This window comes from Allosphingosinicella deserti (assembly GCF_003012735.1).
Lineage (GTDB): Bacteria > Pseudomonadota > Alphaproteobacteria > Sphingomonadales > Sphingomonadaceae > Allosphingosinicella > Allosphingosinicella deserti.
This window is the reverse complement of the sequence record NZ_PXYI01000016.1, coordinates 1-42,873: the sequence shown is the minus strand read 5'-3', so window position 1 is coordinate 42,873 and position 42,873 is coordinate 1. Positions and strand designations below refer to the sequence as shown.

37 protein-coding genes and 1 pseudogene are annotated in these 42,873 nt (G+C 65.8%); 25 read left to right on the top strand and 13 right to left on the bottom strand.

Annotated features, from left to right (window positions below; genetic code table 11):
• Positions 1-497 precede the first annotated feature (497 nt).
• Positions 498-3,197, bottom strand: a complete 2,700-nt coding sequence (locus C7I55_RS27195; protein ID WP_233222447.1) for a TonB-dependent receptor — start codon at positions 3,195-3,197, stop codon at positions 498-500.
• Positions 3,198-3,497: 300 nt separating this feature from the next.
• Between C7I55_RS27195 and C7I55_RS27190 the strand changes: the two genes are divergently transcribed.
• Both C7I55_RS27190 and C7I55_RS27185 read left to right on the top strand, forming a co-directional pair.
• Complete coding sequence (locus tag C7I55_RS27190; RefSeq protein WP_106516200.1) at positions 3,498-3,728, top strand: hypothetical protein; 231 nt, start codon at positions 3,498-3,500, stop codon at positions 3,726-3,728.
• 220 nt (positions 3,729-3,948) lie between these two features.
• Positions 3,949-4,224: a hypothetical protein gene (locus C7I55_RS27185; protein WP_106516199.1), complete on the top strand. Its 276-nt coding sequence runs from the start codon at positions 3,949-3,951 to the stop codon at positions 4,222-4,224.
• Between the two features lie 249 nt (positions 4,225-4,473).
• On the opposite strand, the gene C7I55_RS27180 is transcribed toward C7I55_RS27185, so the two are convergent.
• Together C7I55_RS27180 and C7I55_RS27175 are read right to left on the bottom strand one after the other, a co-directional pair.
• Positions 4,474-5,673 (bottom strand): multidrug effflux MFS transporter, encoded by a 1,200-nt coding sequence (locus C7I55_RS27180; RefSeq protein ID WP_106516198.1) that lies wholly within the window; start codon positions 5,671-5,673, stop codon positions 4,474-4,476.
• A 211-nt stretch (positions 5,674-5,884) separates the two neighbouring features.
• A complete protein-coding gene (locus tag C7I55_RS27175; protein ID WP_233222446.1) occupies positions 5,885-8,419 on the bottom strand; it encodes a TonB-dependent receptor domain-containing protein in 2,535 nt (844 codons plus the stop codon).
• Between the two features lie 401 nt (positions 8,420-8,820).
• Between C7I55_RS27175 and C7I55_RS27170 the strand changes: the two genes are divergently transcribed.
• Positions 8,821-9,234: an Hpt domain-containing protein gene (locus C7I55_RS27170; RefSeq protein WP_233222445.1), complete on the top strand. Its 414-nt coding sequence runs from the start codon at positions 8,821-8,823 to the stop codon at positions 9,232-9,234.
• A gap of 147 nt (positions 9,235-9,381) precedes the next feature.
• Here C7I55_RS27170 and C7I55_RS27165 read toward each other — a convergent pair whose 3' ends face one another.
• On the bottom strand, positions 9,382-9,822 hold the full coding sequence (locus tag C7I55_RS27165; RefSeq protein ID WP_106516197.1) for a hypothetical protein: 441 nt from the start codon (positions 9,820-9,822) through the stop codon (positions 9,382-9,384).
• Between the two features lie 236 nt (positions 9,823-10,058).
• Here C7I55_RS27165 and C7I55_RS27160 point away from each other — a divergent pair, with 236 nt between their 5' ends.
• Positions 10,059-10,967 carry a sulfotransferase gene (locus tag C7I55_RS27160; protein WP_106516196.1) on the top strand — a complete coding sequence of 303 codons (909 nt, stop codon included), beginning with the start codon at positions 10,059-10,061 and terminating at the stop codon, positions 10,965-10,967.
• A gap of 63 nt (positions 10,968-11,030) precedes the next feature.
• Here the strand turns inward: C7I55_RS27160 and C7I55_RS27155 are convergent, their stop codons facing one another.
• Entirely contained in the window at positions 11,031-11,999 is a 969-nt protein-coding gene (locus C7I55_RS27155) for a hypothetical protein (RefSeq protein WP_106516195.1), read from the bottom strand.
• Between the two features lie 566 nt (positions 12,000-12,565).
• On the opposite strand from C7I55_RS27155, the gene C7I55_RS27150 reads away from it, so the two are divergent.
• The 3 genes from C7I55_RS27150 to C7I55_RS27140 are packed head-to-tail and all read left to right on the top strand — an operon-like array spanning position 12,566 to position 14,711.
• Positions 12,566-13,786, top strand: coding sequence for an acyltransferase family protein (locus tag C7I55_RS27150; protein WP_158266624.1), 1,221 nt, complete (start codon positions 12,566-12,568; stop codon positions 13,784-13,786).
• On the top strand, positions 13,783-14,418 hold the full coding sequence (locus C7I55_RS27145) for a hypothetical protein (RefSeq protein WP_106516193.1): 636 nt from the start codon (positions 13,783-13,785) through the stop codon (positions 14,416-14,418). The genes C7I55_RS27150 and C7I55_RS27145 overlap by 4 nt, the downstream gene beginning before the upstream one ends.
• Positions 14,415-14,711: a winged helix-turn-helix domain-containing protein gene (locus C7I55_RS27140; protein WP_106516192.1), complete on the top strand. Its 297-nt coding sequence runs from the start codon at positions 14,415-14,417 to the stop codon at positions 14,709-14,711. Before C7I55_RS27145 ends, C7I55_RS27140 begins: the two co-directional genes overlap by 4 nt.
• A gap of 140 nt (positions 14,712-14,851) precedes the next feature.
• Here the strand turns inward: C7I55_RS27140 and C7I55_RS27135 are convergent, their stop codons facing one another.
• On the bottom strand, positions 14,852-15,343 hold the full coding sequence (locus C7I55_RS27135; protein WP_106516191.1) for a winged helix-turn-helix transcriptional regulator: 492 nt from the start codon (positions 15,341-15,343) through the stop codon (positions 14,852-14,854).
• A 90-nt stretch (positions 15,344-15,433) separates the two neighbouring features.
• Between C7I55_RS27135 and C7I55_RS27130 the strand changes: the two genes are divergently transcribed.
• A complete protein-coding gene (locus C7I55_RS27130) occupies positions 15,434-16,075 on the top strand; it encodes a glutathione S-transferase family protein (protein ID WP_106516202.1) in 642 nt (213 codons plus the stop codon).
• 94 nt (positions 16,076-16,169) lie between these two features.
• Here the strand turns inward: C7I55_RS27130 and C7I55_RS27125 are convergent, their stop codons facing one another.
• Positions 16,170-17,924 (bottom strand): putative bifunctional diguanylate cyclase/phosphodiesterase, encoded by a 1,755-nt coding sequence (locus tag C7I55_RS27125; RefSeq protein WP_158266623.1) that lies wholly within the window; start codon positions 17,922-17,924, stop codon positions 16,170-16,172.
• Between the two features lie 254 nt (positions 17,925-18,178).
• On the opposite strand from C7I55_RS27125, the gene C7I55_RS27120 reads away from it, so the two are divergent.
• The 5 genes from C7I55_RS27120 (at position 18,179) to C7I55_RS27100 (ending at position 23,964) form a co-directional block, all read left to right on the top strand.
• On the top strand, positions 18,179-20,290 hold the full coding sequence (locus C7I55_RS27120; protein ID WP_158266622.1) for a TonB-dependent receptor: 2,112 nt from the start codon (positions 18,179-18,181) through the stop codon (positions 20,288-20,290).
• A 4-nt stretch (positions 20,291-20,294) separates the two neighbouring features.
• A complete protein-coding gene (locus tag C7I55_RS27115; protein ID WP_106516188.1) occupies positions 20,295-21,434 on the top strand; it encodes a PepSY-associated TM helix domain-containing protein in 1,140 nt (379 codons plus the stop codon).
• Positions 21,431-21,772, top strand: a complete 342-nt coding sequence (locus C7I55_RS27110) for a hypothetical protein (protein ID WP_106516187.1) — start codon at positions 21,431-21,433, stop codon at positions 21,770-21,772. Before C7I55_RS27115 ends, C7I55_RS27110 begins: the two co-directional genes overlap by 4 nt.
• Before the next feature lie 107 nt (positions 21,773-21,879).
• Entirely contained in the window at positions 21,880-23,001 is a 1,122-nt protein-coding gene (locus tag C7I55_RS27105) for a glycoside hydrolase family 43 protein (RefSeq protein ID WP_106516186.1), read from the top strand.
• A gap of 276 nt (positions 23,002-23,277) precedes the next feature.
• Entirely contained in the window at positions 23,278-23,964 is a 687-nt protein-coding gene (locus tag C7I55_RS27100) for an aquaporin (RefSeq protein WP_106516185.1), read from the top strand.
• A 156-nt stretch (positions 23,965-24,120) separates the two neighbouring features.
• Here the strand turns inward: C7I55_RS27100 and C7I55_RS27095 are convergent, their stop codons facing one another.
• The 4 genes from C7I55_RS27095 to C7I55_RS27080 all read right to left on the bottom strand — a co-directional run bounded on the left by C7I55_RS27095 (position 24,121) and on the right by C7I55_RS27080 (position 27,112).
• Positions 24,121-25,107, bottom strand: a complete 987-nt coding sequence (locus tag C7I55_RS27095) for a GGDEF domain-containing protein (RefSeq protein WP_106516184.1) — start codon at positions 25,105-25,107, stop codon at positions 24,121-24,123.
• The gene (locus C7I55_RS27090) at positions 25,100-25,321 is read right to left on the bottom strand and encodes a hypothetical protein (protein ID WP_106516183.1); all 222 of its coding nucleotides are present in this window, start codon (positions 25,319-25,321) and stop codon (positions 25,100-25,102) included. Before C7I55_RS27090 ends, C7I55_RS27095 begins: the two co-directional genes overlap by 8 nt.
• Before the next feature lie 304 nt (positions 25,322-25,625).
• Positions 25,626-26,804, bottom strand: coding sequence for a hypothetical protein (locus C7I55_RS27085; RefSeq protein WP_233222444.1), 1,179 nt, complete (start codon positions 26,802-26,804; stop codon positions 25,626-25,628).
• Positions 26,801-27,112, bottom strand: a complete 312-nt coding sequence (locus C7I55_RS27080) for a PadR family transcriptional regulator (protein WP_106516182.1) — start codon at positions 27,110-27,112, stop codon at positions 26,801-26,803. Before C7I55_RS27080 ends, C7I55_RS27085 begins: the two co-directional genes overlap by 4 nt.
• 107 nt (positions 27,113-27,219) lie before the next feature.
• On the opposite strand from C7I55_RS27080, the gene C7I55_RS27075 reads away from it, so the two are divergent.
• The 9 genes and pseudogenes from C7I55_RS27075 to C7I55_RS27040 all read left to right on the top strand — a co-directional run bounded on the left by C7I55_RS27075 (position 27,220) and on the right by C7I55_RS27040 (position 35,904).
• A complete protein-coding gene (locus C7I55_RS27075) occupies positions 27,220-27,708 on the top strand; it encodes a MarR family winged helix-turn-helix transcriptional regulator (RefSeq protein WP_199193101.1) in 489 nt (162 codons plus the stop codon).
• Positions 27,705-29,483 (top strand): FAD-dependent oxidoreductase, encoded by a 1,779-nt coding sequence (locus C7I55_RS27070; protein ID WP_106516180.1) that lies wholly within the window; start codon positions 27,705-27,707, stop codon positions 29,481-29,483. Before C7I55_RS27075 ends, C7I55_RS27070 begins: the two co-directional genes overlap by 4 nt.
• A gap of 83 nt (positions 29,484-29,566) precedes the next feature.
• Positions 29,567-29,833 (top strand): annotated as a pseudogene (locus tag C7I55_RS29535) (SDR family NAD(P)-dependent oxidoreductase); the annotation flags it as partial.
• Between the two features lie 43 nt (positions 29,834-29,876).
• On the top strand, positions 29,877-30,458 hold the full coding sequence (locus C7I55_RS29130) for an SDR family oxidoreductase (RefSeq protein WP_233222443.1): 582 nt from the start codon (positions 29,877-29,879) through the stop codon (positions 30,456-30,458).
• On the top strand, positions 30,451-32,262 hold the full coding sequence (locus C7I55_RS27060; protein ID WP_106516179.1) for a glycoside hydrolase family 15 protein: 1,812 nt from the start codon (positions 30,451-30,453) through the stop codon (positions 32,260-32,262). Before C7I55_RS29130 ends, C7I55_RS27060 begins: the two co-directional genes overlap by 8 nt.
• 552 nt (positions 32,263-32,814) lie before the next feature.
• The gene (locus C7I55_RS27055) at positions 32,815-33,288 is read left to right on the top strand and encodes a MarR family winged helix-turn-helix transcriptional regulator (RefSeq protein ID WP_106516178.1); all 474 of its coding nucleotides are present in this window, start codon (positions 32,815-32,817) and stop codon (positions 33,286-33,288) included.
• A 26-nt stretch (positions 33,289-33,314) separates the two neighbouring features.
• A complete protein-coding gene (locus C7I55_RS27050) occupies positions 33,315-34,031 on the top strand; it encodes a nitroreductase (RefSeq protein ID WP_106516177.1) in 717 nt (238 codons plus the stop codon).
• 93 nt (positions 34,032-34,124) lie between these two features.
• Entirely contained in the window at positions 34,125-34,871 is a 747-nt protein-coding gene (locus C7I55_RS27045) for an NADPH-dependent F420 reductase (protein WP_106516176.1), read from the top strand.
• Between the two features lie 103 nt (positions 34,872-34,974).
• The gene (locus tag C7I55_RS27040) at positions 34,975-35,904 is read left to right on the top strand and encodes an NmrA family NAD(P)-binding protein (protein WP_106516175.1); all 930 of its coding nucleotides are present in this window, start codon (positions 34,975-34,977) and stop codon (positions 35,902-35,904) included.
• Between the two features lie 251 nt (positions 35,905-36,155).
• Here the strand turns inward: C7I55_RS27040 and C7I55_RS27035 are convergent, their stop codons facing one another.
• Together C7I55_RS27035 and C7I55_RS27030 are read right to left on the bottom strand one after the other, a co-directional pair.
• A complete protein-coding gene (locus C7I55_RS27035; RefSeq protein WP_106516174.1) occupies positions 36,156-38,594 on the bottom strand; it encodes an ABC transporter permease in 2,439 nt (812 codons plus the stop codon).
• Between the two features lie 244 nt (positions 38,595-38,838).
• The gene (locus tag C7I55_RS27030) at positions 38,839-40,278 is read right to left on the bottom strand and encodes an 8'-apo-carotenoid 13,14-cleaving dioxygenase (RefSeq protein ID WP_106516173.1); all 1,440 of its coding nucleotides are present in this window, start codon (positions 40,276-40,278) and stop codon (positions 38,839-38,841) included.
• Positions 40,279-40,316: 38 nt separating this feature from the next.
• On the opposite strand from C7I55_RS27030, the gene C7I55_RS27025 reads away from it, so the two are divergent.
• The 3 genes from C7I55_RS27025 (at position 40,317) to C7I55_RS27015 (ending at position 42,284) form a co-directional block, all read left to right on the top strand.
• Complete coding sequence (locus C7I55_RS27025; protein ID WP_106516172.1) at positions 40,317-40,898, top strand: TetR/AcrR family transcriptional regulator; 582 nt, start codon at positions 40,317-40,319, stop codon at positions 40,896-40,898.
• 271 nt (positions 40,899-41,169) lie between these two features.
• The gene (locus C7I55_RS27020; RefSeq protein ID WP_106516171.1) at positions 41,170-41,499 is read left to right on the top strand and encodes a nuclear transport factor 2 family protein; all 330 of its coding nucleotides are present in this window, start codon (positions 41,170-41,172) and stop codon (positions 41,497-41,499) included.
• Entirely contained in the window at positions 41,496-42,284 is a 789-nt protein-coding gene (locus C7I55_RS27015; RefSeq protein ID WP_106516170.1) for an SDR family oxidoreductase, read from the top strand. The genes C7I55_RS27020 and C7I55_RS27015 overlap by 4 nt, the downstream gene beginning before the upstream one ends.
• Positions 42,285-42,873 lie beyond the last annotated feature (589 nt).

Sequence of the window (42,873 nt, the reverse complement as noted above, 5' to 3'; positions counted from 1 at the left end):
CTCGCGAAGATCATTTGAATAAGGCCGCGTCATCCATGCTGGCCTCCTTCCAGCCAGCACCTTGAATCACGATCCAGGCCCTTTGGGAATCCCCTGCCAGATTCACAGAAAAATGATCATGCTCTAGATCATCACGCGTCCGGATCCGCGCAAGACGATGATGCGAGCCCAAAGGGACGAGTGTGGCCGGATCGGCCGGTCGCCGGCCTTGTCGACTGGAAGCTACTAGCTGCGGTCCGACCACGAGTTGCCGAGTTGTCCCGTCACCAGGTCCAGACGGCCACCCATTCTCGAACCCGTAGCACTCGCCCACTGACCGCGCTCCCTCCGCCCATCACGCCAAGGCACGAAGCTTCCTCTCCCTGACATGGAGGGGCTGAGTAGGCCGGCCTGGCCCCGATGCGCCTACGCCATGCGGCGCATGGCGTACCTGCTCACGGCGGATCAGCGACAGCGGGGCTCGATGTCCCGCTGTCGCTGCGCGACGCGAGCCGCGATCAATAGGCCGCCGACAAGGTCAGGAACCACTGCCGCGGCGCGATCGGATAGGCGGAATAGCCGTTGGTCGCCGATCCGATCGATAGCGTCGAGACGCCCTTGATGTCGCCGAGATTGGTGACGTTGAGCGAAAGCTCGGCCTTGCGCAGGCGGAAGGCCTCGGCCGGCAGCTGGGCGGCGAGCCGCAGCGAGGCGAGGAAGTAGGATTTGACGCTGACGTCGTTGGAGTAGGTGGCGAAGCGGCGGCCGACATAGTCGCCGATCAGCTGCGCCTCGAACGGGCCCGCGGTGAAGGTCGCAACGCTCTTGTTCATCCACTTGGGCGTGCCCGGCAGCCTTTTGCCGCAGGTCGGCACGACCCCGCCGACGACCAGATAGCCGCCGATGCAGCTGCCGGTGGCCGCGCCGATCCCGCTTGCCGCCGACGTATAGTCGCTCTGATATTCGGAGAGACTGTACGAGGTCGCATTGTAGAGCGACACCGCCCTGCCGAGCCGGAGGGTGAAGGCCGCGTCGACGCCGTCGGTGTGGACGTCGCCGACATTGACCAGGATCGAGGTGCCGCCGGTGATGCCGCTGCCGGCGATGCCGCCCGGGTTGGTCGAGATGGCGAGCAGGCGATTGTTGAAGACGACATGATAGTAATTGATCTGCGCGCTCAGCGCGATGTCGTTGCCGAACTCGCGGTTGCTGCGCAGGCCGCCTTCATAGGTCCAGCTGCTCTCCGGCTTGCCCTCTTCGGCAAAGGCATCGAACGCCGCCTGGCTGCCGGTGAACCACGGGCCGCCGCCGCCGGCGAGATAGGCCTGATATTGGCGCAGATTCTTCTGGACGTTGAAATAGATCTGCTCGTGGCCGTTGAAATCGTAGGTCGCGCCGACCGCCGGCAGGAACCAGCGCAGGGTGTTGATCTTGCCTTCCGGCAGGCCGCCGGCGAGGCCCGAGAGCGAGCCGGCCCTGGGCTGGACCGGGTAGCGCCCGTCCGCCCATTGGGCGCTGGTCTTGAAGCCCGCCTGGATGCGCAGGGCATCGTTGACCTGCCAGCTGTCCTGGAGGTGGAGCTGGAGCTGATTGATGCTGGCTTCGCCCTGATATTGGGTGAACAGCGGGTCGGCGACCTCGCGCGGGCGAATATAGGGCGTACTCGAGGCGGGATCGTTGACGTCGACCGCATACCAGCGGCGCCACTGGGTGGTGCTGTTATGCTCGAACCAGCCGCCGAACTCGATCTGGTGGGCGCCGAGATCGATGTTGAGCGCCGAAATCACGCCTTCGCGGTCGATCCGATATTCGGTGGTGCGGGTGATCAGCCCCGATCCGCCGGTCGCCGCGACCAGAGCGGCCCCGCGTGCGGCGGCCTGGGCCGGGGTCAGCGCGGTACAGGCCGCGGGACGGGTGCCGTTGGCGTTGCCGCCGAACCGGCAATTGGCCGGCAGGGTCGCATAATTGGGATCGAGATAGGGCTGTGCGGTGGTGATCGATTGTCCGAGCGGGCCGGCGACGACGCCGGCGCCGTCATTGTGGTGATAATAGCCGGTGGTCGACCAGCGGACGCCGTCCGCCAGATCCTTGTCGAAGCGGGCATAGACCAGATAGTCGGTGCGCTGCGCATCCGAATAATAATTGCGGTAGTTGCTGCCTTCCGCCGCCGGTGAATTGCCGAGCGGGCTCAGATAGGTCGTCCGGTAGGTGGTGAAGTCCGGGTAGAAGAAGGGCTTGGTATAGGGCGTGTAGAGCTGCACCGGAGTGGCGGTGCCGCCCGCCGAAGGCTTGAAGAAGACGGTGGCGTCCTCGTTCGGCTGGATCATGTCGTTATAATCGAAATAGAGCGTCAGCTTGCCGATGTCGGAATCGTGGACGAACTTGGCGTTGGCCTGCCACCCGCCCTGCCGGCCGTCGAAATCCCAGGCGCGGGCGCGCTGGCGGGCGCCCGAGAGATAGGCCCGGTTCGCGCCGCCCGGTCCGAACCCGCCGCTGTCGACCCGAAGGAAGGTGCGCGAGGTGTCGTAGCTGCCGATCGTCTGGCCGAACCGGATTCCGAACGTGTCGAGCGGGTCCGACGAATAGGTTTCGACGGTGCCGCCGAGATTGCTGTTCGAGGCGGTGGCGAGATCGCCGGCCCCGGTCGCGACGACGACACGCTCGACATTCTCCGAGATCACCGCGCGTTGCGGCGACAGGCCGTTATAATTGCCGTAGCTCTGGTCGCCGAGCGGGATGCGGTCCATCGTGTAGCCGAGCTGGTTGGCAGCGAAGCCGTGGATGAAGAGCTGCGCATTCTGCTCGTTATAGCCCCACGGATCGGCGGTGATGTAGAGCACGCCGGGCAGGGTCTGGATCGCCTTCAGCGGGCTGATGCCGGGCAGGATCTTCTGCATCTCGGTTCCGGGCAGGACGACGGCAGTGCGGGTCTGCCGCCCGGTGACGACGATCGCCGCATCGGCATCGGCCGCGCTCGCAGCATCGGCGTCCTCGGCGCCCGTCGCCGCGCCTTCGGTCTCTTCGGCCACAAGAGCGGCCGCCGCTCCCGTACCCGCGGCGATGCCGGACGTAGCTGCCGCACCACCGCCTTCCGTCACGCCGATGTCGGCCGCTTCGGCCAGCGGGGCGGAAACCGGCGCAGCGGGCTGCGCGGCCGCGGATGCAGACTGCGCCAGAGCGACCGCCATGGCCGAAAGTGAAACCGACAGACGTAACATTGGAATTTTCCCCCTGATTGCTGCAGTGCAAGATGCAGCCAGGGGGCGAGGGTTAACGGCGCTTCGCGGGACTTTGGTGACGCCTTCGTTGCAGTTCGATGAAACTGGTGCTGGACGATGTGACGGCGTGCACCCAAGCTGAGCACCGCGCGACGTCTGACAGAAAGGCCGCTCCATCTCCGTTGTGACAGGAGGGCGCGGCCGGACTTTCTCTCTCGCAGGCGCGGGCCGGCGACCGGTCGTCGACAGGCGGCACTCCCACGGCTTGACCTTGATAGCCCCGCAAGCGACAGAATATGCATGCGCATGCGTCGCAACCTAATCCTTTATCCGGCTGCCGCACTCGCGGCGGCAATCTATTGGTACGTGGCAGCTTGGTTCTGCTTCATCGTCACCGGACATGATCCGCTCGATGCGCTGACGGGGACGGTGACGGATGAACGGCGCCTTCTGGTCGCTGCAATTGTGAGCGCGTTTGTGATCATATCAGCGCTCGTCAACAGGCGATGGCAGCTGAGGCGGGAACATTGAGGAACTGTCGTTGCCTGACGACGGCATGGTGCACCGCTTACAGCCGGCGAACTGTCACAAGCCGGCATCGGTCGCGATGGCACCGAATGAAAAGTCTATCTCCTGCGCCGAAATACCATCCGAGGCTCCTCGATCCACATCCTTTGGCACCGCACCATGGCAATGGCGATGCACGCCGATATGAGGCAGTCATCCGACGCGCGATCCCGGCGGCCGTTCGGTGACCAGCGTGATCCCGTGGATCTGCAAAGCGTTACTGGGCGCCATTTACTGGCTCACGGTCCTGTACATCGCAACCGGCATTTTCTTTGGCGATCGCTTGACGCCGGAGGGAGTCTCGGAACGTGAAACGACGGTGCCGCTCTGGCTCTTCGCCGTCCTTGCTTTGACGCTTTACGCGTTCTTCTCGTGTCTCTTCGACAGGTTGGTCGCGCGTCGATCCACCACACGAGACCGCTCCCGGATCCGGGACGAGAGCAAGATCCCAGAGGCTTGAGCCAAGCGCCGACGCCAAGATGATCGGCACGGAAGGACCACGCTTTCAGCAACCCTTCCAGACAGGAGCGGCGGCTTCCACTCCCTTGCCCGCTCGGAGTGTCCGTTTCGGCTCCTGCCTCATGAGGAGGTTGCCGTCCTTCCCCTTGCTTCCAAGGAGGGTCTGGGTTGGGCCCGCAACAGCGAAGCTCGATGCCTCGCTGTCGCCTCGCGGCGCGGAGTCCCACCGAGCGGATCGCCATCTTCCCCCTCAGCGCGGGAGCATGCGCGCCCGGAACAGCTGGCCGCCTTCCACCACGAACACGATCGCGAGCGCGGCAAGCCCGATCAGCAGATAGCCGATCGCCAGCGGCAGCGTCGTGCCGGCATAGGCCTGGCCGATCGCCGATGCGACCAGCACCGCGCCGATGCTGGTGATGAAGCCCTGGATCGAGGACGCGGTGCCGGCGATATGCCCGACCGGCTCCATCGCCATTGCGCCGAAATTCGATCCGCACAGGCCGATGCAGGTCATGCTGAGCGCCTGGAAGACGACGTAGCTCGACAGCGTCTCCCACCCGGCGAGGATCACCAGCACGTGCACGATCGAGAGCAGGATCAGCGCGAGCAATGCCGAATGCGAGATCAGCCGGGTGCCGAGCCGCTCGACCAGCCTGCTGTTGGCGAACGATGCGATGCCCATCGAAAAGGCGCAGATCGCGAACAGCAGCGAGAAGCGGCGGCCGGCGCCGAATTCGTCGACGAAGATCTGCTGCGCCGACGACACGAAGGCGATGATCGCGCCGAAGGTGAGCGACGCGGCGCAGGAATAGCCGATCGAAAATCGGTTAGTCAGCGTCAGCTTATAGCTCCGCCTCAAATTCGCGATCGAGATCGGCATTCGCGCGCCGATCGCCAGCGTTTCCGGCAGGCGCATCGCCGTCCAGGCGAGCACGAAGGCGGCGAAGGTGCCGAGCGCGTAGAAGATGAAGCGCCAGGGGCCGATCTCGAGCAGGAGCTGGCCGATGGTCGGCGCCAGGATCGGGACGATGAAGAAGATCATTTGCGCGACCGACATGGTTCGCGCCATCTGCCGGCCGGACGCGCCGTCGCGGACGATGGCGACGGCAAGCACGCGGCTGGACGCCGACATCAGCCCCTGCAGCAAGCGGGCGCCGAGCAGCGCCTCGAACGTGCCGGAGCGCGCCGCGAAGGCACTCGCCGCGATGAACCCGGCGAGGGTCGCGACCAGCACCGGCTTGCGCCCGAAGCGATCGGCGAGCGGACCGTAGACCAATTGTCCGGCACCGAAGCCGAGCACGTAGACGGTCACCACCCACTGGCGATGATTGGCCTCGGTGACCAGGAGATCCCTGCCGATATCCGCCAGGGCGGGGAGCATCAGGTCGACGCCGAGCGCGTTGACCGCCATGACGGAGGCGATGAACGCGACGAATTCGCGCGGATGCATTGGAGAACGGGCAGGAGTCTGGTGCATGCGGCGCCTATCGGCGACCTGCGCCGGCACCACAAGCCATGCCGGAACATGCGCGCGTCCGCTACCGGAGCACGCCCGCGACATGGACCGGCCAGCGCGCTTTGTCTGGACGTTCCGCCCGCACTCCCGCCCGACTTCGAGAAGTCGGGCGGGAGTGCCTCAGATCACGACCTGTGCGCGACGATCAGAAATCGTAGCGCAACGAAGCGGAGACGGTGCGCCCGTTGATCGCCCGGCCCCAGCCGATGCCGTTCGCCGGCACTTCGCTCTGGTTGATCTCGAAGAAGCCGACCGCGTCGAACAGATTGCTGGCGTTGAGGCTGAGCTGCACCCGATCGACGGGTCGAACCTGCAGAAAGGCATTCACCACGGTGAACCCCGGCATCTTGAGCAGGTTGCTGTCCTGCGCGAAGCTGCTGGTGATCGTGACGACGTTCGCACCGAATGTGACGTTGCGCAGCTCGACCTGGGGAGTGGCCTGCAGCGTCCACGCGGGCTGGTGCCGCGGCTCCTTGCCGGTGAGGCTCGGATCGAGCTTGTCCTCGGTGATCTTGGCCTTGGTATAGGTCGCCCCGGCCATGATGCTGAACGGGCCACGGCGGAAGCTTCCTTCCATCTCGACGCCGTGCGCCCGATAGGCGCGGATGGTCTGGGTGGCGGCACCGTTCAGGACGTTGTGATCGTCGGCGTTGGCCAGGAACGCGGTGACGTTGAGCGTCGCGCCGGAGCGGCGGAGCTTGAAGCCGCCCTCGAGCTGACGGACTTCGTCATAGGTGTCGGCCTTGTTGGGCACGCTGCCGTCGACCGTGCTCACCGCGGGCGTGAACAGGATCTTGTCGGCGTTGGCGCGCCCGCCCCGGCTGTACCGGGCGAACACCGAGAACGGCTCGGCGACCCGGAAGTTGATGCCTGAGGAATAGCTCAGATAGCCGTAATTGTAGTCGACCAGAGCCGGCCGATCGAGCGGCAGATAGGCGACACGGGTCTCCGGTGCCGAAATGACACCGTTGCCGTTGACGTCGTAGGAAATCAGGCCGACCCGCCCGCCGCCGAGATCCGCCCCCACCAGGGAACCGCGCACCTTGCCGAAATCGTAGCGAAGGCTGCCGCCGATCGCGATCTTGCCGAAATGATAGTTGATCGAGCCGTACGGCGCCGTGATGTCGTACTTCACGTCGAAGATCCGCCGGAACTTGCTGCCGTTGCGGCTGAAGGCGTAATAGCCGCCTTGAGTCTGCGGCGTGCCGGCGGCGCTGGTCACGTCGACCATGGCCGTATCGCCGCCGCCGACGACATCGGTGTCGATCGCCGAGTGCAGCCATTCGGCGTGAAGATCCTGGATCGCCTTGTAGAGGCCGGCGGTAGCCGTGAGGTTGCCGCCTCCCGCTTTCCAGACCCGCGTCGCGCGGAAGTCGTTGGTGAAATTATCCAGCGACCGCGCCCGGGTCTGCGCCATGTAGGAGAAGGCCAGCAGGCCGTTGCCGTTGGCGTCGGCAGGCACGATTTGCCCGGCATTGGGGCCGGTCGCATAGCGCGCAGTCGCACCCGCACCGGCCTGCGACGCAGCCAGCGCCGCCACGCTGTTCACTGCGGACGGGAAGACGCGCAGGAAGTCGCCTGAATTGGCCGAGAAGCGCGCGCGCTCGCTCAGGGTCCAGCCGGCGATGTCGAACTGCGCCTCGAGCCCGATCGCCTTCGACAGCGCATGCATGCCGTTGTCGAGTGCGAAGTGCCGCAGCCTGTTGTCGCCGTCGAGCGTGGTCACCGGGCCGATGTGCGGCGAAAGGATCGAATCCTTACGGATGTCGAAATTCGCGTAGTTGCTGAAGACCGGCTTGTCGTTGGTGCCGGTGATCCTGATGAAATAAGGCGCGAAGGTCGGCGAGCGATCGTCGAGATATTTGGCGTGCAGCCGAACATAGCCATTCTCGAACTGCTTCGTGACGTTCAGCTTGATCTGCCCACCCTTGTAGCCGGTGAAACCGATGTCGCGCGGCCCCTCACCCGAGCGATAATAGCCGCCGACGTGGAAACGCAGCGTATCGCTGAGCTTGCGGCCATAGTCGAAGTCGATCCGCTTTTCGTCATAATCGAGTCCGCCGGTAACCTGTACTGCGCCGCCCTCGATGTCGCCGGTTTTCGAAATGACGTTGACGACACCACCAGGCGCGTTCGACGAGAAGGTCGATCCGGATCCGCCGCGGATCGATTCGATCTGCGCGATGTTGAAATCGGCGCGCAGAAATACGTCGGCGGCGACGTTGAAGATGTCGCCGAACTCGAGCACGGGAAGCCCGTCCTCCTGAAGCTGCATATATTTGGAGCCGCCGGCCGCAAGCGGCAGCCCGCGCACGGTATAATTGGCATTGCCCTCGCCGATCGCGGATTCGACGCGAAGGCCGGGCAGCGCGCGAAGGATGTCGGCAAGCGGGCGTGGTCCCAGCTTCTGCGCCTCGCTGCCCTTCAACGCACTGGTCGAGGTTGCGCTGTCCAGACGATCGCGGCCCTTCGCCACACCGGTCGAAAAGACGTCCTGCGCCGCGGCCTTTTCGCGCCGAGCGGGCGTTACGGCCTGGCCCGCGCCGGCTCCCGAAGCTTCGCTGGCTCCGGTGGCCTCGCCTCCGCCGGCGGGATCGCCACCATCGCCAACCCCGTTGGCATGAGCCGGGATCGCGACGAGGGTCGATGTAAAGGCAAGCAGCACGCAGCGAATATTCACGATCAACCTCTCCTGTCTCGTCGGACGCTTTCGTCTCCTTTCATTTCATAGCTGCGTATTCAGCACCCGATTGCCTCGTATCAGGATAATTGAACTGGTAAGTGATATTACGTACAAGCAAACATCCGCTTCTTAGCGGGAATTGTGAAAGCTTGCTTGACAATATCGCGAACGATTACGGCCGAAAGAACTCGGTTTCTATTTGCAATTAACAAATGTGTTCGAAAATGCATTTTCGATCCTGCTGCATATCCTGCATCAGTTCTGCAGCCTGCCGTTTCGCGCGGAAGGGCCGTACCCGACTGGATGTGATGCTTTGCGGTCGGTCGCCCTTTCCACGTCCGGTCGCGTCCTCCCCGGCCGTCAATCATCTGTTTACCCTGCGCCGATAGACCGGATTCGTGGACACGATCACTCCCTTCGACGAAGCGCTTGTGGACTGGGAAGTCCACGCCCGCACGCGCGCGCAGCTCGGCGCCGCTTTCGTGCGGATTCTCGGCTATTTCCGCGAGGATGGCGACAAGTCGGTCGCGCGCATCGAGGATGCGATGCAGCGCAAGGATGCGACCGGCCTCGTCCTTCCCGCGCACACGATCAAGACGGAGGCGCGTCAGTTCGGTGCCGAGCCGCTCGGGGCGCTCGCCGAGGAAATCGAGCACGAGGCGCGCAGCGCGATCGAGATGCACTTTTTCCCCGATCACCTTATTCCCCAAGTGGCACGGCTGCGGCCGCTCTATCTGCAGACGATCGACCTTCTCGAGCGGGACGCCAATCCGCTCCGCCAGCGCTCGTCCGCCGGACCGGGCGCGGCCTGAGGCCGTTCGGTGCGCCGCAACGGCGTGCCGGATCCGATCCGTTCCCGACCAGGAGCTCGAACACCCCGCGCGCACGCCTGGTCCGATCTGCCCTGAGCGCCTTCGTGCGTCATCTATCCCGAAGCCGCCCTTGGTGCGTCCCTTTCCTCAATCCTCCTCTTCGACCCAGAAGATGAAGGCATTGTCCGCATCATAGCCGATGACGCCGCAGTCGAAGGTCGCGGCGCTGAGTGGGGAATAGCCAAGCGGGGAACCTGGGTTCCAATGCCCGTTGCCAAGGAACGTGGCGCTGCCGGCGAAATCCTTGAGCGCGGCTTTGGCCTCTGCGAGACTGGCTTCGCTCGGCGACGGCGGGTCATAGGCCAGGCTCGTCGTGCCGGCGACTGCAAGCACGTGCGCGGCTTGCGCCCGGTCCAGTCGGATGATCCCATCGTTCTCGAACGGGTCGCTTCGTGCGGTCGGGTAGCCGACCAGCCCTGCGATGGCGCGGGCGAGCTGGCTGTCGCGAACGTCCGGCCGCTTGCCGATCCACCAGCGCGCGTCGGCCCCGTCGGCGTAAGATCGGAGCAGTGCTTCGAGTGTTCTCATCGGGCAATTAGAACGTAAACCTATGGCTCGCAAAGACGCCCGGGAGGCGACGCGTCGCCGGCTCATCCCCGAAAAATAGTCCGTTGACGGACAACCTGACATGCACTGACAATCGACGCCAAGCAGGCTGACGCGACGATCCGGCAATTGCGGCCGCAACGCGCCGGAATCGTCTGGGCAAGGAAATGGGGCCGCGCCGGCCGCCGGGCGGGTCCGGACATCTCGAGGAAGAGTGATTGACGCCGCACCTCATCCACATCGGCTACGCCAAGGCCGGCTCGACGATCCTGCAGCGGTGGTTCGAAGCGCATTCGCAGATCGCGTTCGCCGCTGGCCGCGTGCTCGGAATTCGGTCGGTCTATGATATCTCACGGGGTGAGCGGCCGATCCGGGGCACGACCCGCCTGCGCGTCACCAGCGACGAGAGCCTGGCGACACCACATCCGGCGGCAGGCGGCAAGCTCGTCCCGCGCCCGGAGGCGTGGGGCCTCAAGCCCCATTCCGGCGCGGATCGCGTCTGCGAAGACCTGGCGGACCTGTTTCCCCATGCGCATATTCTCATCGTCACCCGCGGCTTTCGCCACATGATGCTGTCGGGCTATTCCCAATTCGTGAGATCGGGAGGAACTGCAACTTTTGCGGAGATGCAGGAATCCTTCAATGAGGATTATGACACGTTCAACGTCTTCGATTACAGTGCCACGATCCGTCACTATGAGTGCCTGTTTCCTGGAAGGGTCATATTTCTTCCCTTTGAGTTGCTGCGGCACGATTCACGCAAGTTCCTTTCCGTCGTCGAAGAGAAATTCGGCCTCGATCACGAGCCTCTTCCTGAAATGGTCGTGAACCCATCGCTCTCCGCCGTGGAGCTTGCCTGGTATCCGCGCTTCACAAGCTTGGCTGAGCGCCTCCCTTTGCCGGGTCGCATCAAGAACGCCGTCTTGCGCGCGCATCTGCGCACGATCTCCGCGGGCAGGCTGAGGAAGCTGGCCGCCGCATGCCAGAAGGTTCGGCCGCTCACGCCCGTCACCGCGAACATGGTGAGCGATGCAGCCCTTCAGGAATATCGCTGCAAGACGAGCCGCCTGCGCGACAATCCTCTCTATCGGCCCTATGCCTCGGACTACCTTCTCGAGTTCGATTGAACCCGAGCGGACCAGCCTGTCGAGCCTGATCCGATCATGCGCTCGGCGCCATCCCGCTCGCGCTTATTCGGCAGACCGGCAAATCGCCGGCGCGCCGTCGTGCAAGCAATATTCGTGTGCATAGGGGTGGAACAGGGGTTCCGCGGCGAGAAGCGCGGCGCGTCCACGCCAGGCTTCGACGACCTTGCCGATTGCGTCCCGATCCGCGTTCAGCGCGAGCGGCTTCAGCCGCTGCAGGACGTGCGCGAGGAGAGCCAGGCGGCCACTGCGAATGGCGCGGAAATAGGGCTTGAGAATGGCGCGCCCGATCGGCCTGGGCAGGCCGGTCACACGCCTCGTTATCCGCGGATACCAGGCCTGCTCGACGGCCGAGAGCGCCGGGTTCACCTTCGTCGGTTGCGGCACGTGCCTGCCGAGCCGAAGACGCTTCTCGAGAGACGTCGTGAACCGCACCGGATCGTCGCGGAGAAGCTCGAAGGGCATGACGATCACATTCTCCGCACCGAACTTGCGTCGGTAGCAGGTTATGAAACGATCATAGTCCCAGGGGCTTTCATCGGCACCCAGAAGCGCCGCCATCTCGTCGCAAAACGCAGTCAGCGACGAAGCGCCGCCTGATTTGACATATTGAGAGTAAAGCGACGGCACGAGCGATGCGATGGCGCGCGTGACGATCAGGATCGTGGCTCCTGGGAAAAGATCGGCAACGCGATCGCACGCAAGTTGCTGCACTTTCGCGGACGATCCGGAGAGAGCCGGTCCTCCGATAAGGCTCGCGACGCCTGCGTGCCGGGTGGGAGTCGCGAGGTTCTCGGAGCTGGTAACGCGGCAGAGCACCTGCGGCGCGGCTTCCGATGCATCGAGCGCGATCTCATCGGGATTGCGGTAGCCGGCGAACCCTGCGTGGAAAAAACCGATCTGCGGATGGGTGCGAAACCACCGCTTGAGGAAGCTGGAGCCGGTCTTCGGGTAGCCGACATGAACGAGGTGGCAGATCGTCGCTCCCTCCGGGCAGGAAAGGCCTTGCTGCATCACGGTCCTCGCTACGCTGGGTGACGAAATGAAGGCGCCGTCGCGGCTTGGCAAGTGGGAGCGCGGCCTTGCCGGCTGAAGCGCAGCAACGGCGGGATGCCCGGTCCGTCATCGCTGCGTCTCTAAAACAACGGGAGGCCGGCTCGAGCGACGGAGACGATCCCGCTGAGCGGCCCTAGGATCGGCTTTCCGGCCCGGCCTTCGCCAGTGCCGGCACCCGCCGCCCATAAGCCCCGCCCCTGCGAATTCCCTGCTTGAAAGGAGGGACCAGGGGTGGGTGCGCGGCGCAGCCGCGGCTTGGCCGGCGGCGCGCGCAAGAGGCGCTTCCTCCATCGAGGGGCAGAAAGCGCCCCCTGCCTCCCTTCCTAGGGCGGGGTGTAAGACCGCGGAACGGCTCAGGGAAACGCAGAGCGGCCTGCTTCTGTGCAACGCTTTACCGCGGCCGTCATGCACCTCTCAGATAAGCCCGGCACGGATATCGCAAATCAAGTGGTTTGTTTTTTAAACCGGTTTGTATATACCTCGATCATCAGGACGCGCTTGGCTGCATCCGAGGGAGAATGGACATGGCCCACCTATCGCCCGGCACCACGCCCGAGCGCCTGCATGCTCTCGATGGGGTGCGCGCCGGCGCGCTGCTCCTGGGCGTGCTCTTCCACGCGTCCCTCAGCTTCCTGCCCGGCGGGCAGATCTGGGTGGTCCGCGATGCGCCCAGTGACGCACTCGGCATGTTCTCCTTCGTCGCGCACATCTTCCGAATGGCGGCCTTCTTTCTGATTGCGGGCTACTTCGGCCGGATGCTGCTTGCGCGCCGCGGACCCGGCGGGTTCGTCCGCAACCGGCTGGTCCGCGTCGCTTTGCCCCTCCTGGTCTTCTGGCCGATCGTGCTTGCCGGCATCGTCGCCACCTTCGTCTGGGGCGCTGCGACCATGGCGGGCGGCAGCCTGCCGCCTGGGCCGCCGCCGCCGCCGCCGACGCTGGCGACCTTCCCGCTGACCCATCTCTGGTTCCTCTACGTCCTGCTGCTCTTCTACACGGCGGCCCTGGCGATCCGCGCGCTGGCGTCGCTGGTCGACCGTCCGGGAAGGTTCCGCGGCGGGATCGACCGCGGGATGCGCGCGCTGAGCGCGACACCCGCTGCCCCACTGTTTCTCGCAGCACCGCTTGCCGCCGCGCTGGCGGTGCGTCCGGATTGGCATGCCTGGGGCGGTATCCCGACGCCGGACACCGGCTTCCTCCCGAACATGGCGGCACTGGCCGGATACGGCACCGCCTTCGCCTTCGGCTGGCTGCTCCACCGTCAGACGGGTCTGCTGGAGCAGATCCGCCGATGGTGGGCGGTCCAGCTTGCCGCCGCGATCCTGCTCTCCATCGCCTGCTGGGTGCAGCTCGCTTCGGTCCCGGCCTCTGCACCGATGCCCGCGGGTTCGACCAGGACCCTGTTCGCGTGCCTTTATGCCCTTGCCGTCTGGACCTGGACGCTCGGTCTCACCGGCGCGGCGCTGCGCTTTCTGACCCGCGAGCGGCCGGGCGTGCGCTACCTCGCCGATGCGTCCTACTGGATCTACCTGATGCACCTGCCGGTGGTGATGGCGCTGCAGGTGGCGATCTATCCGGTCGCGGCGCCGGGGCTGGCGAAATGGGCACTGGTCTGCCTAGGCGCTTTCCTTATCCTGGTCGCGAGCTACCATCTGCTCGTGCGCCACAGCTGGCTCGGCCGCTGGCTGAACGGGCGCAAGCTTCCCTGGCGCGGCTCGGCGCCGGTCCTGGAGACGCACAAAGCATGACCGACACCGCCGAGAAAGCGCGCGATGATCTCGCCTTCGTTCGTGCCCTCGTCAGCGAAGGCGGGCAGGTGCAATCCTCGCTCGGCCAGGCTCTGCTGGCCGCCGGCACCTGTTATGGCGTCCAGTGCCTCCTCCAGGCCCTGTTCGCCTCCGGTCTCGCCGTCCCGGTCGCGGTCCATCTCACGGTGGGGCTTCTGCCGACGCTCATCTTCCTGGTTGCGATCGCGCGGATCACCATGCGCGATCGTAACACCAGCCGGCACAGCGTCGGCACCCGGGCGATCAATGCAGCGTTCGGGGGCGGCGGGCTGGCGGCGCTCGCAACTGCGTTGATCTTTGGTTATCTCGCGTTTCGCCATCAGAATATGGGAACCTGGCTGCTCCATCCGATCATGATCTGCGTGGTCCAGGGCACGGCCTGGTACACGGCCTACGCGATCCGCCGCCGCGGCTGGTTCGGCCTCGTCTCGGCCGGCTGGTTCGCGACCTCCCTGCTGCTCGCGTGGATGCTCGGCAGCGGCGATCCCGACATGATCACGCCGTTCCTGCTGGTGCTGGCCGCCGCCTTGCTTGGGCTGATGGCCGTGCCCGGTTGGATAATGATGCGCACGGGCGCCCGCCCCGCCGCATGACCGGCTTCGACATCGGCCAGATCGACGACGTCATCCACGGGCGCATGCGCCTGGGGATCATGGCCTATCTCGCCGATACCGAGACCGCCGATTTCAACGAGCTCAAGGCGCTGCTCCAGGCGACGCAGGGCAATCTGTCGGTCCATCTGCGCAAGCTGGAGGAGGCGGGATATATCGCGATCGAAAAAAGCTTCCTCAATCGCAAGCCGCTCACCCGCGCGACGATCACGCGCAAGGGCCGGGAGGCCTTCGCCGCCTATCTCGAAGCGCTCGGCAAGCTGATCGGCCCGTGATCCTCAGCCTCGGGGCGCTGATACGGAATGCCCGTCGGCGTCGTCGATCGTGCAAGCAGTCGCGATGCACCAGCGCCTCCCGGTCGCGCTGGAGCGCAAGCGCGGATGCGTTGCCGGCTTCAGCGATGCTACGGCCGAGATTAGAGCGGCGCGGCGATCGCCGCCTCGTAAGCTGCCTGCAGCTTCGCGAAGACCGATTCCGGCGGCGCGGGGGCATCGAGGTGGAGGTGCCGCAACTCCCCCATGAACGCGTCCCACAAAGCGGGGCCGCCCGCCTCCAGGATCTCGGCGCGCACCGACAATTCCCGCGACGCCTGTGTGTGGCGCAAGCCCCAGCCGCCCATCTGGGCGAGGAGCGGCACCAGCGCGATGGAGGGTTCGGTCAGGCTGTAGATACTCTTCTGCTTGTGGCTGGGATCGTCACGCCGCGACACCAGTCCCGCGGCCTCCAGGCGCTTCAGCCGGTCGGCCAGGATGTTGGAGGCGATGCCCTCTTCGGACCGCGTGAGCAATTCGCGATAGTGGCGGCGATTGCCGAACATCAGGTCGCGAATGACGATCAGGCTCCAGCGATCCCCCAGCGTTTCGAGGGTGAGATTGATCGGGCACCCGGATCGCTGCGCATGCTTCACCTATTTCCGCCTCCGACTGCTTGCAAAATAGGATCGGTTGACCTAACCCACAACCAGTTGCAGTCTGCAAGCAGTGTGGAGATCGCGGCGATGATCACGATATTCGGCGAAGGACGGGGCTTCAGAGTGGCCTGGCTGCTGGAGGAGATGGGGCTTGCCTATCGGCTGCGGCCGATCGACCTTTTCGCCGGCGCCGAGCAGGATCGCGAATTCCTTGCCGTCAATCCCGCCGGCTTCATCCCGGCGCTCACGGACGACGACATCGTCATGGTCGAGTCGATCGCGATCCTGGAATATCTGATGGCGCGCTACGGCCCGACGCCTCTGGCGCCGACGGCAAGCGATCCGGTCTTTCCCCTCTACAAGCAGTTCCTCCACCTCGGAGAGGCCGGGCTCGCAATGCCGATCAACGCCGTCGTCGCGACGCAGATGCTCGCGCGGGAGGGGGAGCAGGACAACAGGACGACCCGCTGGGCGCGAGACATCTTCGAGAGCCGCCTCGGCTTGGTAAAGCGCCAGCTCGAGCGAACCCCGTATCTTGCCGGCGAGGCGTTCACCGCGGCCGACATCTCGGTCGCTTATGCCCTGCTGCTGGCCAGGAGAACCGGGAACGCCGACTTTGGCGACGCCGAAGAGGCGTACCTCGCACGCCTCACCGGCCGCGACGGCTACAAACGTGCCCTGGACACCTGCCAGGGGACCAAGGCCTGGGCGATGGCGAACGGCGGATGATGTCGGCCCGGAGGACCCTCCTTACACCTCCTGAAAGTCTCTAGGACGGGGGGGGCGCGATTTTCGTCGATGTCCCGGATCGTGCAGGCTCTTGTCAGGCCCGGGCCCGGTACACGAAGCCTCCCCGAGCGACTGCGAGGGTGTGGCCGATGGCGTCGACGAGCTCGGCGGCCGGCATCGCCCGGCCGTAGCGATACCCTTGTGCTTCCTGGCAACCGAGGCGCACCAATGCCCGTTCCTGCTCGGCGGTCTCGACACCCTCGGCAATCACGGTCAGCCCAAGGCTCGACGCCATTCGGATCACCGCTTCGACGATCGCCGCGTCGCCAACCTTGCGGTCGATCGAATCGACGAAGCTGCGATCGATTTTCAACCGCGTCAGCGGATATTTCTGAAGCAAGCTCAATGACGCAAAGCCGGTGCCGAAATCGTCAAAGGCAATCCCTACTCCCAAATCCTTCAGCCTGCGCAGCGCTTCGGTGGAGACGGCACTATGCTGAAGGACGGTTTTCTCCGTGATCTCCAGCTCGAGCCGACCGGGAGACAGGCCGTGCTTGCGCAGCGCCGCCGATACGACGTTCAACAATTGGCCCGACCGCAGCTGAGCGGCGAACAGATTGATCCCGACCCGCAATGCTCCCACGCCCAGTCGGTCCCAGTCGGCTGCAGCTGCGCACGCCTGCTCGACGATCCAGGTGCCCACCTCTTCGGCAATCACACTGTCCTCGAGCACTCCGATGAAGGTCTCGGGGGTGAGCAGACCGTGCTTGGGGTGGCGCCATCGAAGCAGCGCCTCGACGCCGCTCAGGGAATTGTCGGCAAGGCGAACCTGCGGCTGGTACCAGAGTTCGAATTCCTTCTTCGAGAGTGCCTGTCGAAGCTCGGATCCGAGGCGGTGCCTCTGTTCGGAGCTGTTCTGCATTGCGCGAACGAAGAATGTCCGCGTGCCCCCGCCCTCGCCTTTGGCGCTGTACAAGGCCAGATCCGCGCAGGAGAGGAGCAATTCGACCTGCAGGGCATCCTGGGGCGACATCGCGACGCCGATGCTTGTCCCCACGTAGATCGATTGTCCGCCAAGCTCGAATGCGGGTTGCAGGCCTTCGAAGATGCGGGTCGCAAGCGCGTCGACCCGCAACGGATCGGCGCAGTCCGAAAGCAAGATGGCAAACTCGTCTCCGCCGAGCCGCGCCACGAAGCCGGCGGACCCGACCGCACGCGTCAATCGGGCTCCGACCTCGGTCAAGAGTGCGTCCCCAACGGAATGGCCGAGCGTGTCGTTCACATGCTTGAACCCGTCGAGGTCCAGAAGCAGCAAGGAACACGGCACATGGCCGATCTCAGCCGCGAGCCGCTCGTGGAGCGCATTGCGGTTGGGCAGAGAAGTAAGCGTATCGCAATGCGCGAGATGTTCGAGGCGCTTCTTCGCCGAGTGCCGGTCCGCGATGTCGCGCAGCAGCGCGCCGAACATCGGCTTGCCGTCCTCGAACCACATCGACAGCGAAAGATCGACCGGCATTTCGCTGCCGTCGGCGTGCAGCGCAAGGATGTCGACGGAGTGGCCGGCAAGGCGCGCATGCCCGGCTTTGACTGCTCGTGCCAAACCCGCATCATGGGCCGCCCGAAGCTTCGCAGGGATGATGATCGAAAGCGGCTTGCCGATTGCGTGCTGCGCACTGTGGCCGAAAAGCTCCTCGGCCGCGCTGTTCCACGACACGATCAGATTGTCTGCGCCGGCGCATACAGCAGCGGTTCCGGAGCTGGCGAGCATCTGCTCGTAACGGTGCTTTGTTGGATCGCGATTGGCGATCCTGTCCTCACCACCTTCTGCGTGTCCCGTGCGATTCATCATTCGATCTCCGCGCCGATGATAGCTGCGGGAACTTAAGCTTTTCCGCGATCCCATACGGTTGATTGCTTAGAGGCGCTTCGAAGCGGAACGGGGTTCGGACGGCGAGCCACTCAGTAGCAGCCGCTTGGCCCGAGAAGACCGAGCATGCATGGCGAGAGGGTTGATTGCTCCCGTGCCGCTCGACTCTCATGCGAATGATTTGCAATAGCGCCGGAGCCAATCTAATGACGCGTGCGGGACGGGGGGAACGCATCGTGCGGAAGTTGAATACGTGTCTCGGATCGGGGATTGCGATTCTGGCGGCATCGCCGCTCCACGCGGAGACGGCAGTCGAGGCGGACGACAGCGAGATCGTCGTGACGGCGACCCGCTCGGGCTCCCCCATTGAAGCGCTGCCGCTGTCGGTGTCGATCGCGGACGAGGAAGACATCGGCGCGCAGCTCAGGCAGAACCGGAACATCCTGTCCGGGCTGGAAGCGATCGTTCCCGGCCTCAACATTCAGCCGAGCGAAAGCCGCGGCTCCTGCCTCACGCGCGTGCGCGGCCGGGCGGTATCCTTTCAGCTGAACGGCGTGCCGATCAACGAGGATCTGCGACAGGGCTCCTGCACCGGCCCGTTCACGATCAGCCCATTCGCGCTTGAGCGCATAGAGGTCGTGCGGGGCGGCACGGCATTGTACGGCGCCGGCGCGCCCGGCGGCATCATCAACCTGATCACCAGGCGCGGACGGACCAGTGACGTCGCAGTCGATCTGACGGCGCAGACCAGCTTCAACACCGAGCATGCGGACGACACCTGGACGACCGACGTATACGCGGGTGCGGGGCAGCGGACGGGTGATTTCGATTATTATGTCGCGGCCGCCTACACCGATGGCGGACGGGTGCGGGATTCGCGCGGCGATCCGCTGCTGTCCGGCGCGTACGACGCCGTCGACCTGCTCGGGTCTTTCGGCCTGGCACTTGCGGGCGGCAGCGAGCTCCGCTGGATCACCACCTTCCACAATGAGGATGTCGGCCGGCAATTCTATCCGAGCGGCGCGCTCATCCCCGGCACGGACTTGGCCGAGGTCATCGAAATCGCGCCCAATCCGCAAGTCGGGCAAGGTCGGGACCGGGACGTCACCACGACCCTGGGCTACGGCAATCCCGATATCCTCGGCCACGCATTGAGGCTCAGCCTGTTCTATCAGAACCAGTCGATCAGGCAGCGCGACAATTTCTTCGATGTCGGAACCGGCGACAGCTTCTTCTCGTCCAATCGGCGCAACGAGCGGTTCGGCTTTCGCTCGGCGGCGGTGCGGGATTACGAACTGGGCAGCGCCGTATCGCTGAAGACCAGCTACGGCTTCGATTATACGCGCAACGCGCTCTACCGCTTCGTCGTCGACGCGAAACAGACTGTAACGAGCGCCCTCTCCCCCGAAATCGTGCTCAGGACCTATGCGCCCTTCGCCCAGGCGGAGCTGTCCTTCGGTCCGGTGACTTTGACCGGCGGCGCGCGCCACGAATTCTATCGCGGCGAGATCACCGCACGTGCCTTCCGTCCCGATCTGCCCGGGCGGGGCACGCCCGGCGACATCGGCAAGTCGGAGTTGACCCTGTTCAATCTGGGCGCCGTCTACCGGATCACACCCGACGTTCAGATCTATGCCGGTTTCAGCCAGGGCGCGGAGCTGTCGCAGCTTGGCCGGGCGGCGCGCAACATCCGCAATCCGGCGACGCTGACTCCGGAGCCGGCCACCTCGGACCAATATGAGGCCGGTGTGCGCGGATCACTCGGCTCGGTCCGCTTCGGGGCAGCGGCCTATTATTCGGAATCGAACAGCGCCGCCCTGCTTCAGGCGGACCCGAGCTGCGCCGGCGTCACCCCGATCTGCCCGCTCATCCCGCTCCGCTCGCCGCAGCGTTTCCACGGCGTCGAGGCGGAGCTCGGCTGGAAGGTGGATTCGACACTCGAGCTCTCCGGCATCCTCACCTTGCAACGGGGCAAGGTGTTCGACGAGGATCTGGACGACTATATCGATTATGCGACGGACATCGTCGTTCCGCTGCGGATCACCGCCCGCGCCGACTGGACGCCGGTCGAGCGGGTCGGGATCGGCCTTCAGGTCTCGCACTATGGCGCCTCGTCCTTCTTCAGCCCGGCCGAGGAAGGACTGGGCCTCGTCGACACGGATGCGGTGACCCTGGTCAGTGCCAGCGCCCGCTACGCCATCGGCCCTGCCGAGCTCTATGTCGCGGCCGACAATCTGCTGGACGAGACGTACATCAGCCCCAACAACCAGGCAGCGGGGGCCGGCAGCTTCGCATATTATCGCGGCGCCGGCCGGCGCATCACGCTTGGCGTGACGACGCGGTTCTGATGCGGTGAACCGGCCGGCGGCGATCCCCCGCGGACGGCCAGGCGAACGGGTCGCGCCCGCCGGTGCCGTGCGGCGGCCGCTGGCCTTTCTCCTGCACAGCCTGTTCGGGCTGAAGCTCAGTCTCCTGCTCGGCTTCGTCTGCCTGACCGGCACCATTGCCACCGTCAGCCACGAAATCGAATGGGTGATCCAGCCGGAGGTGCGCGGCGTCAGCGACGGCCGAACGGATGATTATGCCGCCATGTGGGGGCTGGTCCGTGATCGCTATCCGGACGCCTATATCCAGAGCATCGGCACCTACGACCGGGCCGACACCGGCTATTTCGCGCGCCAGGCCGACATCGTCCTTGCCGACGGTACCGCGCGCCGGCTCTACATCGATCCGTCGCGGATGGTCGTCACCGGCGAGGGAAGCGGCCCGAGCTTTCACTTCGTCATGCGGGCGCTTCATTACTACCTGCTTCTGCCGACCGACTGGCCCTTCTACCTCGTCACCAGCCTGGGCTTCGTCCTGATCCTGTCGCTGGTCACCGGCCTGCTCACCTACAAGAAGTTCTGGCGCGGCTTCTTCCGGCTGCCGCGGTGGAACCGTTCGACCCGGACTTGGTCGGGCGACCTGCACCGGCTGATCGGCCTGTGGTCCTTGTGGTTCGTGGCGGTGATCGGCCTCACCTCGATCTGGTATTTCGTCGAGCGCGCGGCGCCGTCTTTGGAAACGGCGGAGCCCGAGGCGAGGTCGCGCCATGTCCTGCCGACGCCTGCGCCCGCGCGGGTCTCCGCCTGGATCACCGCCGCCCGCTCGCGCTTTCCCGGAATCTCGATCACCCTCGTTCAAATGCCCTATGGCGAGAGCGATCCCGTGGTCGTCCAGGGGCAATGGCGCGCCTGGCTGGTGCGAGAGCGTACCAACGCGCTCTTCATAGATCCCGCCACCGACCAAGTCGTCGGCGCGCGCGTGGCGGGCGAACTCGCGGCGGCCGAACGATGGGTGCATACCGCGGATCCGCTCCACTTCGGCAATTTCGGAGGGCTCGTCACCAAGCTGATCTGGATGCTGTTCGGGCTGCTGCTTACGGCCCTTTGCGCGACGGGCGTGATCATCTTCACCAAGCGGGTTGCGCATGCCGCGCAGGCGCTGCGATGATGCGCTGGCTCGGCGCGCTGGGATGGTTCAAATGGCCCAGCCTCATCCTGGTCGCCTCGCCGATCGCGGCCTATCCCTTTTGGCTGCGGGACACGACGCCCGCCGAAGCCTGCGGGTTCGTCGCGTTCGAAGGCGGCCTGTTCCGCGCCCATCGCCGGGCAGACGGGGCCTTCGTCCTTCGTCCGGCCATGCGGGCGGAAGAACCGCCGATCGCGCTCGCCGCGCCGGAGCCGATCGGCTTCGACTCCGGCGGCATGATCGTGAAGCCCGGGAGCATCTCTCCAGACAAGCTTGGTTGCCCTTCGTCAGAGTCGAACGAGCAGCCCGTTACCGGGTAAGGTTCTGCACCGCATCTGTGGCGCGCAGCCGCTTGCGTTCCGACCCACAGCGATGTTAGCGCTAACGCCAGAGCTCGCGGCAAGCGGCCTTGGATGGAGAGGGTAATATGAAGCGCTTCAAACTTGCGATCAGCAGCATCGCCTTGCTCGCCGTGCAGGCGTGCACGGGGCCGGCCGACGGGCAGGCCAACACGAGTTCGGCCGACCAGACGGCACCTCAGGCCGGGTCGCGGGCCAAGGATGCCGCGCGCTATCTCTCGCAGCCGCTGGTCAGCGAGATCTACACGGCCGATCCGTCCGCGCACGTCTGGGGTGACGGCAAGCTGTACATCTATCCCAGCCACGACATCGACGGCGACGCCAAGGAGGACGATCTCGGCGGCCATTTCGAGATGCGCGATTACCGCATCCTCAGCATGGACTCGCCGGGCGGAAAAGTGACGGTCCACCCGACCGCGCTGGACGTGAAGGACGTGCCCTGGGCGACCCAGCAGATGTGGGCTCCGGACGCCGCGTTCAAGAACGGGACCTATTACCTCTATTTCCCCGCCAAGGATAAACAGGGCGCCTTCCGCATCGGCGTCGCCACCTCGAAGTCGCCGGTCGGCCCGTTCAAGGCCAATCCCGCGCCGATCAAGGGCAGCTTCTCGATCGATCCGGCGGTGTTCACCGACACCGACGGCAAATCGTACATGTATTTCGGCGGTATCTGGGGCGGCCAGCTCCAGCGCAACGTGACCGGCACCTACGACCCGAACGGCTCAAAGACCGATCTGGAGCAGCCGGACAAGCCCGCCCTCGCCCCCAAGGTCGCGGCGCTCGACGGCAGCATGACCGAGTTCTCGGAAAAGCCGCGCGACGTCGTCATCCTGGACGAGGCCGGCAAGCCGCTCTTGGGCAAGGATCACGATCGGCGCTTCTTCGAAGCCGCGTGGATGCACAAGTACAACGGCAAATATTATTTCAGCTACTCGACCGGCAATACCCATTACCTCGTTTATGCGATCGGCGACTCGCCCTACGGCCCCTTCACCTACAAGGGCCGCATCCTGGAGCCGGTCGAAGGCTGGACCACCCATCATTCGATCGTCGAGTGGCAGGGCAAGTGGTGGCTTTTCTATGCCGACAGCCAGCTCTCGGGCCAGACCCGCTTGCGCAACGTCAAGATGACCGAGCTCACATACAATCCCGACGGCACGATCCAGACGATCAACCCGTTCAGGAAGTAAGCGGAGGACCGGCGTGGACCAGCGCCGGTCATTTCCGCAATCCCGAGGGGAACGGCCCGTCGACAGCGGCGGTTGCACCTTCAACAGCCGGCGGGCGGCGGGTTCGCCCAATTCGGGCGTGCCGCTTCCAGGCCGCCCGTCGCTGTCGCCGAGGGAATGCGCAATCAGGATGAAGGCCTCGACAAGGCTTGTAACGCGCTCCGCACCAGTACAGGCGAGCGGCTCGCTGACCTGAGCGTCGGGTCGGCGCGATCGCAGCGGGGAGTGTTGAGGGACATGAACCAGACGCCAAGCTTGCGCCACCGCCTTGCGGCCGAGGCAATCGGCTCGTTCTTCCTGTTCGCGACGGTCATCGGCTCCGGGATCATGGGCGAGGATCTCTCCCCGGGGAACGTCGGCGTTGCGCTCCTCGGCAACACGATGGCGACGGGCGCGATCCTCTATGTGTTGATCACCGTGCTGGGTCCGATCTCCGGTGCGCACATGAACCCAGCGGTCACCTTGGTCGCCGCGGCGCGCGGAGAGATCCCCTGGCGCGCGGCCTTGCTCTACGTGCCGGCGCAGCTCTGCTTCGGCATCGTCGGGGTCTGGGCCGCGCACCTGATGTTCGACCTGCCCCTGTTCCAGGTCTCTCTCAAGACTCGGACCGGGCTCGGCCAGTGGCTGGCGGAGGGCATCGCGACCTTCGGCCTGGTTCTGACGATCATCGGCACCGTTCGGCACCGCAAGGCGGCGGTCCCGGCAAGCGTCGCGCTCTACATCGTCGCCGCCTACTGGTTCACCGCGTCGACCAGCTTCGCCAACCCGGCGATCACCATAGCCCGCAGCCTCTCGGACACCTTTGCCGGCATAGCCCCGGCGAACGTTCCCGCATTCGTCGTCGCACAGCTTGCCGGCGCGTGCGCGGGCGCGATCGCGGCCAGCTGGCTCTTCCCAGGTCGCGCTGATGTCGGGAGCGTTTAGGGGGGCGAACCTGCCGGGATCGCCGGTCCCCTTCCGCCGCGCCCGCCGATTTTGATGTCGCGTCCCTGCGCCGCGAGTCAGATCAAGACGCCCGAGCCGGTCCTCGTGGCTCCCATGAAGCCCCGCTCACAACCAGGCGCCCGGTCCTGCCCGGCGCTAATCCTGCAAGGCCAGCCGGCTGCAGTTCCTCCCGCCATTCTTCGCCTCGTAGAGCATTGCATCCGCTCTTGCGAACCAGTCTCCGACGGAGGCCAAGCCCGGCGATACCGAGGCGACACCAAGGCTCGCCGTGATTTTCAGCCGCGTCCCGCCCGGAAGATCGAACGAATGCGCTTCCACCGCCTGGCGGAGGCGTTCCGCCGCGGCCAGGGCATCGGCTCCTCCGGTCTCGGGCAGAAGAACGGCGAACTCCTCTCCGCCGAGGCGGCCGAACGCGTCCGACGGACGCAAGGTATCGAGTGAAATGTCGGCGAGCTGACGAAGCACTTCATCCCCGGCCGGGTGGCCATGGCTGTCGTTGACCGACTTGAAATGATCGACGTCGATCATCACCAGCGCGCTCGGTCGGCCATAGCGGGAATGCCGCGCAAGCTCGCGTTTCGCCTGTTCCTCGAACCCTCGCCTGGTGAGAGCGCCGGTCAGATAATCACTCTGCGCGATCAGTCGCAGTTCGAGTTCGTCGCTGACGATGTTGGCGAAGTTGCTGAGGATGGCGATGTCGGCAGGACTGAACCGGCGTGGCTTGTTGTCCATCGCGCACAGCGAACCGACATTATAGCCTTCGGGCGTACGAAGCGGAATGCCCGCGTAGCTCCGGATCCGCGGTGCCCCGAGCACCAGCGGGTTGTCTGCAAACCGTTGGTCGAGATGCGCGTCTTCGACGATCAACGGGTCTCGCTGCCGGATGGTGTGGGTGCAAAAGGAAATGGATCGCGGCGTCTCCGGCACATCCAGGCCGCGCTGCGCCTTGAACCACTGCCGATGGCGATCGACGAGGGTCACGGTGGCGATCGGCACTGCGAGCACAGTCCGGACCAGGGTCACGATCTTTTCGAACGGCTCCTCGGGACCCGTGTCCATGACGTCGAGGCGCCGGAGCGCAGAGAGACGCCCCTCGTCGTCGGCGAGCTTCTGCTCAACCACAGGATTGATCCTTGACCATCGCGCGCATCGCGTCCGTCAGCTCGTTGCGATAGCTGTCGAGAAGCTGATGAACGCTCGCTTCGATCATCTCTTCCCCGACCCCTGCGGCCCGCAAGCTGCCGACGAGGGCAGCCAAATGACGCTGGTGCCGCTCCACGCTCTGCTGGAGTTCGGGCGGAATCTGAGCCGCATAATCGCCGGGTTGGTTTTGCATCGGATCACCTTTCCCACCCATTATAGGCGGGACGGACCTCCGCGCCGCGCAACGCGCGCTTGCGCGACATCAGCATTCCCCCTCACTCCGTGCGGCGAGCACGCAGGATCAGGCGATCGCTTGCGGGCGGAAGCCGCGATGTCTCCGGTTGATGGCCGCGGATATTTGCCGCCGCGACCCGTCTGGGAGGAGCGTCGAGGCCAACCGCTTCGGCAAAAGCCGTGCGCGGGAATGGACGCAAAAAATCGGCTGCCGCGGCGGGATCGGCCAGGCTTGCTGCCGTTTTCGGAAGCGGACAGGTCGATCATGCCGTTCCGACGAGCAGATGACGATCGGTCGGAGTCGCCTCCGCCTCGCTGCGGGTCGCGGACGCCGCCGCGGCGCGTGCCTCCGCGCGCTTGGGCAGTGCCAGGAGGCTGAGGGCGTAGCCGATGATGGCGCTGCCGCCATAGCCCACGATCGGCGTGGGGTAATTGCCGAGGGCGGCAGCCATCACGGCTGCGAACCAGACGGCGCCGAAGGTGACGTAGGTGGCGCGGTTTGCCGGGTCACGGTTCCAGCCGGCGAGTGCCGGCACCAGCAGCAGAGCCGCGCCGCCCAGCACCGCAATCCCCGCAGCAGCGTGAACGTCGAAGGACGAATAGAGAACCTCGTCGACGAAGGGGACGGCCGAGAGCGTGTCGGGGCGCGCCAGCGTTATCGCGAAGCCGGCGGCGCTGACGGCGGCGGCCGCGATGACCTGCCTCTCGCGACGCATGATCGCCAGCACGATCAGCGCCAGCGCCAGCATGCCGGCCATGGCCCGGTCGGGCTGAAGCGCCATCGCCAGGACGGACGCGACGATGCCCGCCGTGGCAAGCGCGTTGCGGCTGCGCGAGAAGCCGACGAGCATCACCGGCAACAGGATCAGGCTCGGTTGCAGGGACACTCCGGCGAGGTGCACCCAGCGCGCCGCGCCCTCGACCTCGTCGCCCAGCAGCGCGGTCGCCAGCAGCGCACCCGCCATCGCCGAAATCGCTCCGCCGGTCCCTTGCCGCGCTGCGGCCTCGGCGCGGCCGAGCAGGGCCAGCATCGCAAGGCCGATCACCAAGGCGCTGGCATTGACTGCAAGGTAGCGGACCGGGGCACCGGCGATCAGCAAATAGGCCAGGCCCAGGGCAACCGCGCCGATCGCGCAGATCGTGCCGAGCGCGCGCGGGCGGCGCATCGTAGCGTCGTAGACGGTCATGGTGATCGTACCTCCGGAGTGAAGAGCGCCATCGCCTGTCGGCGACGCACAGGGGCGGAGCAGGCGCGCCCCGATCGCATGCGGCATCAGCCCGCACAGGCTCTCGAGCGCGAACAGAAGCGCCTCGGTGTCGTCCGGGATCTCCGCCGTTTCGCAGCGGACCGCCCATCCCCAGGATTGCAAGGAGGGCGGCAGCGTCACCTGCAGGACACGGCAGGCGAGGTCGGCAAGGCCGCGTCGCAAGCGGCCGCTCACAGGGTCGCCTCCCGTCGCCGGGAGGCCTGCGCGGCCGGCTGGCCGGCGGGATTGGCGCGGGCGAGTTGCACGCCACTGGCGGTCAGCCGGTAGGCGTGCCGGGGCGGCCGCCCGCCCTCCGGAGGCTGCTGCCACTCCGCTTCGAGATAGCCCTGTGCTTCCAGGCGGATCAGCAGCGGATAGAGCGTGCCCGATTTCACGTCGGCAAGCCGTGCCAGTTCATAGCCGTGGGACCATGCGCCACGAGCCTCGAGCAACACGGCGAGGACGATTCGGGCATGGGGAGAGAGCGCGCGCGTACGAGGCATGGGCAATAAGTCTACCTAGATAGACTTTCCGTCAAGTGCCGACCACGGAACCATCCACAGGCTTCCGGATTATGACAACTTCTTGTCAAAGTGGTAGTATGTTGCCCATGAGCGAAGCGGTGAATGAAACGGTCGTCAGGAGCCTGGTGCTGGCGGTGTTCGAAACCAATGGCCGCCTCGTCGACACGGGCAACGTGCTGGTGCGTCCCGCCGGGTTGACCACGTCCTGGTGGCAGGTGCTCGGTGCTTTGGGCTATTCGCCGCATCCCCTTCCCGTGGCGCACATCGCGCGGAACATGGGGCTGACGCGGCAGGCGGTGCAGCGTGTCGTCGATCTGCTGATCGCGCGCGGTCTCGTCCGCCAGCAGGTCAATCCCCACCACCAGCGCGCCAAGCTGATCGTCCTCACCGCGGCGGGCCGCGCCGCCTTGGCGAGCGCGGAGGCGGCGGTCGCGCCGCTCGACCAGGCCATTGTCGACAGGATCGGCGCCGAGCGCATCGCCGGCGCGGCCGCGGTCCTGCGAGAGATGAACGCGGTGATGGGCGAAATCCTGCCCGCTTTGACGCAGCCTGAAGATCAAAAGGAGAGTACATGACCCCCGAGCCGCACCATGATCGCTTCGATGCCGACGTCATCATCGTCGGCGGCGGCCCGATCGGCCTGACGACCGCCTGCGCACTGGCGCATCACGGCATCGATTGCCTGCTGATCGAGCAGCGGCGTGCGCCCAAGCCCTGGTCGCGGGCGAACAATCTGTGGGCAAGGCCGCAGGAACTGCTCGCCGCCATCGGGGTTCGCGACGCGCTTGCCGAGAAATCCTATCGGATCACGCAGGTCAACACGCTGCTCAATGGACGCATGATCGATCCGGTGGAGATCGCCGACGTGCCCAGTCCCTTTGGTCCGGTGCTCTACAGTGGCCAGGACGTCATCGAGAGCACGTTGGCGGAACAGGCCGCCGCGAAGGGCGCCAGGATCGAGCGCGGGTCGAAAATCACCGGCCTCGAGCAGCAGACGGACGGCGTGTTCGTGACCCTGGCGACGGTCGGCGAGGATGACACGCAGGAGACGACCGGGCCGGAGAGGACGCTCCGCTGCCGCTATCTCGTCGGTGCCGATGGCGCGAAGAGCCTCGTTCGCAGCTTATTGGGTCTCGACTTCGAACCGCAGCGCCTTCCCAATTGCATGAACCGCCAGGTCGATGCGAAGCTCAGCTGGCGACGATCGACCGACTTCGACCACCTCTGGTTCTTTTATTATCCCCGCGGCTTCTGCGGCGTGCTGCCGGTATGGGGCGGCTATCACCGGCTATTCTTCCTTGCCGACGACACCGGAATTCCGGATCGCGATCCGACGCTCGATGAAATGCAGGCGATCGCGCGCGAGGTCACCGGGGACGAAACGCTGACGCTCAGCGATCCGCAATGGCTGACCCACAGCCGCTTCCAGCACGGCGCTGCGGCCCATTATGCCAAGGGGCGTGTGTTCCTGGTCGGCGATGCCGGACACCTTTCGCTACCCGCAGGCGGTCAGGGTATGAACGCCGGCTTCCACGATGCGGTCGGTCTCGCATGGCGGCTCGCCATGGTCCTGGACGGCAAGGGCACGGCGACCTTGCTCGAATCCTACGATGTCGAGCGTGGCGGCGAGCACCGGCGCCTCGACGCACAGCAACTCCGCGGCTTCCAGAACAGCGTCTATCGCGGCCGCCTGAAGGACGCGGCGATGGATGTTGCGGCACGGTTCCTGCCCAATATCGGCACCCTCATCCAGGGCACCGGCGATCTCCAGCAGCTCACCGTCCGCTATCCAGACAGCCCGCTCAGCGAGGATCATCTCGGCGGCCTCGGCGGCCTCGTGCAGCGGCGTCCGCCCAAGGCCGGCGAGCGCGCGCCCGATGCCGCCGTCATCCTTGGGGACGGCAGATCGACGACGCTGTTCGCCTATCTGTACAATCCCGACGGCATCAGCTGGGGCTGGTCGCTCCTCGCCTTCGACGGCCGACACGGCGAGGCCCTTCCTCGGCTGCGGCAGGCAATTGCGGATATCGCCGGATGGAACTGGATCCGGCCCAGATACGTGCTGGCGGCGGCGATCGGCGAACCCGACGGCGACATCGTCCTGTCCGATCTGGATGGGGAAGCGCACGCCGCCTACGGCATCGCTGACACCGCCGCGCTGGTCCTGGTCCGACCGGACGGTCATATCGCATTCCGCGGCCCCGCCGACCGGCCCGACCTGCTCCGCGCTTATTGCGAGAAGCTGTTCGGTGCCGAAGATCCCCAGGCGGCAGGATTGGCCCGCAAAGCGTGCGGCCCGGCCCTGCCGGTCAGTCCCCTCGAACTCAGCGAGGGCGCGCTTGCCCGTTGACCGGCCTCTCCGAAGCGGGTCGCATCCGCGAAGGTCGGCGTGGCCCCCTTCGTAGACTGCCGGAAACCGACCGATGTCGGCCGATGCGCTGCCCTTCGGCACGAACCGCCGGCGCGGACGTTCGCCCATCTTTCACGCCCTCCGCTCGACAGGAGCCTGCCTTGCCTTCGATCACCCCTTCCCTTGCCAACCATGTTGCCATCGTGACCGGCGCGAGTTCCGGTATCGGTCTTTCGGTCGCGGAAGCGATGGCCCGTGCCGGCGCCGCCGTCGTCATCAACTACCGCTCGCACCCCGAAGCCGCACAGGAACTCGCCGGCCGCATCACCGGCCAGGACGGCCGCGCGATCGCGGTGAAGGCGGACGTGTCGAAAGAGGAGGACGTCGTTCATTTTGTTCGACGCGTCGGTGGAAGCCTTCGGGCGCGTCGACGTGCTCGTCGCCAATTCGGGCGTCCAGAAGGATGCCGCGGTCGCCGACATGACGCTCGACGACTGGAACACCGTGATAGGCATCAATCTGACCGGCCAGTTCCTCTGCGCGCGCGAGGCCGTGCGTCGGTTCCGCGGACAATCGCCTGATTCGCGTCCCGCCCGAAGTTCCGGCGTGATCATCGCGATGAGCTCGGTGCACGAGGTGATCCCGTGGGCCGGCCACATCAATTATGCCTCCGCCAAAGGCGGAATCCGCATGCTGACCCGCTCGCTCGCCCAGGAGGTTGCGGCCGACGGGATCCGAGTCAACGCCATCGCCCCCGGGGCGATCAGGACTCCGATCAACAAGGAGGTATGGGACAGCGAGGAAGCACTGACGAAATTGCTCCGCCTCATCCCCTATGGCCGCATCGGCGAGCCCGAGGATGTCGCGCGCGCCGCGGTGTGGCTCGCCTCCGACGACGCCGATTACGTCACGGGCACGACCTTGTTCGTGGACGGGGGCATGTCGCTCTACCCGGAATTTCGCGACAATGGGTGAGCCGGTTCGGACGATCGGCGACCACGGCATCATCGGCAATCTGGAAACCGCGGCGCTGGTCGCGGGCGACGGGACCATCGACTATCTTTGCTGGCCCGCGCTCGACAGCCCGACGATCTTCGCCGACCTGCTCGACGCCGGCAAGGGCGGCGCCTTCGCGATCGCGCCCGAGCTTGGGGAGGCGCGCACCCTGCAGCTCTACATCCCGGACACCAACGTGCTCGTCACCCGCTGGATGGGGGAGGAAGGCAGCGCGGAGATCGTCGATCTGATGCCGCACCCCGATACGGGAGAGCAGCCGGGTCGGAGCACACGCCGTTTGATCCGACGCGTGACCGCGACCAGAGGGAGGATCGCGCTCACCGCGCGCTGTGCGCCGCGCTTCGATTATGGGCGCGACACGCCGGGGGTCGTCGCGCTCGAGGACGGAGTCCGCTTCGCCGGCCGTGACCTCGTGCTTCGGCTCTTCGCCTCGGTTCGGCTCGAGCCGGAGCCCGGCGCTGCGAGCGCCCGCTTCACCCTCGCCGAAGGGGAAAGCTGCTGGTTCGTGCTCGGCGACGACACGTGCGTCTGCCCGGACGATGCCGCGATCACGGACGAGATCGACGCAACGACACAGGCCTGGCGGGCCTGGCTGGCGCGCACCACCTACAAGGGGCGCTGGCGCGAGCAGGTTCTCCGGTCGGCACTGGCGCTCAAGCTGCTGACCTCGGCCCGGCACGGCTCGATCGCCGCGGCGGCGACCTTCTCCCTCCCCGAGGCGACCGGCGCGGAACGCAATTGGGACTATCGTGCGACCTGGATCCGAGACGCATCGTTCACCGTCTATGCGTTCATGCGGCTCGGCTTCGTCGAAGAGGCCCAACGCTTCAACCATTGGGTGGGACAGCGGGTGATGGCCGCCGATCGCGGCAACCCGCTCCGGATCATGTATGCGCTCGACGGTTCCGAGGCCGCCGACGAGCGCGCGCTCGAGCATCTCGCCGGCTATGCCGGCAGCCGGCCGGTGCGGATCGGCAACGCGGCCCATGCGCAGAGCCAGCTCGACATCTTCGGCGAGCTTCTCGACAGCGTCTATCTCTCCAACAAATACGGCACCGCGATCAGCCATCACGGCTGGCAGCACGTCCGCGGCCTGGTCGATCATGTCATCGGCCATTGGCAGGAACCGGACGCGGGCATCTGGGAAATGCGTTCGCAGCCTCGGCACTTCCTCCATTCGCGCGTGATGTGCTGGGTGGCGCTCGATCGCGCCATCCGCCTCGCCAAGAAGCGCTCGCTCCCCGCCCCGCTGGTCGCCTGGGCCGAAACCCGCGACGCCATCGTCGACGATATCTGGACCAACTTCCGTCACCCCCGGCTCGGCTATTTCGTGCAGGAACGCGGCGGGACCGAGCTCGATGCGGCCTTGCTGATGATGCCCCTCGTCCGTTTCGTGTCCTCGACCGATCCGGTGTGGCTGAAGACCCTGGATGCCATCGGCGGGCAGCTGCGCGACGACGGATTGGTCTATCGCTACCGCAATTCGGACGGGCTGGAGGGCGGCGAGGGTGCGTTCACCACCTGCACTTTCTGGTATGCCGAATGTCTCGCGCGCGCCGGGCGGGTCGACGAGGCCCGGATGATGCTCGCCCAAGGCATGGCCTATGCCAATCCGCTCGGGCTGTTTTCGGAGGAGCTCGACGCGCGCGGCCTGCCGCTCGGCAACTTCCCGCAGGCATTAACCCATCTTGCCTTCGTCAGCGCAGCCTACTTCCTCGATCGCCGCCTCGATCCCGCCTACCGGCCCAATTGGCAGCCCTGAGCCGGGCGGCCCGTTCAGCGCGCGAGCTCCGTTCCGGGACGGAGTTCGTGGAAGGCACGGTGTGGCGAGGAGTGCCTCGCCGCTCGGTGCTGATCAGCGACTTGCGCCTCGAGACGCAGACTGCGTCGCGAACGCCTCCGTCAGGGTCGCACGCGGCCAATCGTGCGCCGCATCGTTCTGGAACCGGGGATGCCACCAGAGACATGCATCGCTTCGCGGCTTTGCGAGCGGAGGTGTGAGGATCGCGACCCAAAAGCGGTCATAGGTCGTAACGGGTTGGAGCTTGCTGCCGGAGTTTTCTTCGGTCCGCACTTAGGCTGTACCTGGCCGCCGGGGACTGGCGGGTTTTGGATCGTTCGCGGGGAAAGCGGGACGCGCACGGCACCCTTCGGTGTAAACGAGAGGGTCCGAGGTCGGCCGCTTGCTGGCCAGTCGGCTTCCCGAACGTCCAGTAGCCCCTCGCCCCTGGTGCTGATGGCCAGCCGACGGACGTCGCTACCATTTGCCGATCTGGCTCTTGAAGCTGCAAAGCACGCTATTATCTAGCGTACTATGAAATCAGACACTTCGGAATATGCCGGCGGGCAGGCGTCCCACCGGTCCGGCGCGGGCAGTGAATTGTCCTTCGCCTTGTACGGCGCTGCCAACCGCATGGCGCGGATGCACAAGCCGTTCCTCGAGCCGTTGGGCCTGACCTTTTCGCAATATCTCGTGCTGCTCGAACTGTTCGCCGGGACACCCCGCACGGTCGGGGATCTTGGCGCCAAGCTCGGCATGGACACCGGCACGATCACGCCCCTCCTCAAGCGGCTTGCCACCGCCGGCAAGGTCACACGGACCCGTGACGCAGCCGACGAGCGACGCGTTCTGATCGACCTGACCCCCGCCGGCGAAGCGCTTCGTGCGCAAGTTCAGGCGGTCAGCGGTCAGATCAGGAGTGCCTGCAAGCTCGACGAGAAAGGAATCTCGGACCTGCGAGTCACGCTCGACGACCTCGCCTGGCCCGCTGACAAATCCGATCGGTAACAATCCAGGTTTTCCAAGAGGTAGTTATGGCAACCCAGCTCATTCAACGCGAAACTGAAGCAACATCCACCGGCCTGTTGTCGTTCGAGGATGCCACCCGCGTCCGGCGCTCGATCCGAGGTTTTCTCGACAAGCCGGTCCCGGACAGCGTCCTCCGGGAGGTGCTGGAAGATGCGCAATACGCGCCATCCAACTGCAACACGCAGCCGTGGAACACCCATGTCGTCTGCGGCGAGAAGCTGAAGCAGCTTTCCCGGGTGCTTCACGCCAAGAACGATGCCGGCGAGTTCACGCCGGACTTCTCGTTCGACGTGAACGACTTCTACGGCGAATATCGCGAGCGCAACAACGCGCTCGGCAAGGCTTACTACGAAGCCATGAACGTCATGCGCGAGGACAAGGAGGCACGCCATCGCGCGGGCGCGATGAACTACTCCTTCTTCAACGCGCCACAGGCGGCGTTCCTGTTCATGCCGTCGTTCGGCGACAATGTCCGCGTCGCGGGCGACATGGGCATGTACGGCCAGACCTTCCTGCTCTCGCTCGCGGCACGTGGCCTCGGCGGCATCCCGCAAACCGCTTTGGGCTTCTTCGCAGGCACGATACGCGAGTTCCTCGGAATTCCCGACGATTTGAAGCTGCTGTTCGGCATCTCCTTCGGTTATCCCGACGATGACGCGCCGGGCAACCGCGTGCGCATGGATCGTGTGCCCCTCGACACGAGCGTGACCTTCCACGCCTGAACGAAGCGCCGGGGCTGCAAAGGCGTGCCGGCGGCGCGGCACCGCGCGCCGCCGTCTTTGCTGACACGCCAGATATGAGAGAGAGAGAAAACCATGAAAATCGGTATCTTGGGCACCGGCCACATCGGCGCCACGCTGGTGACAAAGCTGATCGCGGGCGGGCACGAGGTAAAGGTCGCCAACTCGCGCGGCCCCGAGACGATCGACGTCGAAATCCTCAGGAACGGTGCTCGCGCGGTCACCGCCGCAGATGCTGTCACAGGTGTCGACGTGGTGATCATGTCTACGCCGCTTGGCGCCATTCCTCGGATCGCACCTTTATTCTCAGATGTGCCCGTCGAAACGATCGTTATCGATACTTCGAACTACTATCCGAAGCGCGACGGCGAGATCGCGGCCATCGAGGCCGGGCAGACCGAGAGCGAGTGGGTCGCCGCGCAGATCGGTCGACCGATCGCCAAGGCGTGGAATGCGATCACCTCCGCCTCCTTTGCCGAAAAGGGAGCGCCTCCGGGGGCAGCGGATCGTCTCGCCATTCCCGTCGCCGCCGATGGTGACCGGGAGCGGGACGTCGCGATGATGCTGGTCGACGAAACGGGTCTCGACCCGATCTATTCAGGCACCCTCGCGGAGTCCTGGCGCCAGCAGCCCGGATCGCCCTGCTACTGCACGGACCTTACCCGGGAGGAAATGCCTGCCGCTCTCGCGTCGGCGGAGCGTGCGCGATTGCCGAGGCGGCGCGAACTGGCGATCGAAGCCATCATGGAGCGGGTGGGCGATAGCACCACCAACCCTGATTCCGACTATGCCGTGCGCCTGACTCGTGCGCTGTTCATGTGACCGGCGCGACAGACATCGAGCCCGGAGCCCCCCGCGTCCCGCGTAATCCAGCTGCCGGATCGCGCCGCCCTTTCGCAACACGACGACCTACTGGAAAACTCAAATGACGACCGACACCACCCCTCTCATCTTCCTCATGGGTACCACCGGCCAGACTGGTCGGCTGATTTTGGAGGATTTCGACCGGAACCCTGGTGGCGTGCGGATCCGTATCGGCGTGCGCAAGCAGAAGGATCTGGAGCGGCTCCGCGCTGATGGGCGCGATGCGGTCTTGTTCGATCTGGACGATCCGAGAACCTTCGGCCCTGCGCTTTGTGGCGTCGATCGCATGAACATTCTCACCGGCTACACCATCGCCATGACCCACCAAACCAAGACCGTGGTGGACGCCGCGAAGAAGGCGGGCGTGCAGCACATCGTCAACCAGGGCGTCTTCGCGGCCGAAGACGCCACCGACTCGAAATATTGCTGGTTCGCGCTTGTCGAAGCCTACATCGAGGCCAGTGGCATCGCTTGGACGCACCTGCATCCCAATGTCTTTCTCGAGAACATGCTCAGCGTGTCGCAGCCCATTGGCGGCACCTTCTCAACATTCTGGGGCGAGAACCGGGTCGGTTACGTCGCGCTCGAGGATCTGGCCGCAGTCACCGCCAAGGTCTTGCGCGACGGTCCGGGACGCCATGGTTCGAAGGACTATTATCTCAGCACCGAAACCATGACCGGCCAGGAACTGGCCACCGCACTCAGCGAAGTGCTCGACCGTCCGATCCGCTGCAACGTGCTCGGAGCGTCGGAGATGGAGGCGCTGTTCAAGAAAGGCACGTTGGAAGTCGAGGACTGGTATGCCCGCAGCTCGTTCGAGCTTCTGACACAGTTCGCCGACGGACGGATGGGCTATATGGGCACCGTCAAGGACGACGTGCCCTACTTGCTGGGCAGGCCCGCCATCGGCGTCCGGCCCTGGGCCACGGCAAACCGGGCCGAACTGCTCGCTCTGGTCGATCAGCGGGCCGACGGAATTCTCGCGGGATGAACGGCGATTGTCCGGAGCGGACGTAGGCGCCGTGCCGTGACCCTGCGTCCGCCAACGGGCATCCGCTCGAATGCCTCGAACGTCCGGCTTCGGCTCGGCTGCCCTTCAAAAGGACGCTTCAGAACGGCCCTCGACAAGCCGCAACCGCGCGCCTCCCCTCCGGCCACGCAACAAGTTCCGCCGGATCGGCGCCACCGGCGAGCGTTCAGCCAAAGGTACGGTAAGGGATTCATCCCCGGTACGTCGCCGGCTCATTCGCGCCGCAAGGCCAGCGCAGGCTTCGTCCGCGAAACCTGCGCTGCGTGGAAGGCGACGGCGATCAGCGCGAGGATGAGGGCAATCCCGGCCGCGCCCACGATCGCAGGATAGGGCATGTCGATGCGATAGGAGAAGCCGTTCAGCCAGCGGCGCGCAAGCAGCCAGGCCGCCGGACAGCCGATCGCGGCCGCGATCAGAACCGGTTTCGCAAAGTCCCAGAGGAGCAGCCGCAAGATGTCGAGCGCGCCTGCGCCGAGCACCTTGCGGACCGCGATTTCGCGGGTTCGGCGCTGCACGGCAAAGGCCGCCATGGCGAGCAGGCCGAGGCACGAGAGCGCCGTCGCAAGCGCCGCGAAGATCGACAGCAGGCGCATCTGCCGGGCCTCGCGATCGTAGAGCCGCTCCAGCAGATCGGCCAGAAGGTCGCGCTCGATCGGGCGGTCGGCAATCCGGGATCGCCAGACGCGGTCGATCGCAGGCAGCAACGCGGACAGGCTTTCCGGCCTGAAACGAACGGAGATCGCGCTCGCGGCCGTGTCGTCGATGATGAACATTTCCGCGCGCACGGACGAACGGAGCGATCGGAAATGGAGGTCGGGAACGACTCCGACGATCTCGTAGGCGGTATCGCCGTGTCTCAACGCCCGTCCGATCGCGCCGGCCGGGTCTTGATAGCCCAGGCGCCGCGCGGCGCTTCGGTTCAGGACGATCGGAACGGAGCCGGAGGCGGGCCGCGCCTCGTCCGTCCGTGCCGACCGAATGTTCCGCGTACGCCCCGCAAGCGCCGTCACGCCATAGGTATCGAAGAAGGCAGGATCGACACGGTGGAAACCAAGCTGGACATCGCTCGAGGCGCCGGAGGGCCGCACGGACATATTGTCTTCCGAAACGTCGCCTGGAACCGCCGACGATGATGCCACTTCGGTCACGCCGGCCAGCGTACGAAAGCCATCCTTGAGCGATCTTGCCAGCACTTCCTGGCCGCTTTCGTCCGCAACCCGGACGACAAGGATGTCATTCCGGTCGAAGCCGAGATCCGCATCCCGGGTCATCCGGAACTGCAGCAGCATCGTGGCGACGACGGCGATGAGGCAGATGGAGATTGCAAACTGCCCGACGACGAAGGCGCGCCTCGCCCGTCCGCCCGATCGAAAGGCGAAACTGCCGTTGAACACGGCCGCCGGCCCGATCCGCGACGCCAGCATCGAGGGATACAGGCCCGCGGCGACCGCGGTCAGGAGAATCAAGGCCGCGACCCCGGCCCACACTTGCCAGATGCCGGCCTGAAGCGGGTTTCCGGCAAGGCCGAGCAGGTTCGCGGCATAGGGCCCGAGCAGCTCCGACAGCGCGATCGCGACGACGCCCGAGGCTCCGGCGACGACGATCGCCTCCACCAGGAATTGGGCGAGGATCTGCCGCGAGGATGCGCCGACGACCTTGCGCAGCGCGACTTCGCGGGCCCGCAACGTCGAGCGTGCCGCCGTTAGGTTCGCAAAGTTCACCGAAGCGATGACGAGAACGAGGAGGGCAACGGCCGCGAGGCTCATCACGCCCGCACGGCTCCCCGGCGGGCGCATCGCCTCCAACTCCGCGCCTTCGAAATGGACGTCCCTGATCGGCACCAGGCGGAACGAGAAGAGATCATGTGCCGCGGGCCCGATCGCCGCCACCAGGCGCGGCGGCAGCCTGCGGTCAACGACGGCCGGCAGCTGCGCGAGAATGTCCCTGGGGTCGATGCCCGGCCGAAGCCGCGCATAGGTGTGGAAATAGGCGCCGGCCCAGCTGTCCGGGATCTCACGGATCTCGTCGGTGTTGGCGCCGAAATAGGCAGCGTGGGGGACGATCAGATCGAAATCCATGTGGCTGTTCGACGGCAAGGTCTCGAACACCGCCGAGACCGTGAAATCCCGCGCCACCGGAGCCCGCAGGCTGAGCCTTCGGCCGACCACGGCCGTGGACCCGAACATTTTCTCCGCCAGCCGCGCGCTCAGAACCACGGACCCGCTATCCGCCAGAGCCGTCCGCCCATCGCCTGCCAGCAGCGGAAGCCTCAGCACGCCGAGGAAATCGGAATCGGCGGCGACGATCCTCTCGCGAAAAAGCGCGGCGTCGCGGAGCACCTCCCCCTCGACCGCGAAGGCGCGGGTCACAGCCTCGATCTGCGGGAATTCGGAGAGCAAAGCCGGCTTCAAGGGCCCTGGCGTGAGCGCGATCTCGATCGGCGGCTGGCCGGGAACACTCTCGACCGTGTCCACCCGATACAGGCTGTCGCTGCCCGGCAGGAAATCGTCGTAGCTGAGCTCGTAATGGACGAAGAGCCCGACGAGGATCACGCAGGCGAGACCGAGCGCAAGCCCGCCGAGATTGGCGAGCCCGAACCAACGATCCGCGACCATCGCCCGCAATCCGGATCTGACGAAATGGGACAGCATCCACGTCTCCCGCTTCCTTGGCGCCCCGACAGTGATGCCCGGCGCAAGCGCATTCTTCGGGCCGAGCCCGGGTGCGCGCCCCGATTCTTGTCCACCCGTCGCGCATCGCGGTCAAGCTTGGGCGGCAGTGCCGGCCGGAGGAGCCGGCTCTTCACGATTGCCAAGCCGGGCGGCGGTTACTCTCGAGGAACGGCCGGCACGCCGCCAAGACCGCATCCGGCGCTCGCCCGGTGGGGACGATGTGCTAGCCCGCCGTCGGCAGCCAATTGCCGTGAAAGCCTGCGGGGATCCGGTGAGGAATACGAATGCTGGCGACGGGCGCCTCGCCGAAAAGTCGGGCATCGAGGATGACGAGCTCCGTTTCCTGCCGGCGCATGTCGACGACGAGGCCGATCAGATAGCCCTCCTCTTCTCCGGCGTCGGGCGCTGCGGGTACGAAGCTGAACTCGCCGGGATGGCGGCCGGGGCCGAAATCGTGCACCTGGCGCCCGCCCGCTTCCAGATCGTGCTTGTAGAGGCAGGTGCCGGCGAACGCGCTGTCGTCGCTCGGATCCGGTGCGATCGCCATGGTGTAGCAATAGCGATAGGGCTGTCCGAACCGGCGCTCGTCCAGCCGCGGGAACTCCTGCGGCGCGGCATCGATGATCCGGCGATCCACCGACCGCGCGGCCGGGTCGATCGTCCAGCGTTCCAGCCTTCCCGCGCTGTCGGGTCCCTGGGTCGATCGGTCGAACATCGTGTCGTAGGCGATCACGTCCATCCCCACGCGGCCGTCGGGCAGGTCGTAGCCGTTGGCGACGTGAAACACATAGACCGGATCCACCGCGCACCAGATCACGTCCTCGCCCCGGCCGCTTCTGGGCAGCAGTCCGATCCGGGCCTGATGGCGGGAATTCCAGCGATAGGGGAAGCTGTGCCCGGCAATCAGCGTCCGCATGCTGAAGGTTACCGGCAGATCGAGAATGATCGCGAAGCGCGCGGTCAGGCCGCAATCGTGGATCGACGGGCCGTTTGCGACCGCGATCGGCTCCTCGCGCACCACCTGCCCTTGCGGCGAGAGGACGATGTGCCGGATCGTCGACGGATCGGTGCCTTCATAGGCGATCGCATGGTGCTCGCCGCTGCGCGGATCGCGGTGCGGATGCGCGGTGAAGCTGCCTTTGAGCGTGCCGTCGAAGGGGTTGTAGGTCTGTTCGTCCAGCGTCGCCGAAAGCTCGACAGGATAGCTGCCGGCCTCGACCAGGGCGAAGATGCGTCCGTTCACGCCGATCACATTGGTGTTGACCGTGTCGAAGCCGCCGTGGCGCGGCCCGGGTGCCGGCGGCTGGCCGAGCGCCTGCGCGACTCGCTCCGAACGGATCCAGCGATTGCGATACCATTGGGCGCGCCCATCCTTCAGCGCCACGCCATGGACCATGCCGTCGCCGGCGAACCAGTGATGGGAGGCGGGGTCGGGCGCGATCGGGTTGGGGCCGATGCGCAGGTAGCGGCCGTTGAAGACCGGCGGAATGGTGCCGGTCACCTTCAGGTCGGTCAGGGTCAGCTCCGCGGATATCGGTTCGTGGAGACCGGACAGATAGGGGTGGGCGTCGGCGGGCGGCAAGCGGCGCCGGTTGAAGTCGGCGAGCTTGGTGACGCCCTTGACGAGGGCGGACCGGATCGACGTTTCGATTGCGCTGGCCATGACCGTTCTCCGATGTTAACGATGACAACATAGCTAAGATGTCAACAGTGTCAACATCCGATCGGAAATACCATCACGGCGATCTGCGCCGCGCGTTGATCGAGGAAGGCCTGCGCCTGATCTCCGAGGGACCGGCCGATCAGCTGTCGCTGCGCGAGCTGGCGCGGCGCGTGGGCGTGTCCGCGACCGCCGTCTACCGGCACTTTCCCGACAAGGGCGCGCTGATGGCGGCGCTCGCTGCGGAGGGTCTGGCGAGGCTGGCAGCGGCCCAGCATGCGGCCTTCGACGGCGCCGGCGGCGGGGTCCAGGGCTTCGCCGCCACCGGCGCCGCCTATGTCCGCTTCGCGCTGGGCAACCCGGCCTTGTTCCGCCTCACCTTCCAGCACCCGGCCCCGGCCGATCTGATGCAGGGCGCCCAAGGCAGCGACGAGGCGATGCAATTCCTGCTCGCCAACGCCCGCATTTATGCGCCGGCGCCCATGGATCCTCAGGTGTTCGCGCTACAGGCCTGGTCGGTGGCGCACGGCCTGGCGATGCTGATGCTCGACGGGCAAGTGCCCGCCGACGACGCCATCGTCGACGCCGTGATCGGCGCGCATCTCGCGCAGAAGCTGGGATAGCGGCGTGCCGGCGACGACGCGCGGTGGTGGATCGGTCGGAATCAATCCACGGAAACAGGACCGCCCCTCCCCCGCCGTGAGTCGCGCCCTCTATGGCGCCAAGCATCGGATCGTCCCCTAACGGCCACCAATTCCGCGCGGTGGAGAGACGAGCATCCACCAAGGGTTCGACATTATCCCGGAAACCGGGATGCCACATGCCGGTTCGTCCCGATTATCGGCGGGCCTCTCGGTCGCTAAATCGCTCTCGTCCCCCCGAAGGAGATGAGCAATGCCGATCGAACTCCCCAAACCCATAGCCGATTATGTCGAGGCGAATGCCCGCCTCGATGTCGACCGAATGCTGAAGCCCTTCGCCGCCGATGCGATCCTCCTCGACAATGGAGGCCGTCATCAGGGCCACGCCGAATTGCGGACCTTGTTCGAACAGGCCGTGATCCCCGTCCAGGCGATCTTCACGCCCGACTCCGTTCGCGCCGATCACGATCAGGTCGTGGTCGAAGGCCCCGCGCATGGCGATTTCAAGGGCAGTCCGCTCCGATTCACCTATCGCTTCACGCTCGAAGACGACGCGATCAAGGCGCTGGAGATCACCGCATGACCGTCAAGGCTGATCCCACCGAATTCGCCGGCAAACGCGTGCTCGTCAGCGGCGGCACCAAGGGCCTGGGCCGCGCCACCGTCGATCGCTTCCTGGCAGGCGGCGCCCGGGTGCTCACGGCGGCGCGCGGAACCCCGGACCCCATCGACGGGGTGGTGTTCGTGCAGGCGGACCTGACCACGGCCGAGGGCGCAAGGATCGTGGCCGAGGCCGCGGTCGAACGCCTGGGCGGGATCGACATCCTGGCGCATGTGATCGGCGGATCGTCCACACCGGGCGGCGGTTTCCTCGCCCTGACCGACGATCATTGGCTCGCCGAACTCAATCTGAACCTGCTGGCGACCGTTCGCCTCGATCGTCTCCTGATCCCGCAGATGATCGAACGGGGCGGCGGCGCGGTGGTGCACGTAACCTCGATCCAGTCGGTCCTTCCGCTGCCCGAGGCCACCACCGCCTACGCCGCCGCCAAGGCGGCGCTCAGGACCTACAGCAAGTCGGTGTCCAAGGAACTTGGTCCCAAGGGCGTGCGGGTCAATGTCGTCTCGCCGGGATGGATCATGACCGAATCGTCAGCGGACCTGCTGAAGCGCTTGCAGGCCGCCAACGGCGGCACGATCGAGGAGGCGCGGCAAGTGGTTCTCGACAGCCTGGGGGGCATCCCGATCGGACGTCCGGCCGATCCTCACGAGGTCGCCGATCTCATCGCCTATCTGTCCTCGGACCGCGCCGCCGCGATCCACGGCGCCGAGTTCGTCATCGACGGCGGCACCGTTCCCACCGTCTGAGGCGGCCGCACCGACGTTCGCACCCGGGGCGGACGTCGGGACGCAGCGGGCCGGGCGGCACAAGCCTTAGCCTCGTCGGCAGAGCGCCGGCTGCCGATCGCGGATCGGCGAGACGGCCTGGAACCGTGAGGACGCGTTCGCACGTGACCGGATCGATGTGCCGTTCTGGTCGACGACCTCCATCGTCCAACCCGTCTCGTTCTCCCGCGATAGATCGAAAGCTCGACGGCGACCCCCTGCTCCGCCACGACGCAGCCCAAGCCGGAATAGGTGATGTCGGAGTTCCGGTTACAGAGTTCCGGAGTTCCGCAGAGTTCCGGTGACAAGTTCCGGTGACAGTGCACATGATTAGTTCCGGTGACATAGTTCCGGTGACAGTGCACATAATTGCATCGCCGCCAGCCGCTGTGGAACCCCGAAGGAGACAATGCGGCGCGCAGTGTCGATGGTCTACACGCGGGGTTGGCGAGTCCGTCGCCCGGACGGCTCGAGCGGCGAGCTCTTCAACCAGCGTGAATTCAACGACCGCTTTCAAACCTGCGCAAACGTCTAGAAGTGGCGCTGAGCCGACCAGCAGGTTCGGGACGGC

Bases quoted from the DNA above. Each gene is read 5' to 3' on its own strand.
- C7I55_RS27195 (WP_233222447.1), bottom strand. From the start codon at position 3,197: ATGTTACGTCTGTCGGTTTCACTTTCGGCCATGGCGGTCGCTCTGGCG.
- C7I55_RS27190 (WP_106516200.1), top strand. From the start codon at position 3,498: ATGCGCATGCGTCGCAACCTAATCCTTTATCCGGCTGCCGCACTCGCG.
- C7I55_RS27180 (WP_106516198.1), bottom strand. From the start codon at position 5,673: ATGCATCCGCGCGAATTCGTCGCGTTCATCGCCTCCGTCATGGCGGTC.
- C7I55_RS27165 (WP_106516197.1), bottom strand. From the start codon at position 9,822: ATGAGAACACTCGAAGCACTGCTCCGATCTTACGCCGACGGGGCCGAC.
- C7I55_RS27155 (WP_106516195.1), bottom strand. From the start codon at position 11,999: ATGCAGCAAGGCCTTTCCTGCCCGGAGGGAGCGACGATCTGCCACCTC.
- C7I55_RS27150 (WP_158266624.1), top strand. From the start codon at position 12,566: ATGGCCCACCTATCGCCCGGCACCACGCCCGAGCGCCTGCATGCTCTC.
- C7I55_RS27145 (WP_106516193.1), top strand. From the start codon at position 13,783: ATGACCGACACCGCCGAGAAAGCGCGCGATGATCTCGCCTTCGTTCGT.
- C7I55_RS27140 (WP_106516192.1), top strand. From the start codon at position 14,415: ATGACCGGCTTCGACATCGGCCAGATCGACGACGTCATCCACGGGCGC.
- C7I55_RS27130 (WP_106516202.1), top strand. From the start codon at position 15,434: ATGATCACGATATTCGGCGAAGGACGGGGCTTCAGAGTGGCCTGGCTG.
- C7I55_RS27125 (WP_158266623.1), bottom strand. From the start codon at position 17,924: ATGATGAATCGCACGGGACACGCAGAAGGTGGTGAGGACAGGATCGCC.
- C7I55_RS27110 (WP_106516187.1), top strand. From the start codon at position 21,431: ATGATGCGCTGGCTCGGCGCGCTGGGATGGTTCAAATGGCCCAGCCTC.
- C7I55_RS27105 (WP_106516186.1), top strand. From the start codon at position 21,880: ATGAAGCGCTTCAAACTTGCGATCAGCAGCATCGCCTTGCTCGCCGTG.
- C7I55_RS27100 (WP_106516185.1), top strand. From the start codon at position 23,278: ATGAACCAGACGCCAAGCTTGCGCCACCGCCTTGCGGCCGAGGCAATC.
- C7I55_RS27090 (WP_106516183.1), bottom strand. From the start codon at position 25,321: ATGCAAAACCAACCCGGCGATTATGCGGCTCAGATTCCGCCCGAACTC.
- C7I55_RS27080 (WP_106516182.1), bottom strand. From the start codon at position 27,112: ATGCCTCGTACGCGCGCGCTCTCTCCCCATGCCCGAATCGTCCTCGCC.
- C7I55_RS27075 (WP_199193101.1), top strand. From the start codon at position 27,220: ATGAGCGAAGCGGTGAATGAAACGGTCGTCAGGAGCCTGGTGCTGGCG.
- C7I55_RS27070 (WP_106516180.1), top strand. From the start codon at position 27,705: ATGACCCCCGAGCCGCACCATGATCGCTTCGATGCCGACGTCATCATC.
- C7I55_RS27060 (WP_106516179.1), top strand. From the start codon at position 30,451: ATGGGTGAGCCGGTTCGGACGATCGGCGACCACGGCATCATCGGCAAT.
- C7I55_RS27055 (WP_106516178.1), top strand. From the start codon at position 32,815: ATGAAATCAGACACTTCGGAATATGCCGGCGGGCAGGCGTCCCACCGG.
- C7I55_RS27050 (WP_106516177.1), top strand. From the start codon at position 33,315: ATGGCAACCCAGCTCATTCAACGCGAAACTGAAGCAACATCCACCGGC.
- C7I55_RS27045 (WP_106516176.1), top strand. From the start codon at position 34,125: ATGAAAATCGGTATCTTGGGCACCGGCCACATCGGCGCCACGCTGGTG.
- C7I55_RS27040 (WP_106516175.1), top strand. From the start codon at position 34,975: ATGACGACCGACACCACCCCTCTCATCTTCCTCATGGGTACCACCGGC.
- C7I55_RS27035 (WP_106516174.1), bottom strand. From the start codon at position 38,594: ATGCTGTCCCATTTCGTCAGATCCGGATTGCGGGCGATGGTCGCGGAT.
- C7I55_RS27030 (WP_106516173.1), bottom strand. From the start codon at position 40,278: ATGGCCAGCGCAATCGAAACGTCGATCCGGTCCGCCCTCGTCAAGGGC.
- C7I55_RS27025 (WP_106516172.1), top strand. From the start codon at position 40,317: ATGTCAACAGTGTCAACATCCGATCGGAAATACCATCACGGCGATCTG.
- C7I55_RS27020 (WP_106516171.1), top strand. From the start codon at position 41,170: ATGCCGATCGAACTCCCCAAACCCATAGCCGATTATGTCGAGGCGAAT.
- C7I55_RS27015 (WP_106516170.1), top strand. From the start codon at position 41,496: ATGACCGTCAAGGCTGATCCCACCGAATTCGCCGGCAAACGCGTGCTC.